Below are 57,349 nucleotides of genomic sequence, written 5' to 3'. Positions count from 1 at the left end.
GTCATCCGGTTGAAGTCGAGGAGGCGGCCGGTGTCCATGGCCAGGGTGGCGCCGATGATCTCGTCGACGTCACCGCCGGAGCAGAAGCCACGGCCCTCGCCGCCGAGGACGAGGGCGCGTACGCCGCCGTCGCGGGCGAGCTCGGGCAGCAGGTCGCGCAGGTCCGCGTAGGCGCCGAAGGTGAGGGCGTTGAGCTTGTCGGGGCGGGAGAGGGTGACGGTGGCGACGCCGGAGTCGACGGCGAGGCGCAGGTGATGCCATTTCCCCGTGCGGGGGGCGGAGCCGGTGAACGGGGCCATGGGGCGGACTCCTTCAGCCAGGGGGCTGGTGCCTGCTCCGTGAAGTTATCACCGGGTTGTGACTGTCGTCACGGCCACGCGATAGGGCAGGCTGCTGCCCCTGCTTCTGGGTGCGGGTTTCTTCTCGGGCTCGCGTTTTGAAACTGGGGGCAAGCCCCCAGACCCCCTGACCGCGCTTCGCGCGGTGGCCTCAAGCGCCGGCCGGGCTGGGTGTGTGGTGGGTGCCGGGGGTGGGGCCTCCGGGCTGGGGACGCTTTCCGCTGGGTGCGGGGCGCCTTTTGGGTGCCGGTTGTCTGCGCCTGCGGCGGGCGGCCTCAAGCGCCCGCCGGGCTTCGGTTGTGGTGGGTGCCGGGGGCGGCGCCTCCGGGCTGGGGACGCTTTCCGCTGGGTGCGGGGGCGCTTTTTGGGTGCGGGTCCGTTGCGCCTGCGGCGGGCGGCCTCAAGCGCCGGCCGGGCTTCGGTTGTGGTGGGTGCGGGGGTGGGGCCTCCGGGCTGGGGACCTGGAGCGCGGTGCGGGCACCCTTCTGCGTTTTGGGTGCCGTCAAGTCGCACCGCGTTCCAGAACCCCACCCTCCGGCCCCACCCCCTCCCGCCGGAGGGCGACATCGGGTTGTGGGACGCGCCTTCAGTCCGCCAGCGTTGCCACCAGTACCGCCTTGATCGTGTGCATGCGGTTCTCCGCCTGGTCGAAGACGACCGAGTGGCTGGACTCGAAGACCTCGTCGGTCACTTCCAGCGACGTCAGGCCGTGGCGCTCGTGGATCTCGCGGGCTACCGTCGTGCCGAGGTCGTGGAAGGCCGGCAGGCAGTGCAGGAACTTCACCGCCGGGTTGCCCGTCGCGCGCAGCACGTCCATGGTGACCGCGTACGGCGCCAGCAGCGCGATCCGCGCGTCCCACACCTCCTTGGGCTCGCCCATGGACACCCACACGTCGGTGGCGACGAAGTCCGCGTCGCGCACGCCTTCGGCGACGTCCGCGGTGAGCGTGACGCGCGCCCCGCTCTTCGCGGCCAGCCGCCGGGCCTCGGCGATGATCTCCGGGGCGGGCCAGAGCTCCTCGGGTGCCACGATGCGGACGTCCATGCCGAGGATCGCGCCGGTGATGAGGTAGGAGTTGCCCATGTTGTAGCGGGCGTCGCCGAGATAGGCGTAGGCGACGTGCTCCAGCGGCTTGGCCGTGTGCTCGGACATGGTGAGCACGTCGGCGAGCATCTGGGTGGGGTGCCACTCGTCGGTGAGCCCGTTGAAGACCGGCACGCCCGCGTACGCGGCGAGCTCCTCCACCACGTTCTGGCCGTGGCCGCGGTACTCGATGGCGTCGAACATCCGGCCGAGGACGCGGGCGGTGTCCCGCACGGACTCCTTGTGGCCGATCTGCGAGCCCGCCGGGTCGAGGTAAGTCGTGCGGGCACCCTGGTCGGCGGCGGCGACCTCGAAGGCGCACCGGGTGCGGGTGGAGGTCTTCTCGAAGACGAGCGCGATGTGCCGGCCCCGGAGCCGCTGCTCCTCGACGGCCGTCCGCTTCGCCGCCTTGAGCTCGGCGGCGAGCTCGACGAGACTGCGGAACTCCTCGGCGGTGAAGTCCGTTTCCTTGAGGAAGTGGCGTCCCTTGAGGTCTGTCGCCATGGGATGGGCTCCTAGCTCACGACTGCGGGAAATCGGAAGTATATACGATCGAACGCATGGCCATGCAGTGCTGCCTCAGCTCCGGACGACCGCGTCCCGTTCGATGGGGCAGCTCATGCAGCGCGGCCCGCCCCGGCCCCGGCCGAGCTCGCTGCCGGGGATGGTGATGACCTCGATGCCGTGCTTGCGCAGATGGGTGTTGGTCGTCGCGTTGCGCTCGTAGGCGATCACGACGCCGGGCTCGATCGCCAGCACGTTGCAGCCGTCGTCCCACTGCTCGCGCTCCGCCGCGTGCACGTCCTGCGTCGCGGTCAGCACGCGGATCGAGTCGAGGCCGAGCGCGGCGGCGATCGCGCGGTGCATGTGCTCCGGCGGGTGGTCGGTGACCTTCAGCTCGCGCTCGCCCACGCCCGGCTCGATGGTGTACGAGCGGAGCATGCCCAGCCCGGCGTACTGCGTGAAGGTGTCGCCGTCCACCATCGTCATCACGGTGTCCAGATGCATGAACGCGCGCCGCTTCGGCATGTCCAGGGCCACGATCGTGCGGGCGGAGCCGGTGGCGAAGAGCCGGTGGGCGAGCATCTCCACGGCCTGCGGGGTGGTCCGCTCGCTCATCCCGATCAGCACCGCGCCCTCGCCGATGACGAGCACGTCACCGCCCTCGATCGTGGACGGATAGGCGGCCTGCCCCTCGGACCAGACGTGGAAGCCGCTCTCCTCCGCTCCCCGGTCGAAGCCGGCCGTGAAGAGCGGGTGGTGGCGGTAGATCGCCTCGTAGTGCACGGTCTCGTGCCAACGGGCGGGCCAGCGCATCGCGTTGACGCACACCCCGTCGTAGATCCAGGCGGAGGTGTCCCGGGTGAAGAGGTGGTTGGGCAGCGGGTCGATCAGGAAGTCGTCGAGCTCCATCGCGTGGAAGCGCACCGAGACCGGCTCCGGGTAGCGCTCCAGGAACTCCCGTTTGGTCATCCCGCCGACCAGCCAGGAGCCCAGTTCGGGGGCCCGCATCCCGTCGAACGCGGCCCGCAGCCGGCCCGTGGCGAGCGGCCCGTACTCCTTCTCGTCGAAGACCCGGTCCAGCACGTGGGAGCGCGCCCCCGGCACCGCCAGGCTCTCCTCCAGCAGGTCCTGGAAGAAGTGCACCGCCACCCCGCGCTCGCGCAGCACGTCGGCGAACCCGTCGTGCTCCGCGCGCGCCCGCCGCACCCAGAGCACGTCGTCGAAGAGGAGCGCGTCCTTGTTGGACGGGGTCAGCCGCTTGAGCTCCAGGCCCGGGCGGTGCAGTATGACGCGGCGCAGCCGCCCGGCCTCGGAGTCGACATGGAATCCCATCCCTCCATCCTGGCCTGGATCACCTGAGATCACGCGGTGCACCACGACGGAACATCATCGCGGCGGACTTCACCGGCCGGTGGAGGCCGGTGCGGGGCCGGGGGGCGGCTCGTGCGCCCCGGCCGGCGGCCCGGCGGCGAGCGGCCGGGCCGGCTCGTACCAGACCTGCTCGGCGGGTACGTCCACGAGCTCGCGCTCGGGCCAGCGCAGGGCCGTCATCCTGCCGCCGAACACGGCTCCCGTGTCGAGACAGATGGTGTTGTTCAGCCAGCCGGCCGAGAGCATCGGAGTGTGGCCGTAGACCACGGCGGCGCGGCCGCGGTAGTCCTCGGCCCACGGACCGCGCACCGGCAGGCCGAACTCGTCGGTCTCCCCCGTCGTGTCGCCCCACAGCGCGTGCGAGCGGACCCTGCCGGACGTACGGCCGTGATACTTCTCCGGCAGCCCGGCGTGGCAGACGACGAGGTCGCCGCCGTCGAGGACGTAATGGCTGACCAGGGAGGCGATGAACTCCCCGGCCCGCTCGCGGAACGCGTCGTCCTCCCGGTCGAGCTGCTCGACCGTCTCGGCCAGGCCGTGGGCGATCTTGACCTTGCGGCCCTCGAGGTACCGGCCGAGTTTGTGTTCGTGGTTCCCGGACACGCACAGCGCGTGCCCGGCGGCGACCATGCCCATGACCAAGCGGAGCACGCCGGGGCTGTCCGGGCCCCGGTCGACGAGGTCGCCGACGAAGACGGCCGTACGCCCCTGCGGGTGCGCGGCGTCCACCGGGCGGCCCGCCTCGTCGCGGGTGAGGGCGTAGCCGAGCCGGGTCAGCAGGGTCTCCAGTTCAGAGCAGCAGCCGTGGATGTCACCGACGATGTCGAACGGGCCGGTGAGGTGGCGCAGGTCGGTGGAGCGGCGCTCGCGGACGATCCCGGCGGACTCCGCCTCGACGGCGCCCCGCAGGACGTGCACCGTGCGGAATCCCTCGCGCTCCACATGCGCCGGCGAGCCGGGGTCCAGGACGATCGCGACGGGCGGGACGTCGTGCTCACGCGCCAGCCGTACCAACCGCTGACGGCTCTCCGGCCCGGCGCCGGTCGCGTCGACGACGGTGAGCCGCCCGGCCGCGAGGCGCTTGGCCGCGATGTACTCCAGCACGTCGAAGGCGTCGGCACTGGCGCTCCGGTCGGTCTCGTCGTCGGCGACCAGGGCGCGGCAGAAGTCCGGGGAGAGCACCTCGGTGGGCGCGAAGTGTCGTGCGGCAAAGGCGGATTTGCCCGGTCCGGTGGCGCCGATGAGCACCACGAGGCAGAGATCGGGCACACCGAGGGTGCGGACGCTGCCGTCCGCGGAGTTCGCGGTCATGCGGACCTCGCCTTGCCGGCGCTCTGGTGCGGCGGGAGCGCCAGGCCGACGGCTGGAGCTACTGGGGTGCCTGTGGCGTCGGTTATCGGGAACACATCACTGAGTATCACCGCAGTCGTACGGTCCCCTCTCCTCTTTTTCCGCTCAGCGATCTTTTCCGTTCAGCGATCCCACCGCCTCACAGCACGCCGCCGCCCAGCAGGCCACGCAGCCGCGCGCGGGTCAGGGCCGCGATCGTGAAGGCGCAGGTGATGGTCCCGTCCGCGATCATCGTGGCCACCTCCGGCCACGGCAGGGTGACCGCCCGCCGGATGCCCTCGGCGGCTTCGAGGGCCCCGACACGCTCTACGCGGGCCGCGTACAACTCGACGTGATCACCCAGCAGTCCGCTGTCCGGATGGACCCGCCCCAGCGGGATCAGCTCCGTGGGCGGGGTGCCGAGCTCCTCGGCGAGCTCGCGTGCGGCGGTCTCCGCGCCCGAGGCTCCGGGCAGGCCCATGCCGCGCGGCACTTCCCAGTGCCAGGCGCGGGTGGCGTGCCGGTAGTGCTCCACGAGAACGACGCCGTCGGTGCCCACCAGGGGAAGGATCACGGCGCCGGGGCCGGTGGCGGTGGACAGCATCCGTACGTACAGCCCCAGCGAGCCGCCGGGGAAGCGGACCGCGTCGCGTACGAGCGTGACGAACCGGTCGGCGTACACCACGCCGACCTGCTCGTCCTCACCACAGCCGGCGCTCCGGCGCGCCTCCTCGACGGCGTCCGGGTCGAGGAGGATGTCGATGCCCTCCGGGTCGTTGCCGAACAGCTCGGGGCGGGCGGCACGCAGGCGGTCGTACGCGGACGCGGCTTCTTCTCGCACAGGTGTCAGTACTCCGGGATGTCGTCCTGGACGGTGGCGGAGCTGGTGGCCATCCTGGAACCGCGCTGCTCCCGGTATCCCGGCAACTGGCGCACCATGCCGTGGAACTGTTCCCACTCACGCGCGCTGTCGAACCGGACGGACGCGATCTCCCGGGCGAACTTCTGCTCGCGCCGCCCCTCCCGCCTGTTGCGTAGGACCAGTTGCACGGAGCCGCCGGCCTTGGCGGACACCGCTCCGATGTCCCCGACGACGCCCCAGGTGTCGTTGCCGGTGATCGCGCTGAAGACGGCACCGCCCACGACGACGACCACTTCGATGACGGGGGTCCACTGGCGGGCCATCGTGCGGCTCACGCGGCGGCCCGCGGCGATCCGGACGATCTCGGAGTTGAGCTTGACGTAGCGGTCGAAGACGCGGCCCACCCGGTCGTGCCAGGCGTCGCTCTGCCGCAGGCTCCAGACGTCCTCCAGGGTCAGGGTGTCGACGGCCGCCGGTGTCAGCCGGTCCTGGACGGTGGAGAACGCCTGCCGCCGCAGGAACAGCAGCAGTTGTTCGGGGTCGGTGACCACACCGCTGGGGGCCGTCCGTACGTCCCGCCACTCCTGGAGGGCGATCCGCCGGAGGCTGCCGGAGGGGGTGAGCGGATGCATGCCCAGGGCGTCGGCGAGGTTGACGTTGTAGATGAGGTCCAGCAGTTGCTTGATCTCCCCGGCGAACGGCTTGGTCCGGTCGTAGCGCACGTCCGACACAGGCAGGCCGGGCACGGACACGAACTCGTCGTAGAGCACCCTGCGGGAGACAAGCTGGTCGCGCGTGCGCCGGTCGCTGCTGAAGCCGACGAGCCGGTGGAGCCGGGCGCCGAACTGCGGGGCGCGCTCCGGCGGGACGCCGACCTGGGAGGCGAGCAGCGGGATGTCCGTCGCGGTGAGCCGCTGCACCTGGCCCGCGAAGGGGTTGAAGAGGGCGTTCCTGGTGGCGTCCCGGTTCTCCTGGTCCTCCCAGGACAGCCGTACGCAGGTGATGCGCGAGCTCGCGGGCATGCTGTCGACGGTCTCCTGCCAGGCGGTGAACGCCTCCTCGTCGACGCTCACGTTCGGCGGGCGGGCGGCCGGCTCGCGCTCGTTGACGAGATAGGGCACCAGCGAGCCGTCGCCCAGCAGCTTCTGGTGGGCGCGCCGGGCGGCGCCGCCCTCCACGAGGTCGCAGCTCACGGCCCGGTTGTTGTAGAAGAAGACCCGGTTGACCACCACCTGCCGGGTGTTGATGAGGCTGCGGAAGAACTCGGCGCGCGCCTCCTTGCTCCGGATGTCCTCGACGTCCCGGAGCGACTTCCCCTTCTCGATCATCTCCTTGGTCAGTCGCGCGCTGACCCACTCGTTGTCCAGCGACTGCGCGATCACCGCCCCCGGCGCCAGCTCCGCCGGCCGTTTCCTGGAGATCGCGTCATCGGTGCCCTGAGTAGTCATGCATACCACCCGATCGTCCGGACTCCTGGGCCGAAGAAGACCCAGGCTCCCCGTTCCGCACTCTGTTTCCGGAGCCTCCCACGCTATCGGTGAACTCGTGGCCTGGGGCGGGCGTCGGCGTAACTGGGGCTGGTGCTGAGGGAGTTACCGTTGGGGGCAGGGTGAAGGAGGCGGCGACTGCCGCTTCCCAGGGACCGGTGCACTCACCGCCCGTCGCGCTCCACAGCGAGGAAGCCCTGGTCCAGGACGCGACAGGCCTCCTCCACGTGCCGTTCGCGCTCCGCCTTGTCCGCGTCGACGGTGACGCATGCCATCACCCTGAGCGAAGCGACCACAGCGGCCGCGCCGAGCCGCACGGTGTAGGAGTCCTCGGGCAGGCGACGGCGCTGTGCGATGCCCAGGGCGACGGCGTGGACGAACCGGGCGGACATCTGGGTGGCCTGCGGATAGAGGACGGGATTGCGCTCGGTGACCTCGCGGACGATCTCGGCGAAGCCGCCCTCGGCGGCGTCGAACACGACCGACGACAGGGCCCGGAGGGCGGCACACACGGCGCTCTCGGACTGCGGCCTGGCGACGATCATTTCGACGAAACGGGCGTCGTCCGTCTCGTCCCACGCCAGGAACACCTCGTCCTTGGTCGCGAAGTGGTTGAAGAAGGTGCGCCGGGACACCCCGGCCTCGGCGCAGATCGCGTCGACGGTGACCTGGGCCGACCCGTGGGAGCGGGCCAGCTCGTTGGCGGCATCCCGCAGGCGCGCCCTGGTCACCAGCTTCCGCTGTTCGCGCCGGCCCAGCTGCTGGTCGTGCCACTCACTCACTGCCGCGTCCTCGCTCCCTGCGCATTGCCGCCCGTCACCAGTAGACCTGCGCAGCGCACGCTGCCCTCAAGACCATCTTGTTGCACTCATTGCACCGTCAAGGTTACAGTCAAACGCGAGAGTGCAATGAGTGCAACTGTTGAATGTGGCCCCTGCATCGAACGCACCGACCATGATGGACCCCCAGATGGCCGGCCCGACCACGGAAACCGGCATGCCGGCCCACGCGGGCCCGCGGCTCCGGACCACCTGCAACCACTGACACACAGCGTTGAACCGCGCATCGCGGACAACTCGACAGTACGTAACCGAAGTTCAACGGGTACCGCGCCTGGGCGTTCGGTCAGGCGTCACGTAAATGGGAGATTCGAAGATGGGGATGTCGCAGAAGCAAGCGACACCACTTGGCATACCGGGGACGACAGAGCAGAGCGACAAGAAGCCGGCCAGCGTACACACGGTGCTGGGCGCGCTCATGCTGGCCATGCTGCTCGCCATGCTCGACAACATGATCGTGGGCACCGCGATGCCCACGATCGTCAGTGAACTGGGGGGAATGAACCACCTGTCCTGGGTGGTGACGTCGTACACGCTGGCCACCGCGGCCTCGACGCCGATCTGGGGCAAGCTCGGAGACCTGTACGGCCGCAAGGGCGTCTTCCTGACGTCCATCGTGATCTTCCTGATCGGGTCCGGACTGTCCGGCACGGCCCAGGACATGGGCCAGCTCATCGGCTTCCGCGCCGTGCAGGGCCTGGGCGCGGGCGGCCTGATGGTCGGCGTCATGGCGATCATCGGCGACCTCATCCCGCCGCGTGAACGCGGCAAGTACCAGGGCATGATGGCCGGCGTCATGGCCGTCGCGATGATCGGCGGGCCGCTGGTCGGCGGCGCGATCACCGACCACATGGGCTGGCGCTGGAGCTTCTACATCAACCTGCCGCTCGGCGCGATCGCGCTGATCGCGATCACCGCCGTACTGCACCTGCCGAAGAAGCGGTCACAGGCCCGCATCGACTACGTGGGCGCGGCCCTGCTGACCATCGGCATCACCTCGCTGGTCCTGCTGACCACGTGGGGCGGGACCGAATACGCCTGGCTGTCGGGCCAGATCATCGGGCTCGGCGTGCTGACCGTCGCCGCCATCGCGGCCTTCGTCCTCGTCGAGCGCAAGGTCAGCGAGCCGGTGCTGCCGCTGCGCATCTTCCGCGACGGCAACTTCTCCCTGATCACCGTCATCGGCTTCCTGGTCGGTTTCGTGATGTTCGGGTCGATGACCTTCCTGCCGCTGTACCAGCAGATCGTGCAGGGCGCCTCGGCCACCAACTCCGGGCTGCTGCTCCTGCCGATGCTCCTCGCGATGATGGCGGTCTCGCTGATCGCCGGCCGCTACACCACCGCGACCGGCAAGTACAAGATCTTCGTGGTCGCCGGCTCCGCGCTGATGACGGCCGGACTCGGGCTGCTGTCCCTGATGGGCACGGACACCACCCGCTTCACCTCCGGTGTCTACATGGCGGTGCTCGGCACCGGCATGGGCTGCCTGATGCAGACCAGCATGCTGATCGCCCAGAACAGTGTCGAGATGAAGGACATCGGCGTCGGCTCCTCGTCCGCCACCCTCTTCCGCACGATCGGCGGCTCCGTCGGCGTCGCGGTCTTCGGCGCCCTCTTCACCAACAAGGTCCAGGACGTGATGCAGCAGCGGGCCGGCAGCGGTGGCGCCGCGATCGGCGGCGCCCAGCTCGACCCCAAGAGCCTGGCCAAACTGCCGGCCGTGATCAAGGACGCCTACCTGCACGCGGTCTCCAGCGGTACGCACCTGGTCTTCACCTGGGGCGCGGTCATCAGCATCCTCGGCTTCGCCCTGGCCTGGTTCCTCAAGGAGACCCCGCTGCGCGGAGGCCCCTCCGAGCCGGCCAAGGACACGGAGCCCGGGGACGCCTCACCGGAGCGGGCGGCCGGAGCGCCGTCCGCCTGACCCGGCCTTGAACCCCTGCGGCCCGGCGGCCCTCGGTGTACGCCACTGTCATGCGTACGCCGGGGGCCGCCCCCGTGGCAACGGGCCCTTCCCGTACGGGACTCACGCCGCCGGGCCCCCGGCCGCCCTGACGGTCCGGGCACGCGCTGCGGCGGGAGCGCGGCCGCCGACTACGGCTCCAGGGCGCGTGCCAGTCGCGCGATGTCCTGCGGACCGACGCGGCAACAGCCGCCGATCAGGCGGGCACCCGCCTGACGCCACGCCGCCACCCGCTCCGGGCCGAACGTCGGGCTGCCCCGCCAGGCCCGCTCCCGCGCGTCCCACCGCTCACCGCTGTTGGGATAGACCACGACAGGCTTACCGGTGACCTCCGCCGCCAGCCGGACAGCCCCGTAGGCATCAGCCGGCTCACAGCAGTTGACGCCGACCGCGAGGACCTGGTCGTTGCCGGCGGCGAGGGCGAACGCCTCCCGCAGGGGCTGCCCAGCACGGGTGCGTTCACCACTCACGCTGTACGACAGCCACACGGGCACCCCGCACCCCTCGACAGCCCGCAGCAGCGCCTCGGCCTCGTCCACATCCGGCACCGTCTCCAGGGCGAGGACATCGGGGGCAGCCTCTGCCAGCGCCTCGACCCGCGGCCGGTGGAAACGCGCCAACTCCGCGACGCTGAGGCCGTACCGACCGCGGTACTCACTGCCGTCGGCGAGCATGGCGCCGTAGGGACCGACGGAGGCGGCGACCCAGGGGGGTGGGGGCCCTCCCCCCTCCCCTCCCTCCCCCGCCCCTCTCGCCAGCCCCACACTGCTGCGCAGCAGCTCCGCCGCCTTCGCCCGGCCGATGCCACGGGCGGCGAAACCCTCGAACGTGGCCTGGTAGCTCGCCGTGATGAGCACCCGTGCGCCTGCCCGCACATAGGCCGCGTGTGCCCGCTCGATCTGTTCCGGCCCGTCGGCAAGCAGCCGGGCCGACCACAGGGCATCCGACAGGTCACAGCCCTGCGCCGCCAGTTGGTTGGACAGACCACCGTCGAGGACGAGCGGACCGCTCGCGAGCGCGTCGGCAAGGGGGACAGTGGGGGCAGGCATCATAGATGCTCCTCAGGCCACGTCGGCTGTCGCCGCCGTCAGGTCAGCTGGGACTGGACCTTCGAGGAAATCAGCTCCAAGTGGTCGAGGTCGTCGAGGTCCAGGATCTGGAAGTAGATCCGGGACGAGCCGATCTCCGCATACCGCCCGATCTTGTCGACGACCTCGTCCGGCGAGCCCGCCAGACCATTGGCCTTCAGCTCGGCCACATCACGGCCGATGACCGCCGCCCTCCGTGCCACCTCCGCGTCGTCCTTGCCCACGCAGGCGACCAGGGCGTTGGAGTACACCAGGTCGCCGCTCTTGCGGCCGACCTCCTCGGCGGCTGCGCGGACCCGGCCGAACTGCCGCTCGCTGTCCTCGATGGAGGCGAAGGGGATGTTGAACTCGTCCGCGAACTTCGCGGCGAGCCTAGGGGTCCGCTTGGCACCGTGCCCGCCGATGAGGACCGGCAGCTTGTCCTGCGCGGGCTTGGGCAGTGCCGGGGAGTCGATGAGCTGATAGTGCGTGCCGTGGAAGGTGAACGTCTTGCCGGCCTCCGTCTCCCACAGTCCCGTGACGATCTCCAGCTGCTCCTCCAGGCGCCCGAACTTCTCCTTGGGGAAGGGGATGCCGTAGGCCCGGTGCTCCTCCTCGAACCAGCCCGCCCCCAGCCCCAGCTCGATCCGTCCGCCCGACATCTGGTCGACCTGCGCCACCTGGATGGCGAGGACGCCGGGCAGCCGGAACGTGCCGGCGGTCATCAGGGTGCCGAGACGGATACGGCGGGTCTCCCGGGCGAGCCCGGCCAGCGTGATCCAGGCGTCGGTGGGGCCCGGCAGTCCGTCGGCGGAGCCCATCGCGAGATAGTGGTCGGACCGGAAGAAGGCGTCGAAGCCCAGCTCCTCGGTGGCCTTGGCGACGGTGAGCAAGGTGTCATAGCTCGCCCCTTGCTGGGGCTCGGTGAAGATACGCAGATCCATGCCCCCATCCTGCACTGCCGCACGTGCGTCAACCGTCCGTACCCTCCTTCGCCCCACCCACCCCGGTCGGGTGAAATTCGGTCGTCGGCACCGGGCGGGAAGTGTCCGCCGGGCCCGGTGATCGTTGGCTCGGGCGGAGCCGGACCGCCCGGCCCGCGCACCGGTGTCCGCTGCCGGAGGCGACGACCGCGACGCCGCCCGCCCGCACCGGGAGGGCCAGGGCCGAGGAGGCCGCGATGACCCAGGAAGCCGTGCCCGACGGATCGGTGCCCGCACAGTCCGCTCCCCCGCAGCAGGGCGCGCCCAAGGGACTGCTTCAGCAGATGGAGGAGCTGATGGCCGCGCTGAACGCGGACCTGTCGCAGCTCGACGCCGATCTGCAGTCGCCCGCGCAGCCGTCCGGCGAGCGGCCCTCTTCCGGCGAAGGCGGTGCGGGCTGATCGTCGGCGCTTCACGCGGCGCCTCCTTCCCGCTCGCGGAGCGCGAGCCGTCTCTGTAACCAGCGCACGCGGTCGCTCGTCTCGTCCGCGGCGTCGATGGCCTCGATGCACTGCCAGTAGAGAGCGTCCTCGTCGGAGGAGCAGGCGACGCCCACCAGGGCTATGCCGACCTCTCCGAGGAGGGCGCAGAGCCCGGTCAACGCGCTCCAGTGGTCGCGCACTTCGGTGAGCTGCGCGGCCCTTATGGGGCCGGTGCGCAGGGCCTGGCGCAGCGCGCCGGAGGCGCGGGTGCCTGCTTCGCTGAGGCCGCCCGCCGCGGCGCGGGCCTCGAAGGGGCCGTGGACGGCGAGGTGACTGCCGATCGCTCCGGCCAGGGCCTGTGTCTGCCAGGCCTCGATGACGATGTCCTGGACGGCCCTGGCCTGCGCCAGGGCCGTTCGCGTGGCTCCGATGAGCCGCGTTGCCTCCATGCCTGGTCCCCCACATTCCGACACATTCCGACTGCCGGTTTTCCGGCTGTGCGCCTGTCACTTTGTCACTACCCAGAGTGATGAGTAACCGCCGGAAAAGCCAGGGGAATTCAGAAATCTGTGGATACCAGATGCGGTGTGGATAACTCAATCACTCCGGAGAGTGACGGCCGGGCGAATCCGGAGTGGGTTCTTCCGGTGCGGGGAAGCGGTGTTCGTTGCGCTCGATCTTCGCGGAGAGCGCCGCGGCGGCGTCGATGCCCAGGACTTGGCAGAACTGGAGCAGGTAGGCCAGGACGTCCGCGACCTCGTCCTCGACCCGCCCCGCCGTGGCGGGGTTGTCCATCACCCGCGCCGATTCCTCCGGTGTCAGCCACTGGAAGATCTCGACCAGTTCGGATGCCTCGACGCTCAGGGCCGCGGCCAGGTTCTTGGGGGTGTGGAAGGGCTGCCAGCGGCGGGCCGCCGCGAAGTCCGCGAGCCGGCTCTGGAGCACGTCGAGTTCGCCGTCCGGCCGGGCCGTCCGCGGCGGTCCGTCGTCCTGGCCGCGCGACGGTGCGCCGGTACGCCCTGATTCCTGATGATGTTCTTCGGTCACACGCCCAGGTCTACCATCGACGCCACCACTGTCCCCTCCCCCGCCTCCTGGGGCTCATGGGGCCCCTGGAGCACGTCTCCCCTGACGGTTCCCACCAGGCGCACATGCCCCCGCTCGCACATCCGCGCCGCCAGGGCCAGCAGGGAGCGGGCCTGCCGGGGGTCCAGGCAGCGGTCGAAGCCGTCGGCGAGCACGGTCAGGGCCTGCCGGGCGGGCAGCACCTCGGCGACCGGGTCCATGTCCAGCACGCCGGGGCCCGTCATCAGCACCAGGCTCAGGGCGAGGTAGCGCAGTTCGCCGTCGCCCAGCCGCTCCAGGGGCGTGTCCGGGCCCACGTCGCGGGCCAGCACGCCCCGTACGAATCCGCCGTCCAGGCCCTGCACGGACAGGCCCTCCACCGGGCCCCGGCAGCCCGCGCCCACGGCGGCGACCAGGGCGGCGTGGCGGGTGGAGCATTCGTGGCGGGTGCGGCCGAGCACGGCGGCCAGGTTGTCGCAGGCCCTGCGGAGCAGGCCGTCGCGCGCGGCGACCGGCGTGCGCATCAGCTCGGGCCTGGGGTCACAGGCGAAGACGGAGCGCAGGGCCACCACGACCTGCTCGGCGGCGTCGAGGACCAGGCGCTGGCCCGCGGTCTTGCCCGCGACGCGGAGCGGCAGCAGCGCGGTGCCCAGTCGGTCGTCGGGCAGGGGTGCCCGGGTGACGGGCACGCTGCCCGCGGTGTGCCAGGCGGCCTCGACCGTACGCAGCCCGGGGTCGCGCAGGGCGGTGGAGAGGAGGGTGCGGCCGGAGCCGGTCAGCCGTTCGCCGACGACGCGGAGTTCGGGTTCGGCCTGGATGGCCACGTCGAGCAGGACCGTGCCCGCGGGTCCGTCGACCGTGCAGCCGATGCGGAAGCCGCGCCGTCCCTGGGCGTCGGGTCTCGCCTGGTGGGGGACGCAGGCGGGGGCGCCGCCCGCGACCGGGGCGAGGGCCTCGTCGAGGCTGTCACCGCCCGCGAGACGGGCTAACGCCTCGTATGCCTGGAGTGCGCTGGACTTGCCACTGCCGCTCGCGCCCCGGAAGAGGGTCAGCGGGCCGAGAGGGAAGACGGCGTTGCGGTGGGACTTGAAGGCGGAGAGCCGGAGTTCGGTCACCGCGGGGCGCTGGGAGTGGGGGGCGGCGGCCGGTCGGGCACGGTGAGTGTCCATGCCCGGACCGTACGGGGCGGCCGCTCAGCCAAACCGTTTCAGCTGATCATTCTTCCTACGATCGGGGTACCCGGAGGCCACCTCGGTGCCCTCCGGCGCGAAGAGGAAGACATTGGTGTCGACCCGGTGCATGCCGCTGCCCAGGCCGAAGACGACGCCGCTGGAGAAGTCGAGGATCCGCTTCGCGACGTCGGTGTCGGCGCTGGTGAGGTCCAGCAGCACCGGGATGCGGGCCATCAGGTGCTCGGCGACCTCGCGGGCGTCGGCGAAGATCTGGACGCGCAGGACGACGAGCTGACGGCGGTTCGGCTCCGGCTCCTCCTCGGGCAGTGCCCGATGGTTGGGCCAGGACGGCCATGAATGGTGTCCACGCAAGGGGACGACCTCCGCAAGGCCCTCCCATTGCTCATCGGTGGCCTCGGACCTGTTCACCGGATCACCCCTCCGGGGAACGTGCTGGCTATGTACATCCCGCAATCCTAGGGACTGGGACGCGGCGTTGCTCCGAATGACACGCGTGGGGGCCTCGGTCATGCCGGCACGGGCCCGTGGGTCGCCGCGCGTGCGGACGATGCGTCGCCGCCCAGGTGGCCGCGGAGGGGTCGGATGTACATCCCTTCAGAATACCAGCAGGTCAAATGCGGTGACGGTGGTTCGGGACAGTCGGTACACTGACCACACGGACCGTCAGGCGGCGCGCTGGTGCCAGGCGTCCTGGAAGTTCCGCCGGGCGCGGTGCAGCCGCGAGCGCACGGTGCCGACCGGCAGGGAGAGGGTCGCCGCCATCTCCTGTTCGTTCATGCCGTAGACGGCGCGGAGGGTGAGGATCTGGCGGTGCTGGTCGGGCAGCCGGTCCATGACGTCGGAGATGTGGACGGTGTCCAGCGGATTGGCGTCCTGGGCGACATCGGGCAGGTCGTCGGCCGAGCCCTGGCTGAGCCGCTTGGAGGTGCGGATCGCCTCCCGCACCGTCACGGCCCGGACCCAGCCGTAGAAGGCCGCCGGCTCGCGCAGGCCGCGGATGCCGCGGTAGATCGCGAGCATCGCCTCCTGCGCGGCGTCGGAGCTGTGCCCGTGGGCGATCGGCAGGCAGAGCCGTCCCACGTAGGGGGCTATGTGCAGGAGGAGGTCGTTCATGGCCTGCCGGTCACCGGCCTGCGCGCGGCGCAGCAGGGGCGTGACGGTGAAGGCGCACGGGTCGTTCAGTGTTCTCACTTCAGGCGCGCTCCTGACTCAGCCTGATGACGGGGGTGCGGTGCGTGCGGGTGGCGGGGCGTCAGTTCGTGACGGCCGTTTCGCTGTGCTCGTCGGCGAATGCGAGCAGGGCCGTGTGCACGCCGTCGCGGATCTCGCGGATCTGCTCGTGGGCGAAGCATTCGGTGCTGTAGGGCAGTTCGATGGCGAGGCGGCCGTCGAAGGAGACGACGCAGCCCATGACGGGGCCCCGGCCGGCCTGGGGGTAGTAGTTGTCGCGGACGGGGATGAGGCGTACGTCGGTGAGCTCCAGGCCGCGGGGGGCGGGTGGGGCGGGGACGCGGCCCATGTTGGTCACGATGACGCTGGTGGCCAGCAGGGCGGGGTTGCGGACGACCTGCGCGAGGATGCGTGTCTCGTGGATGAACTCGCGGCGCTCGATGGCTGTGTGCAGGTTGTCGGTGATCCGGCGGCCGAGCTCCAGCGGGTCGGTGCCGGGGGTGACGTCCACGACGTCCAGGCAGGAGGTGACGGCGGGCACCATGACCTCCCGGTGCAGGGGCGGGGTCACGCGGGAGCGGAGGTCCACGGGTGACATGCAGCCCAGCGCCTTGGTTCCGTCGCCGCCCAGGCGTGCGCGGACGGCCTTGAGCAGGGCGGCGCTGACCAGTCCGTGGACGGAGACGCCGGTGGTCTTCGAGTGGCGGAGGAGGGTGGTGGTCTCCTCGGGCTTCAGGAGTACGCGCTGGACGGCGACCTTGTGTTCCCCTGCGGGGCGTTGGGTGCCCGCGGCTTCGTAGGGCAGGGCGGTGACGGGGTGGCTCCTGGTGCGCTCGACGCGGCGGGCGAGGTAGCGCTCGGTCTCTTCGGGCGGGCTGGGCGGCAGCAGGTCGGTGGCGGGCGCGGGCCAGTCGTACGCCGGGGCCGCCGGGGCGGTGGTGGCGCCGTCGGCGAGCGCCGCGTAGGTGCGCCACATCGCGTCGTAGAGGGCTATGGCGCTGTGGCCGTCGGTGATGGTGTGGTCGACGCTGAGCACGACGGTGTGATCGCTCTCGCCGCGCAGGAGGACGGCGCGTACGAGGGGGCCGCCGTCGGGCAGTGGGGTGTTGTGCTCGTCCATGAGGGCGGTGGGGCCGCCGGGGCGCACGATGAGGCGGGGCAGGTCGGCGTCGTCCAGTGGCCGGAGGACGTAGGTGTCGTCGTCTTCCTGGCCGATCCGGGAGCGCAGGGAGGGGTGTTCGGCGACCTTGGCGTCGAAGGCGGCGGCGAGGAGTTTCTCGTCGAGGTCGCCGTGGACGGTGCACGAGAGCACGGCGCGGCTCCGCTGGGCGACGTAGAGCGTCTCCGCCGGGCACAACTTGCGGTGCATACCACTTGCCTTTCATGTTTCAGACTTCAGCGGGGTGGAAATCGCCGGTCCGGCGGAGGGGTTCGGCCAGGCGTTGGCCGAAAATCGATGGTGTGCGGTGCGGCTTGCCCTCGGATCGTCTCGCCCGCTGAAGCGGAATCGCGGTTTCAGTGAAGCGGGATTTCCGTCGTCTTTCAAGAGGCGTCGTGCGGGACCGGTGCGTGGCTTACCTCTCACGACGGTCCGGTGGGGTGTCGCTATTCTTTCCCGTACGGAGCCGCTAGGTTGGGGCATTCACCTGATGGCCAGTCAGGTCGGTGCACTGTTTGCACGCGGGCGCGGTACAGGGGTTGCCCAGGGCACCTTCCCCTTGGTCCGGACCGCCGCGGAAGGCGCGCCGGCGTCGCCTCGAAACGTTTCCTTGACGCCTTCCGTATGCCTCCCGGATATCGCGAGTCAGCTCTTTATGCATGGTCGGGCACCAGACCGGAGCCCCTGGTTCAGGGTGAAATCAAAGCGAGTTGGCTCCCCGCCGGAAAGTCAAACGGAACTTGGAACGATCTTCCCTTGACTGCCCGAGTTCCCCTCATGCAGGGTTAATCCCGGTGGAAGGGCCGCCTCGCCGTGGCGCTCTCAAGGCCGACCCAATGCGCCGCATCCTGCCGTGTTTTGCGATTCCTTGAGCGCCCCCGCACATACCGTTTCCCGGTCGTGGAGCCGATCGCAAGCGCCCGCCCAACGTAGCCCTGCGAGGGAGTCCCGCAGGGCTTTCTCCGGCAGAAAATTCCATACACCTACTGAGGGTTGGTGCCATGTCTGTTCACGAGGACGCCGGTCGCCCGCTGTCGGGCGCCCAAGAGGGCATCTGGTTCGCCCAGCGACTCGACCCCGCGAACGCGGCCTACAACACCGGTGAGTACGTGGAGATCCACGGACCGGTCGACACGGAGCTCTTCGAGGCCGCGCTGCGCCGCACAGTCGCCGAGGCGGAGGTCTTCGGCCTGCGGATCGCCGAGTCCCCCGACGGCCCCCGTGGCACCCTGGCACCCGCCGCCGACTGGCCCCTGCGTCTGATGGACGTCAGCACCGAGCCCGACCCGCGCGCCGCGGCCGAGGCCTGGATAGCCTCCGACCTCGCGACGGCCGTCGAGCTGACCGAGGGACCGCTGTTCACCCAGGCCCTCTTCAAGGCGGCGCCCGACCGCTGGTTGTGGTATCTGCGGGCGCACCACGTCCTCCTGGACGGCTACGGCTTCAAGCTCGTCGCCCGCCGGCTGGCCGAAACGTACACCGCTCTGGTGGCCGGTGACGAGCCCTCCGGCACCCCGTTCGCGCCCGCCGGGGCGCTCCTGGACGACGACGTCGCGTACCGCGCCTCGGAGCGCTTCGCACGCGACCGCGCCCACTGGACCGGGCGCTTCGCCGACGCCCCGGTTGCCGTCGGTCTCACCGAGGGCACCGCGGCCCCTTCCGCGCCCTTCCTGCGCCGCACCACCCTCCTGTCCGCCGCCGACGCCGACCGGCTCTCCCGGGCCGCGGCGCGGCTCGGCGGTGCGCGCGGCGACCTGCTCCTCGCGGCCACCGCGGCCTACCTCCACCGGGTCACCGGCAGCCACGACGTGATCCTCGGGCTCACCACCTGGAGCCGGCTCGGCTCCACCGCCATGCGGACGGCCGGGACGGTCTCCAACATCCTGCCGCTGCGGGTGGCCGTGCGGCCCGGCACCACCGTCTCCGAGCTCGTCCGCGCGGTGGCCGACGAGCAGCGCGCCGTACGCAAGCACCAGCAGTACCGCGGCGAGGACCTGCGCCGCGACCTGAAGCTGCTGGGCGGCGGGCGACGGCTGTACGGGCCGGTCGTCAACCTCATCCCGTTCACCAACGAGCTCACGTTCGCCGGTCACCCGACGACCTCGCACCACCTGACGGGCGGCCCGGTCGAGGACCTCCAGATCAATGTGCGGCCGGGTGCCGACGACACCGGTCTGTGGCTCTCCTTCGACGCCAACCCCGCGCTCTACACCGAGGCCGAACTGGCCGACCACCAGGAGCGGTTCCTGCTGCTGCTCGACCGGCTCGCCGACGCGGACGCCGATCTGCCGCTCGCGCGCACGACGCTGCTGCGCGACGGTGAGCACCCGGCGTACGTCTCCGCCGGTGACGCGCAGGCCCCCGCCGATGCGACGCTCCCGGCGCGCTTCGAGGCCCAGGCCGCGCGTACGCCCGAGGCGACGGCCGTCACGTACGAGGGATCCGCGCTGAGCTACGCGGAGCTGAACGCGCGCGCCAACCGGCTGGCCCGTTTCCTCGTCGAGCGGGGTGCCGGGCCGGGCCGGATCGTGGCACTGGCGCTGCCCCGTTCCCTGGAGCTGGCCGTCGGCCTGCTGGCCGTGCTGAAGTCCGGTGCCGCGTATCTGCCGCTGGACCCCGGCTATCCCGCCGAGCGCATCCGTGCCGTGGCCGAGGACGCCTCGCCGGCCCTGCTGGTGACGGACGCCCAGGTGGCGGCGGGGCTGCCGGAGACCGGCGCCGGCGCCGTGGTCCTCGGTGACGAGGCCACCGACCGTGAGCTGGCCGCGCTCGCGTCCACGGACCTCACGGACGCCGACCGGACCGCTCCGCTCACCCCGGCGGACACCGCGTACATCATCCACACCTCCGGCTCGACCGGCCGCCCCAAGGGTGTGGTGATCCCGCACTCCAACGTCATCCGGCTGTTCGAGACCTCCGCGGCGCACTTCGCCTTCGGCCCGGACGACGTGTGGACGCTGTTCCACTCCTACGCCTTCGACTTCTCCGTCTGGGAGTTCTGGGGCCCGCTGCTGCACGGCGGCCGGCTCGTCGTCGTGCCGCACACGACGACCCGTTCGCCCGGGGAGTTCCTCGAACTGCTGCGCAGCGAGGGCGTCACCGTCCTCAACCAGACGCCGTCGGCGTTCCAGCAGCTGATCCAGGCGGACCTGGCGGCGGGCGACGGCGGCGGCCCGCTCGCGCTGCGCTACGTGGTCTTCGGCGGCGAGGCCCTGGAGCCCGCGCACCTGCGCCCGTGGCTGGAGCGGCACGGCGACGAGGCGCCCGAGCTGATCAACATGTACGGCATCACCGAGACGACCGTGCACGTGACGTACCAGCGGATCACGCGCCGGATCATCGAGGACGGCCGGGCGCGGAGCGTCATCGGCACCGCGCTGCCGGACCTCCGGGTGTACGTCCTCGACCACTGCCTCCAGCCGGTGCCGCCGGGCTGGGTGGGCGAGATGTACGTCGCCGGCCCGGGTCTGGCGCGCGGCTACCTCGGCCGTCCGGCGCTGACCGCGGAGCGGTTCGTCGCCGACCCCTTCGGGCGGGCGGGCGAGCGGATGTACCGCACCGGCGACCTGGCCCGCCGGTCGGCGGACGGCACCCTGGAATACGCCGGGCGCTCCGATCAGCAGGTGAAGATCCGCGGCTTCCGCATCGAGCCCGGCGAGATCGAGGCGGCGCTCGCCGCGCACCCCTCGGTCGCGCAGGCCGCCGTCGTCGCCCGGCAGACGGACGGCGCCGCCGACCGGATGCTCGTGGGCTACGCCGTGCCCGCCCCGGGGCACACCCCGGACCCGGCGCGGCTGCGCGCCCACCTGGCGGAGCTGCTGCCCGAGCACATGGTGCCCAGCGCGTGCGTCGTCCTGGACGAGCTGCCGCTGACCGCCAACGGCAAGCTGGACGCGAAGGCCCTGCCCGCGCCGGACTTCGCGGCGGCGGCCGGCGGCCGTGCCCCCGTGAGCGCGGCGCAGGCGCTGGTGTGCCAGCTGTACGAGGAGCTGCTGCGCCTGCCGGAGGGCACCGTCGGGGCGGACGACAACTTCTTCGACCTGGGCGGCCAGTCGCTGCTGGCGACCCGGCTGCTGACGCGGCTGCGTGCCGCGACGGGTGCCGAGGTGCCGATGGCCGCGGTGTTCACCACGCCCACCCCGGCGGGCATCGCCGCGTACCTCCCCGAGGACGCGGCGGCGGCACCGGCCCGGCCGGGCCTGGTGCCCGCCGAGCGGCCCGCGGTGATCCCGCTGTCCTCGGCGCAGCAGAGCATGTGGTTCCTGAACCAGCTGGACACCTCCGCCGCGACGTACAACATCCCGCTGGTCGTACGGCTGGACCGGGAGGTCGACGCCGAGGCGCTGCGGGCGGCGCTGGCGGACGTCACCGACCGGCACGAGAGCCTGCGCACGCTGCTGCCGCAGACCGACGGCGCGCCGCGTCAGGAGGTGTGCGCGCCCGGCAGTGTGCGTCCGGTGCTCCAGGTCGTCGACTGCCCCGAGGAGGAGGTCGAGGCCCATGTGGCGGGCGCGCTGCGGCATTCGTTCGACCTGACGCGGGACACCCCGCTGTGGGCGGGCCTGTACGGCACGGGTGCGTCCCGGACGCTGGTGCTCGTGCTGCACCACAGTGCGGCGGACGGCTGGTCGCTGCGTCCGCTGGCGGAGGATCTGTCGGCCGCGTACGCGGCCCGTGCCGCGGGCGCGGCGCCGAAGTGGGAGGCGCTGCCGGTCCAGTACGTCGACTACGCGCTGTGGCAGCGGGATCTGCTCGCCGCGGCCACGGATCCGGCGAGTGCGCTGGGGCGTCAGGCGGCGTTCTGGAAGGAGGCTCTGGCGGGGCTGCCGGAGGAGCTGGAGCTGCCGGCCGACCGGGAGCGCCCGCAGGTGCCCAGCCGGCGTGGTGGCGGTCTGGCCGTCGAGGTGGACGCCGCTGTGCACCGGGATCTGCTGCGGCTCGCCGACGACAGCGGCGCGAGCCTGTTCATGGTGCTCCAGAGCGCCCTGGCGGCGCTGCTGACGCGCTGCGGTGCCGGGACGGACATTCCCGTCGGCACGCCGGTGGCCGGGCGCGTGGACGAGGCTCTCAACGACGTGGTGGGGCTGCTCGCCAACACGCTGGTGCTGCGCGCGGACACCTCCGGTGATCCGGAGTTCCGTGAGCTGCTGGCCCGGGTGCGGAAGTTCGACCTGGCCGCGTACGACCACCAGGACCTGCCGTTCGACCGGCTGGTCGACGAGCTGAACCCGGCCCGTACGCCGGCCCGGCACCCGCTGTTCCAGGTGATGCTGGCGCTGCAGAACAACACCGAGGCCGTGCTGGTGCTGGGTGACAACCGGGCGCCGCTGGAGCCCCGTTCGACGGGTACGGCCAAGTTCGACCTGTTCGTCGACGTGCTGGAGCGGCGTGGGGCCGACGGTGCGCCGGAGGGTCTGGCGTGCCATGTCGAGTACAGCGAGGACCTGTTCGACCGGGAGACGGCCCAGCGGCTGGGCGGTGCGCTGCGCGCGCTGCTGGCGGCCGTGGCCGCGGACCCGGGGCTGCGGATCGGTGCGCTGCCGTCCGTCGAGGCCCGTGGCGCGCGCGGCGCGGCGGTGGCGGATGAGCCGTTCGACGCGGCGTCGCTGCCGGCGGGCGGCGGGATCCGGGAGGCGGTGACGCTGCCGTCGGGCGGTGACCGTCCGGTGGTGCTGGCCGTGCCCACCCGGGCCGGTGCGGTCGAGCAGGCGGCGAAGGAGCTGCTGCGTACGGCCGGGGACCCGGCGCGGGCGCCGCGGGTGGCCGCGGTGTCGGACCTGCCCCGGAACGCGGACGGCACGCTGGACATCGCCGCTCTGAGCGGGCTGCCGGTGATCGACGCGGAGGCGGCCGGCACGTGGGAGGGCGCGCTGGCCGCGCTGCCCGGTGTCCGTTCGGCGACGGTCGGGCTGGAGGACGTGCCGGAGGAGATCGGCCGGCTGTACGTCGGTACGGGTGCCGCGCGGCAGGCCGCCGCGTCGGGTGCCCCGGCGGCGGGCGGGGCCGTGGGTGCCGTGCCCGCGCTCAGCGAGGGTCCGCCGCTGCCGGAACTGAGCGCGCAGACCTGGGCGGAGGCGCTGCGGCGGGCCGCCGGGGGCGGGGAGCACGCGGAGGTCGTCCATGTGCGCGCCGACGGCAGCGAGACGCGGCGCAGTTACGCCTCGCTGATCGAGGAGGCGTCCCGGGTGCTCGGCGGCCTGCGTGCGCTGGGGCTGCGCCCGGGCGACCAGGTGATCCTCCAGTGCGAGGACACTGAGGACTTCCTGGCGGCCCTGTGGGGCTGCATCCTCGGTGGTTTCGTGACGGTCCCGCTGACGGTGCCGTCCTCGTATGCGGCGGAGTCCGCGCCGCTGGCGAAGCTGGAGGGCGTGTGGCAGATGCTGCACCGCCCGTGGATCGTCACGACCGCGTCCGGTGAGGCGGGGCTGCGCGATCTGGCGGAGCGACGGGACTGGCCGGGGCTGCGGCTGACGACGGTGGACGCGCTGCGCGAGGGCCCCTCGGACGCCGACTGGCATCCGGCCCGCCCGGAGGACGTGATCCTCATGCTGCTGACGTCCGGCAGCACGGGTCTGCCGAAGGCGGTGCGGCTCACCCACCGCAACGTGCTGACGCGGGCGGCGGCCACGGCCGCGATGAACTCGCTGTCGGAGCACGACGTCTCCTTCAACTGGATCCCGCTGGACCATGTCACCGGTGTGGTGATGTTCCACCTGCGGGACGTCTATCTCGGCTGCCGTCAGGTCCACGCGCTCACCTCCTGGGTCCTGGAGGACCCGCTGCGCTGGATGGACGTCGCCGACCGGCACCGTGCCAGCATCATCTGGGCGCCCAACTTCGCGTTCGGTCTCGTGACGGAGCAGGCGCACCGGATGGGTGACCGCCGGTGGGACCTGTCGCCGGTGCGGCTGGTGATGAACGCGGGCGAGGTGGTCGTCGCGGCGACGGCGCGCGGGTTCCTGAAGACCCTCAAGCCGTTCGGGATGCCGCAGGACGTCATGCACCCCTGCTGGGGCATGTCGGAGACCTCGTCGGTGGTGACGGACACCGTGCTGCCCGCCGAGGCGCCGGACGGGGAGGAGCTGTTCGTCAGCTGCGGACTGCCCTACCCGGGCTTCGCGATGCGGGTCGTCGACGACCAGGACCAGGTCGTGGCGGAGGGCACCGTGGGCCGGCTCCAGGTGCGCGGCACGACGGTGACCGGCGGCTACCACGACAACGACAAGGCGAACGCGGAGTCCTTCACCCCGGACGGCTGGTTCGAGACCGGGGACCTGGCGTTCCTGCGCGCCGGGGAGATGTACATCACCGGCCGCGCCAAGGACGTCATCATCGTCAACGGCGTCAACCACTACAGCCACGAGATAGAGACCTGCGTCGAGGAACTGCCCTCCGTGGTGCGCAGCTTCACCGCCGCCGTCGCGGTGCGCGGTGACGCGTCGGCGAGCACGGACGAGCTCGCGCTGTTCTTCCACCTGGAGCCCGGTCAGGACGTGGCGCGGGCGCTGCGGGCGATCCGCGGCAAGGTGACCCGGGAGATCGGGGTCAGCCCCGCCTATCTGGTGCCGGTCGAGGCCGCGACGATCCCCAAGACGGAGATCGGCAAGATCCAGCGGACGCAGCTGCGGAAGCGTTTCGAGGCGGGCGAGTTCGACGAGACGGTGCAGGCGTCGGAGATCCTGCTGGCCACTTCCGCGACCGTGCCGGACTGGTTCCTGCGGCCGGTGTGGCAGCGGGCCGCGCACCAGCACCGTCCGTCCGGTGTGCCGGGTCACACCTTGGTGCTCGCCGGGCGGCACTCCGCGGCCGCGGAGTTCGCGCGGGCGGTGGCCGGTCGGCTGCGCGCGGCGGGTTCCCTGTGCACGGTGGTCACCGCGGGCGAGGAGTTCGCCCGGGTGGACGCCGCGCGGTACGAGGTCCGGATCGACGCCGTCGAGGACCACGGGCTCCTGCTCGACGCCCTGGAGGCCGACGGGCGGCCGGTGGACACGGTCGTGCACCTGGGTGCCTTCGGTGCGCCCGAGGGCGAGCCCGGCAGTGTCGAGGAGCTCCTGGACGCGCAGCGGGACAGCGCCGACAGCCTGCTGTGCCTGGCACAGGCGCTGACGGCACGGCACACCGAGGGCCGGCAGGTCGCGCTGTACCTCGTCGGCAGGGGCGGTCAGGCGGTCGTGGAGGGCGAGGACGCCTCATACGCGCACGCCGCGGCCGGTGGTCTGCTCAAGAGCCTGCGGGAGGAGCTGCCGTGGCTGCGGACGGCCCACCTGGACCTGCCCGCCGGTGACGTGCCGGCGACGGCCGGGCTGCTGCTCGACGAGATCGCGGTGCCGTCGGCCGACGCCGAGGTGGCCTACCGTGACGGTGCCCGCTGGGTGCGCCGTCTGGCTCCGCTGCCCACCCCGCTGCCGCGTGCCACACCGGCCGCGGCCGAGGGCTTCCAGCTGATCAGCGGCGGCCTCGGCGGAGTGGCGGTGCGTCTCGCGGAGCACCTGCTGAGGACGCCGGGCACACGGCTGCTGCTCGTCGGGCGCACCGAGCTGCCGGACGAGCACACCTGGGACGCGCATGTCGCCGAGGGCGGCGCTCTGGGCCGCCGTCTCGCGGCGTTCCGGAGCCTGCGGGAGCTGGGTGACGTCCGGTACGAGGCGGCCGACATCACCGACCCGGGCCAGGTGCGCGCGGCGGTGGACAAGGCGGCCGCTGAGTGGTCGGTGCCGCTGGCCGGGGTGCTGCACCTCGCGGGCGACTTCGACCAGCGGGCGGTGACCGACTACGGCACCGGGCAGTGGCGTGCGGCGCTGGCGGCGAAGGTCACCGGTGGCTGGGTGCTGCACCGGCTGGCGCTGGAGCTGGGGGTGACGTCGTTCGCGTCGTTCTCCTCGGTCAACGGTTTCTTCGGCGGGGCCATGAGCGGTGCCTACTCGGCTGCGAACGCCTTCCTCGACGCGCTGGCGGTGCACCAGCGGCGTGCCGGGCTCGACGCGCACAGCCTGGCGTGGAGCATGTGGGACGAGCTCGGCATGAGCGAGGGCTACGGCCTCAAGGCCCTGACACAGGCGCGTGGTTACCGCGTCCTGGACCCGGCCGCGGGGCTGCGCTCCTTCGATCTGGTGCGCAGGCTCGACGAGCCGCACGTGCTGATCGGTGCCGACCGGAGCGCGCCGTGGGTGCGCTCCCATGTGGTGGCGACGGCGCGTCCGGTGCACCGGCTCGCGGGCCGGGTGGCGCTGGAGGACGGTGCCGATCTGGGTGCGCTGTACGAGGCGGCCGGGGCCGCGGCCCGTGCCTGTGGTGCGGACGGCGCGTGGGTGCTGCGGGCGGCCGGTACGTCGGCGGACTCCGCCGGGGGTCCGGCGGACGGTGGCTTCGACGGGGTGCGCCGTCTGGAGGAGTCGCTGACGGCGATCTGGTGCCGGGTCCTGGGCCGCGACCACGTGGGGGCGGAGGAGAACTTCTTCGACCTCGGCGGCCATTCGCTGCTGCTGGTGCGCGCCCAGACGACGGTCAACCAGGAACTGGGCTGCGACCTGACGGTCGTGGACCTCTTCAGCCACCCCACCGTCAGGGCGCTGGCGAAGCACCTGGCCCGCACGGGCGTCGGTGCCGCGGAAGGGGCCGGCGCTCCCCAGGCGCCGGCCGAGGCCGCGCCCGCGTCCGGTCTGGACCGGGCCCGGCAGCAGGCGGAGCGCCAGCGGGCCGCGCGCGCCCGCCGTACCACCAAGAACACCAAGAACAAGGGGCCCCGCAACGATGGATGAGACAGCAGAGACCGGCTACGAGGCCGATCCGGCCATCGCGGTCATCGGCATGGCGGGGCGCTTCCCCGGCGCGGACACGGTCGAGGAGTTCTGGGAGAACCTGGCCGCCGGGCGGGAGTCGATCCGGCCCGTCACCGACGAGGAGTTCCTGGCGGCGGGCGGCGACCCGGCGCACCTGGACGACCCCGACCTCGTGCGGATGGCGTCCGTCATCGAGGGCATCGACCGCTTCGACTCGGCGTTCTTCGGCTACAGCCCCGCCGAGGCCGAACTCGTCGACCCGCAGCAGCGGCTGCTGCTGGAGAGCGCCTACCACGCGATGGAGGACGCCGGTTACGCGAACGGCCACGGCGAGCAGCAGGTCGGGGTGTACGCAGGCGCAGGGGACAGCCGTTACTACCCGGCGAACATCCACCCGCGGTTCGCGGGGCAGAGCGCGTCGGTGGCCCTGGTGCACGCGGCGACGAGCAACTCGCTGGGCGCGCTGGCCACCCGGATCTCCTACGAGCTGGGTCTGACGGGGCCGAGCCTGTCCCTTCAGACGGCGTGTTCCACGGCCCTGGTCGCCATCCACACGGCCTGCCAGGACCTCATCGACTACAAGTGCGACGTGGCGCTGGCGGGGGCCGTGTCGCTCAATCCGTCGGCGATGCTCGGCTACCGGCACGTGCCGGACGGGCCGTTCTCGCCGGACGGCCGCTGCCGGGCCTTCGCGGCGGACGCCGCGGGCACGTCGTCGGGTGACGGCGTGGGCGCGGTCGTGCTCAAGCGGCTGGAGGACGCGCTGGCCGACGGCGACCGGATCCGGGCCGTCATCAAGGGCTCGGCGATCAACAACGACGGCCGCCGCAAGGTGGGTTTCACCGCGCCGAGCCCGGAGGGCCAGTCCGAGGCGATCCTCGCGGCGCAGGCGGCCGCGGGGATCGGTGCCGAGACGATCGGCCTCGTGGAGGCGCACGGCACAGCCACCAAGATCGGTGACCCGATCGAGGTGACCGCCCTGACCCAGGCGTTCCGGGAGAGCACGGACGAGCGGCAGTTCTGCGCCCTGGGATCGGTGAAGACGAACATCGGCCACCTCGGCGCGGCCGCCGGGATCGCCGGGTTCATCAAGTCCGTACTGGCCCTGGAGCACCGGCAGATCCCGCCGAGCCTGCACTTCGACGCGCCCAACCCGCTGATCGACTTCGCGGCGGGCCCCTTCCGGGTGCCCACGGCGCTGGAGGACTGGGAGGCCGGCGCGGAGCCGCGCCGGGCCGCCGTCAGCGCCTTCGGCGTCGGCGGCACCAACGCCCACGTCATCCTGGAGGAGGCCCCGCCGGCCGCCCAGGAGGCGCCCCGGAAGGCGAGCCAACCGCGGTGGCGGGTGCTGCCGTTGTCGGCCCGTACACCGGCCGCCCTGCGCGGCCAGGCCGACAACCTCGGGCGGCACCTGGCGGACCACCCGGACCTGGATCTCGCCGACGTCGCCCACTCGCTGGCCACCTTCCTGCCCGCCATGCCGCATCGGGCCGCCGTCGTCGCGCGGACCACGGCGGACGCGGTACGGGCCCTGGGCCACCCGCTGCCCGCGTACCCGGAGGTGCGGGACGGCGGCGCGCCGCCGGTCGCGTTCCTGCTGCCGGGCGGCGGCACGCAGTACGTGGGGATGGGCGCGGAGCTCTACCGCGACCACCCCGTCTACCGGGACACGGTCGACCGCTGCGCCGCGATCCTCCGGCCCGTCCTGGGCCGTGATCTGCGGACGGCCCTGTTCGAGCACGCGGATCCCGGCAGTGTGGACGCTTTCCTGGCGCTGGTCGTCACCGAGTACGCCCTCGCCGTGACGCTCATGGAGCAGGGGGTGCGCCCGGACGCGCTGATCGGGCACTCGCTGGGCGAGTACACCGCGGCCACCCTGGCGGGCGTGATGACCCTGGAGGAGATGCTGCCGCTGGTCGCCGAGCGGATCCGGCTGATCGCCTCCGCGGGCGGCGCCACCGTAGGGGTGGCACTGGGCGAGGAGGAACTGCGGCCCTATCTCACCGACGACCTGTCGCTGGCCGCCGTGAACGGCCCGGCGGCGTGCACGGTCGCCGGGCGCCAGGAGGCGGTGGACGCGCTCGAACAGCGGCTGCTGGCCGACGAGGTGACCTTCCGCCGGCTGCGGATGCCGGCCGCCGCGCACTCCCATGTGCTCGACCCCGTGCTGGGCGCGTTCGAGGACGCGCTGGGCACGGTCACGCTCCGGCCGCCGCGGATCCCGTTCGTCACCAATGTGACGGGCACATGGATCACCGACGAGCAGGCGACCAGCCGCAAGCACTGGATCGACCACACCCGGCGGACCGTGCGGTTCGCCGACGGCATCGCCTCCGTGTGGGAGCGCGGCAACCCGCTGCTCGTGGAGATCGGGCCGGGCGACGTGCTGGCCAAGCTGGCCACGGCCCGGCTCGGGGACGAGCCGCTGGTGACGGTGGCGACGATGCGGCACGCCAAGGCGGAGCGCCCGGACGGCCAGGTGCTGGCCGAGGCGATCGGCCGGCTGTGGGCGGCCGGCGCCGAAGCCGGCCTGGCCGCGCCGGGCGACCCGGAGGAGCCGCGGCGGGTGCCGCTGCCGGGTTACGCCTTCGACCGGCGGCGCCACTGGATCGACGCGCCCACCGCCCGGCCCCGTACGGGTGCGGACGACGAGGCGGCACCGGCCCAGGAGCAGGCTTCCGGGCGCGCGCCGCGGCCGCCGCACCTCGCGACCGAGTACGTCGCCCCCCGCACCCCCATGGAGCAGGTCGTGGCCGGGCACTGGGAGGAGGCGCTGGGCATCGAGGGCATCGGGGTCCACGACAACTTCTTCGACCTGGGCGGCGATTCCATGCGGGCCGTCATGCTGGCCGGCCGCATGCGCAGCGCCTCGCGACTGGACATCCCGGCCGCCGCGCTGCTGTCGTCCCCCACGATCGCCGGGGTCCTCGACGGGATGGGCCGCACGGGGGCGGGCAACGACGCGTTCGCGCCGGTGCTGCCGCTGCGCGCCGACGGCGACCAGCGCCCGCTGTTCTGCGTGCACCCCGGCGGTGGCATCGGCTGGCGCTACTCCGGCCTGCTGACGCACCTCGGCGGACGGCAGCCGGTGTACGGCATCCAGGCGCACGGTCTGGACGGCGTCAGCGCCCCCGCCGCCGACGCCAAGGAGATGGTCGAGTCCTATCTCGGGCATCTGCGCGAGGTGCAGCCCGAGGGTCCGTACCGGCTGCTGGGCTGGTCCTACGGCGGCACCGTGGCGCATGTGATGGCCACCGCGCTCCAGCGCGCGGGTGAACAGGTCGAGCTGCTGGCCATGATGGACGCCCCGCTGACCCACGGCCGGCCGCTCACCGAGGAGGAGACGGAGCGCCAGGTGGCGTCCCTGCTGCTCCGGGTCGCCGGTCTGGAACTGCCGGAGGACGGGACCCTGGACGTCTCCCGGGCGCTCGCCCTCCTCGGTGACGCCGGGACGGCCGCCGTCTCGCTGGAGGAGGCGACGGCGCTCGCGCGGGTCATGCGGAACAACCTGCGTATCGCGCCCGGCTTCGAGCCGGAGGTGTTCACCGGCGACGTGCTGTTCTTCAGCGCCGCGGGCGACCCGGCGGCCCCGGCCGGGTCGTCGGACGCCATGGCCAAGGTCGAGGAGTGGCGGGCGTACGTCGACGGCACCGTCGAGGACCACCCCGTCCCGTGCGGCCACTACGAGATGACCGAGCCGGAGCCGCTCGCCGGGATCGGCGCGGTCCTCGCGGAGGCGCTCCGGCCCGCCGCGGACTGACCCCCCGCACGCACCACCGCACCACAGCACCGACGTACAGCAAGGAAAGGTAGAACCGTGCGCAGTCCGTTCGAGGACCCCGGCCAGGGTGAGGAGTCGCATCTGGTGCTCACGAACGCGGCCGGGGAGCTCTCCCTGTGGCCCGCTTTCGCCGACGTACCGGAAGGCTGGACGGTCACCTTGCCGGCGACCGGTCACCGTGCCTGTCTCGACCACCTGGAGCGGGCCGCCGCCCGCTCCGCTTCCACCAGCACGACCGAGCACACCGCCGGTCTCCGTCCCGAACCGTCAGGAGCCACCCAGTGACCCAGGACCTCTACGAGCTCGGCGACGCGCCCCCGTTGGGGCAGGCGCCCAAGCGCATGTACGCGTCCCTCATCCGCCCCGAGCGCTACGGCATGCCCATCGACGCCTTCCGCACGGAGGTCGTGGACGTGCCGGAGGTCGGGCGCGGCCAGGTGCTCATCAAGGTGATGGCCGCCGGGGTGAACTACAACAACGTCTGGGCCGCGCTCGGCGACCCGGTCGACGTCGTCGCCACCCGGCAGCGGCGCGGTGCGACGGAGGACTTCCACATCGGCGGCTCCGACGCGTCGGGCATCGTGTGGGCCGTCGGCGAGGACGTGCGCCACGTGGCCCTCGGCGACGAGGTGGTCATCCTGGCCAACCAGTGGGACGAGACCGCCGAGGACATCCGGCTGGGCGCCGACCCCTCCACGTCCTCGACGCAGAGCGTGTACGGCTACGAGGAGAACTACGGTTCCTTCGCGCAGTTCACGGTCGTGGACGAGTACATGTGCCACCCGAAGCCGAAGCGGCTGTCCTGGGCGGAGGCGGCCTGCTACATGGCGACCGCCGCGACCGCGTACCGCCAGCTGTTCGGCTGGGACCCGCACACCGTGCGGCCCGGCGACCCGGTGCTGATCTGGGGCGGTGCGGGCGGGCTCGGCTGCATGGCCATCCAGCTGGTCCGGCGGGCGGGCGGCATACCCATCGCGGTCGTCTCCAGCGACGAACGCGGCGAGTACTGCGTCGAACTGGGCGCCAAGGGCTACATCAACCGGCGGGACTTCGACCACTGGGGCCGGCTGCCGGACACGTCCGACGAGGCCGCCATGGCGGAGTGGCTCAAGGGGGCGCGCGCGTTCGGCCGCCGCTTCTGGGAGGTGCTCGGCGAGCGCCGGGCGCCCCGGATCGTCCTGGAGCACTCCGGTGCGGACACGATCCCCACGTCCATGTACCTGTGCGACAACGCGGGCATGGTCGTCATCTGCGGCGGCACGACCGGCTACAACGGCGATGTGGACCTGCGGTTCCTGTGGATGCGGCAGAAGCGGCTCCAGGGGTCGCACGTCTCCAACGCGCGTGAGGCACGGGAGGTCACCGAGCTGATCGGGCAGGGGCTCGTCGACCCCTGCCTGTCGCTGACGCTCGGCTTCGACGAGATCGGCAAGGCGCATCAGCTGATCCACGACAACGAGCACCCTGCGGGCAACATGGCGGTCCTGGTGAACGCGACGGCGTGATCCTCGGGGCGGGCCCGCCGCGCGCGCCTCGGCGCCTGCGGCGGGCTTTTCCCCTACCCGCCCCTTCCCGAAACTGGGGGCAAGCCCCCAGACCCCCGAAGCACGCTTCGCGCGCTGTCCTCAAACGCCGGACGGGCTGAAATGCGCACCCGGCCGCAGAATCAAGGCCACGGTCCGCACAATCAGCCCGTCCGGCGTTTGAGGACGCGCCCGCAGGGCGCCCCCGCCGCAGGCGGCACCAGGGGCCTAGCGCGCAGTCCAAGTGAACGCACTGCCGGCCACATCATGAGCCCGTACATCCAGCCCCCGCTCCGGCACCCCACCCCGCCAAGCCCGGAAGCCGCCGCCCCGCCCCGCCCGCAGCCCGACGTCGAGCAACCGCGACGGCGTGGGGTCCGAGAGCGCCTTGAACGCCGTCTCCTTCGCGGAGAACGCGAACAGCAGCCGTCGCTCCGAGTCGGCCACCCAGGCCCGTTCGTCCTCGGAGAGCACCAAGTGGGCCGCTTCCAGCGGCAGTCCGCGGGTCTCCAGATCGCATCCCAGTGCACGGAAGCGGGAGGCCGGGGCGGCCAGGGCGACGGCGAGGCCACCGGAGTGGCTGATCGTGCCGACGCAGCCGTCCGGGAAGACGGGACGGCGGCCGTCGGCGAGGATCTCCGCCACCGGCAGGCCGGCCAGGGCGAGCGCCCGGCGGGCGGCACGGCGTCCGGCGAGGAAGTCCCGCCGCCGGAGCCCCGGCATGGCGGACGCCAGCTCCGCCTCTCCCGGCCCGAAAGGCTCCCCGCCGTCGGTGGCGACGCCCAGTGCGATGCCGGAGGCGGCGAGGACCGGGCGGAGGGCGAGCAGCGCGTGCTCGGCCCCGGCCCGGTCCGTCAGGGTCGCCATGGTCAGGTGTGCAGCAGCTTCTTGAGGATCTTCCCGGCCGGGTTCCTGGGCACCTGGTCGATGAATTCGATGCGCCGGGGCCGCTTGTACGGCGCGAGCTGTCCGGCGACGTGGCGCAGCAGTTCGGCGGTGCCGGTGCCCTCGTCGGCGACGACGTAGGCGAGGGGGACCTCGCCGTAGTCGGGGTCCGGTGTGCCGACGACGGCGGCGTCCTGGACGGCCGGGTGGGTGCGCAGGGCCCGTTCGATCTCGGTCGGGTAGACGTTCTGCCCGGCGCGGATGATGAGGTCCTTGCTGCGGTCGACGAGGTGGATCAGTCCGGTGCGGTCGATGTAGCCGAGGTCGCCGGTGCGGATCCAGCCGTCGACGGTGATCTCGGCGGTGGCCGCGTCGTTGCCCCAGTAGCCGCGCATGACGCCGGGGCCGCGGACGACGATCTCGCCGATGGTGCCGGGCGCCGCTTCCTCGCCCCGGTCGTCGAGGGCGCGCGCGGACATGCCGGGGACGACCCGTCCGGCGGGGATCAGGTCGGGCACGGCGTCCGGCGCGGGGTGCTCGTCGGGGCCGAGGGTGACGAACGGGCCGCCGACCTCGGTCATGCCGTAGACCTGGCGGAAGCCGCAGCCGAGGCGGGCGGCGGCTTCGGCGTAGATGTCGACGGGCATGGGCGAGGCGCCGTAGAGGATCTCGCGCAGGGTCGACAGGTCGGTGCTCTCCACGGCCTTCGCCTGGAGGAGGAAGCGGAGCATCTGCGGGACGAGCCAGATGTGGGTGGCGCGGTGGTTCTCGACGGCGGCGAGCGCGGTCTGGGGCTTGAAGCCCGGCATGAGGACGACGGTGGCGCCCGCGGCCATGTAGGTCAGGGAGACGACCATGCTGCCGTGGTAGAGCGGGCAGCAGTTGACGAGGACCATGTCGTCGGCGGGCCGGGCGACGGCGAGCCAGCCGAGCGCGATGGCCCGGAAGGAGGCGTGGTCGACGGTGACGCCCTTGGCCTGTCCGGTGGTGGCCGAGGTGTGCAGGATCGCGGCCGGGGTGTCGTCGGGCAGGTCGGGCAGGTCCGGTCCGCCGGCTGTGCCCAGGGCGGCGAACTCCTCGCTCTCCATGGCGATCCGCAGCCGGACGGGCAGGTCGGGGTGGCGGTCGAGGAGCGCGGCCTCGCCGATGACGGCGACGGCCCCGGTGCGCTCGGCGATGCCGGTCACCTCGGCGGGGGTCAGGCTGTGGTTGAGGGGGACGAAGAGCGCGCCGAGGCGGCCGAGCGCGAAGTACGTCTCCATGACCTCGATGCGGTCCAGGGAGAGCACCGCGACGCGGTCACCCCGCTGGATGCCGAGGCCGGCCAGCCCGCGGGCGAGCCGGCCGGTCCGGTCGTCGAACTCGGCCCAGGTGACGGAGCGGTGCTCGTCCACCAGGGCCGTCCGGTCGGGGAAGCACTGGCGGTTGCGCTCCGCCAGCTGGGTCAGCCACATCACGAGCCGTTCGGCTGCGCGGCGGCCCCGCCGCGGGTGGCGACGAAGCGCTCGTAGTCCGCGATGGTGGTGAGCTGGTCCATGTCCTCGGCGGTGACCTCGGCGCCGGTGCGCTGCTCGATGAGGAGGACCAGGCGCACCAGGTCACCGGAGTCGATGCCGCTGGCGCTGAGGTCGGCGTCGTCGCTGATGCTGTCGGCGAACTCCGGCGTGCCGGTCAGCTCGACGAGCATCTCCCGTACGGTGCTCATGCTTGTTCCTTTCGTCGCGGTGCCGCCGCTGCTTCGCGAGCGGTCTGCCCGATGATGAAGAGTTGCCCGCGCGGCCTCACACTCCATGCACCTTTCGTGATCTTCGTCACGGGTCCGGAACGGATGCGCAGGGATGGAACTCCCCCGCTCCGTACTCCTTATGTCTGGAGGCACTGTCGCCTCCGGCAGTCGAGGACGAAGGAGTGAGCGAGGTGCTCTCAGGGTGACGACCACCGACGCGAGCGGCGAAGAGGGCTTCACCGAGCACTTCGAGGCGCTGCTGGCCGCCGACGAGCGGATCGAGCCTCGGGACTGGATGCCGGACGGTTACCGGCGGATGGTGCTCCGGCAGCTCGCCCAGCACGCGCACTCCGAGATCATCGGCATGCAGCCGGAGGGTGCCTGGCTGACGCGGGCGCCGTCGCTGCACCGCAAGGCGAGCCTGCTGGCCAAGGTGCAGGACGAGGCGGGGCACGGGCTCTATCTGTACTCGGCGGCGGAGACCCTGGGGGTGTCGCGTGCCGAGCTGCTGGACGCCCTGCACAGCGGGACCCAGCGCTACGCGGCCACCTTCAACCACCCGGCGCTGACGTGGGCGGACACCGGGGCGATCGCCTGGCTGACGGACGGTGCGGCCGTGGTCAACCAGGTGCCGCTGTGCCACACCTCGTACGGGCCGTACGCGCGGGCCATGCGGCGGGTGTGCCAGGAGGAGGCGTTCCACGTCCGGCAGGGCTACGACGTGCTGTGGTCGCTGTGCCGGGGGACGGCGGAGCAGAAGGAGATGGCGCAGGACGCGGTGAACCGCTGGTGGCTGCCCGCGGTGGCGCTGATGTTCGGCCCTCCGGACACGACGGCGGGCGGCGCGGACGACCGTACGGCGGCGATGGGCGCTGCGGTCAGCCGGCGTTCCATGGCGTGGGGCATCAAGCGGCACACCAACGACGAGCTGCGGCAGCGGTTCGTCGACAACGTGGTGCCGCAGGCCGAGCGGCTGGGCGTGACGCTGCCGGACCCGGCGATCCGGTGGAACGAGGAACGCGGTCACTACGACTTCAGCCCGATCGACTGGCGGCTGTTCCGGGAGTCACTGGCGGACAACTCGCAGTGCGCCCGGCAGCGGCTGGCGCACCGGGTCGCGGCTCACGAGGACGGTGCCTGGGTGCGGGAGGCCGTCGACGCCTACGCGGCGGGCGGGTACGAGGAAGGGCAGAGCGCATGAGCGAGCGGACCGCACGGGTGCAGACTCCGTGGGAGGTGTTCATCCGGCCGCGCCGCGGCCTGTCCCACCAGCATGTGGGGTCGGTGCACGGTGCCGACGCGGACATGGCGCTGGCCAACGCCCGGGATCTGTACACCCGCAGGGGCGAGTCGGTGTCCATCTGGGTGGTGCGCTCCGACGCGGTGCGCGCGTCCTCGCCGAGCGAGAAGGACCCGCTGTTCAGCAACGCCGCCGACAAGCCGTACCGGTATCCGGAGCACTATGTGGCGCTGAACGAGGGTGGCAGCCATGACGGTTAGCCCCACAGAGGCCCGCACCCGGGACGTCGCCGCGTACGCCCTGCGGCTCGGTGACGACGCGCTGATCCTCAGCCAGCGGCTGTGCGCGTGGGTGACGAAGGCGCCCACCATCGAGGAGGACCTGGCGCTGTCGAACATCGCGCTGGACCTGCTCGGGCACGCCCGGACGCTGCTCGCGTGCAGCGGTGAGCGGGACGGCACCGGCCGCAGTGACGACGACCTGGCCTACGGCAGGACCGAGCGCCACTTCCGCAACGCCCTGCTGGTGGAGCTGGACAACGGCGACTTCGCGGTGACCATCGCCCGGCAGCTGGTCTACGCGCGGTACAGCATGCTGCTGTGCACGGCGCTGGCGGAGGCCGGTGACGCGACGCTGGCGGGTTTCGGCGCGCGGGCGGCCAAGGAGGTCGAGTACCACTGGATGCACGCTTCCCAGTGGACCGTACGGCTGGGCCGGGGCACGGCCGAGAGTCACCGCCGGATGCAGGCGGGGCTGGACCGCGTCTGGCCTTACGCCGGCGAGCTGTTCGAGACGGACGAGCTGGTGGAGCGGCTCGACGCGGACGGCACGGCGGTGGCTCCCGCGCGGCTGCGGGCCGACTGGGAGCATGCGGTGGCCGGTGTCCTGGCGGAGGCCGGGCTGACCGTGCCCAAGCCGTCCTGGCAGGCGAGCGGCGGCCGGTCCGGGCTGCACACGGAGGCGTTCGGCCCGCTGCTCGCCGAGCTGCAGTCGGTGCGCCGGCAGTATCCGGGGGGCACCTGGTGAGCGCCGTGACCCGGCTGTCCGCCGAGGAGGTCCGGGCGCGGGTGAACACCGTGCCGGACCCGGAGCTCCCCATGGTCACCCTGGACGACCTCGGGGTGATCCGTGCGGTGGAGGTGGCGGCGGACGGCACGCTGGAGGTCTCCATCACGCCGACGTACATGGGCTGTCCGGCGATGCCCGCGATCGAGGCGGGGATCGGGGAGGCACTGGCGGAGTGCGGGCATCCGGACGGGCGCGTACGGCAGTTGCTCTCGCCCGCGTGGACGACCGACTGGATCAGCGCCGAGGGCCGCCGCAAGCTCTCCGAGAACGGCATCGCCCCGCCGGGCGCCGCCGGGGCGCCGCTGCCGGTCCGGCTCGGGCTGGGTCTGCCCTGCCCCAACTGCGGCTCCGTGGCGACGCGTCCGCAGAGCGCGTTCGGGGCGACCCGCTGCCAAGCCGTCCTGGTGTGCACCGCGTGCCAGGAGACCTTCGCTCATCTGAAGGCGATGTGACGACCGCCATGACGACGACATCGGTGACGACCGGCCCTGCGGCCGCGCCGCACGCGGGAGTGTGGCACCGGCTGCGGGTGACGGAGGTGGAGCGGGCGTCCGACGAGGCGGTCGCGATCCGCCTGGCCGTACCGGACCACCTGACGGGGGCCTTCGCCCACCGCGCCGGGCAGCACGTGGCCGTCCGGCACCTCCCGGACGGCGACGGCGGGCCGGAGCTGCGCCGCAGCTATTCCGTCTGCCTGCCGCCCGGGGAGCGCTCCGGGCTGCGCCTGGTGGTCAAGCGCCTGGGGCCCGGTGGCTTCGCGGAGTACGCCACGGAGCGGCTGGCCGTGGGCGACGCGCTCGAACTCTCCCCGCCGACGGGGGGTTTCGGGCTGGTGGACCGTCCGGGCGCGCACCATGTGCTGGTCGCGGGCGGCAGTGGCATCACGCCGCTGCTGAGCATGGCGGCGGCCGCGCTGCGGGACGACCCCACGTGCCGGGTCTCGCTGGTCTACGCGAACCGGACGGCGGCGTCGGTGCTGCTGGCGGACGAGCTCGCCGACCTCAAGGACGCTTATGTCGACCGGTTCTTCGTGCTCCATGTGCTCTCCCAGGAGACGCGCGAGGCGGAGCTGCTCTCCGGGCGGGTCGACAGCGGGCGGCTGACGAAGCTGCTGGCCCTGCTGGGCGCCGAGCCCGACGACCGCGGGTTCTTCTACCTGTGCGGCCCCTGGGGGCTGGTGGAGTCGGTGCGTGAGGCGCTCGCCTGCTGGGGGGCCGACCCGGCCCGGGTGCGCTTCGAGCTCTTCTCGACCGCCGACGGGCCGCGGGAGGCCGACGCCGGTGACGTACCGGGGCGGCAGGGGCGGATCACCGCGCGGCTCGCGGGGCGGACGACCGTGGCCACCATGGGGCCCGCGGACCGGGTGGTGCTGGACGCCGTGCTCCGGGCCCGGCCCGAGACCCCGTACTCCTGCCGCGACGGCCTGTGCGGGACCTGCCGGGCCAAGGTGGTCTCCGGTTCGGTGCGCATGGACCGGCAGTACGCCCTCGGCGAGGCCGAGTTGGCGGGCGGCTACACCCTCGCCTGCCGGGCGCGGCCGGACTCGGACGAGGTCGGGCTCGACTTCGACGCCTGAGCGGCCCCGCGCGGGCCCTCCTGGCGCCACCGCGCACCGTACGACGACATCGACGCACAGCGACACGTAAGGACAGCAACCATGGGCAGTCTTGCCGACAGGACCGCGCTGGTGACCGGTGGCAGCCGGGGCATCGGCAGGAGCATCTCGCTGCGGCTGGCCCGGGACGGCGCGCTGGTGGCCGTCCACTACGGGCACGACGCCACGGCCGCGAAGGAGACCGTCGGCCTGATCGAGGCGGCCGGCGGCAAGGCGTTCGCCTTCCAGGCCGAACTGGGCGTGAGCGGCGACGCCGTCGCGCTGTGGGAGGCGTTCGACGAGGGCCTCGCGCGGTACGGTGCGGAGCCCGGCCTGGACATCCTGGTCAACAACGCGGGCGTCACACTCCCCAAGCCGATCGCCGCCGTGACGGAGGAGGACTACGACCAGGTCTTCGCCGTCAACGTCAAGGCGCCGTTCTTCGTGATCCAGCAGGGTCTCGGCAGGCTGCGCGACGGCGGCCGGATCATCAACATCTCCTCCGCCGTCACCCGGATCGCCATCCCGCACATCTCCGCCTACGCGATGACCAAGGGCGCGATCGACACGCTCACCCTCGCCCTCGCCAAGGAGCTCGGCCCGCGCGGGATCACCGTGAACTCGGTGGCGCCCGGCTTCGTCGACACCGAGATCAACCCCACCCTGAAGAACCCCGAGGTGCGGGCGGTGTACGCGGCCGTCTCCACCTTCAACCGGGTCGGCGAGCCCTCCGACATCGCCGACGTGGTGGCCTTCGTCGCGAGCGACGACGCCCGCTGGGTCACCGGTCAGTATCTGGACGCCACCGGAGGCGCCCACCTGGGCCTGTGACCCACCGGTCGCCCGAAAGCACGGGCCGGGGCGCGGCGCCGGGACGCGACCGCCGCCGCCTGCCCGGGACACCGCGCGGCGAGCGGACCGCACCGCTCGCCGCGGCCCGAGCACCTTCCCTCAGCCCTCCGCCCTGCGCCTGACGGCCGGCGGGGCCCTTGTCCGAGGAGACCCATGACTGACAGCACACGCACACCCGCCCCCGCGGCGGCCGAAGAGGACGACTCCCTGCTGGAGTTCGAGGGGACGACCCCGTACGAGGACTACGTCCACGCCTCGGTGCTCACCAACCTCCAGCAGCCGCTCTCCAACGACCCCGGTGAGATGGCCTTCCTGGTCACGACCCAGGTGATGGAGCTGTGGTTCACGCTGATAGTGCACGAGTGGCGCACCGCGCGTGACTCCCTGATGAAGGACGACCCCGAGCGGGCCATGGAGGCCCTGCGCCGGAGCCTCGGCTCGCTCCAGGCGCTCAACGACTCGTGGCGGCCGATCGCTTCGCTGACCCCGGCGCAGTTCAACGGCTTCCGCTCGGCGTTCGGCGAGGCGTCCGGCTTCCAGTCGGCGATGTACCGGCACATGGAGTTCCTGCTGGGCGACAAGTCCCGCTCGATGGTCCAGCCGCACCGCGGTCATCCCCGGGTGCACGCGGAGCTGGAGGACGCCCTCACCCAGCCGTCGCTGTACGACGAGGTGCTGGCGTATCTGCACCGGCGCGGACTGCCCGTCCCGGAGCGGGTGCTGGAGCGGGACCGGACGGTGGCGTACCAGGCGGACGTCGGCGTCGAGGAGGTCTGGCGGCAGATCTACGCGGGCCCGCAGAGCGACCCGCTGGTGGCGCTGGGCGAGGCGCTCACCGACATCGCCGAGCTGGTGCTGCGCTGGCGCAGCGACCATCTGCTGGCCACCCGGCGGGCGATGGGCGCCAAGACCGGCAGTGGCGGCTCCCCGGGCGTGGCCTTCCTGGAGAAGCGCGCCGCCCGTTCCGTGTTCCCCGAGGTATGGACGGCCCGCAGCTATGTCTAGGACGATCTCCGATTTCGCGGCCGAGGAGGAGCGCCGGGTGCTGAGCCTCCGGCCGGTCCTCGCGCCCTCCCATCACAAGTACGGCGAGCATCCGCACCAGGCGTACGACCTGTGGCCCGCGGAGGACCCGGACGCGCCGCTGGTGATCCTGCTGCACGGTGGTTACTGGCGGTACGACCGGATGCACCTGACGCCGTTCGCCGCGCATCTGGCGAAGAACGGCTTCACCACGGTGCTGCCCGGCTTCCGCCGGGCCGGTGGTGCGGGCGGGTACCCCGCCACCTTCGACGACATCGCGCTGCTGCTGGACACGATCCCGGCGGGGCGGCCGTACGTGCTGGCCGGTCACTGCTCGGGCGGCCACCTCGCGCTGTGGGCGGGTGCGCGCGGGCTGCTGCCCGAGGACTCGCCGTGGCACACCACCGAGCTGCCGACGGCGGTGCTGGCGCTGGCCCCGATCACCGACCTGGCCGCGACGATCCGTGAGGACCTCAGCAACGGCGCCGGGCTCGAACTGCTCGGCCCCGCCGACCGGGTGGAGTCGCTGCTGCCGTCCGTGGACCCGCTGACGATGCTCCGCGGGCCGGGTACGACCGGTGTGCCGACGGTCGTGCTGCACGGCGAGGTGGACGAGGAGCTGCCGCACGAGCAGTTCACCGGCTACATGTCCGTGCACACGGACGCGGAACTCGTGATGCTGCCGGGGACCGGGCACTACACGCTCATCGAGCCGGGGTCGCCGGCGAGCCGGTCGGTGATCGAGACGCTGGCCCGGCTGGCCCGCACGCACTGTTCGTAGGCCGCCCCTCCCCCTCCGGCCGCCGCTTTCGACCCGGACCCGCGGCGGCCGTTCCCGACAAGAAAAGGACCTCGCGGTGACCACCGCCATCACCCACGACCTCGACGCCCTGACGGCCCGCGCGGGCGCGCTCGACGCCGCCGACCCGCTGGCCGCCGTGCGGGAACGGTTCCTGCTGCCGGAGGGGGTCGTCTATCTGGACGGCAACTCCCTCGGGGCGCTGCCCGCGGCGGTGCCTCCCGTCATGGCGGACGCCGTGCACCGGCAGTGGGGCACGGACCTGATCCGGTCGTGGAACGACAACGCGTGGTGGGAGGCGCCCCTGCGGGTCGGGGACGCGGTCGGGCGGCTGATCGGCGCGGCGCCGGGGCAGACGCTGGCCGGTGACTCCACGAGCGTCCAGCTGTTCAACGCCCTGTCGGCGGCGGTCCGGTTGCGGCCCGGCCGCGAGCTGATGCTGACGGACCCGGGGCACTTCCCCACCGACCAGTACATCGCCGATTCGGTGGCCCGCCTGTTCGGCCTGGAGGTGCTCCGGGTGCCGCCGGCCGAACTGCCGGACTTCCTGGCGCGGGAGGGCGGACGGGTCGCGGTCGCCGGCTACTCCCCGGTGGACTACCGCACGGGCGAGCTGTACGACATGGCCGCGACGACCGAGGCCGTGCGGCGGGCGGGCGCGCTGATGCTGTGGGACCTGTGTCACGCCGCGGGCGCGCTTCCCGTCCGGCTGGACGAGCTGGGCGCGGACCTGGCCGTGGGCTGTGGCTACAAGTTCCTGTCCGGCGGGCCCGGTGCCCCGGCGTTCCTGTACGTCGCGGAGCGCCACCAGGCGGCGTTCGACCAGCCGCTCACGGGCTGGAACGGGCACGCCGAACCGTTCGGGCTGAGCGGTGACTACGCACCGGCGGCGGGCGTCGGACGGGGCCGCATCGGCACGCCGCCGATCCTGTCGATGCTGGCCCTGGAGGCCGCGCTGACGGCGTTCGACGGCGTGGCCATGGCGGACGTACGGGCCAAGAGCCTGTCCCTGACGTCCTTCTTCCTGGACTGCGCGGACGCCCTGCTGGACGGTTTCACCGTGGTCACCCCACGCGCCCCGGAGCGCCGGGGCAGCCAGGTGACCCTCCGCCACCCGGACGCCTACGCGCTGGTGCAGGCCCTCTCGGCGCGCGGCGTCATCGGTGACATGCGCGCCCCGGACATGCTGCGCTTCGGCGTCAACGCGCTCTATGTCACCCATGGGGACGTGCTGTCGGCGGTGCGGCAGCTGAGCGAGGTCGTGGCCTCCGGAGAACACCACGCGGAGCGCTTCCAGCAGCGCACGACGGTCACCTGAGCCACGGCCGCCGCGAGCGGTGAGGCACAGATGCCCGTATAGCCCTCTTTGCACGCCTATGGTAGGGGCGTGAGCGAGGAAGACACGGCGGGAAACAGCATCGGACCGGCGGGCGGGCCCGCTCCCGGTGGGCACTGGACGGCGTTCCGGCGGTCGCCGTTCTTCCCGGCCACCGTGCTCGTGGTGCTGGTCGCCGCGGCCGCCGGGCTCTTCGCCGGGTCGTACACCTACTGCATGGCCAACCCCACGCCCCGCAGCATCCCCACCGCCGTGACCGGGGTGCCCGCCTCCGAGGTGAAGCGGGCCCAGTTCGTGCAGGGAATGGAGAAGGCCCTCGGGGCCACGCTCAAGCTGCACCACTACGCCACGTACCGGCAGGCCCTGGGGGCGGTGGAGGAGCAGCGGGTGTTCGCGATCCTGGAGCAGCGCGGGGACGGGCGCGCCGCGCTGTCCGTGGCGGGCGCGTCGGGTGCCTCGGTCGCGCAGTTGCTGACGGAGACGGCGCCCCGGGTGGGCGCGGCCATCGGCGTGCCCGTGACGGTCACGGACATCAAGCCGCTGCAGAAGGGCGACCCGCGTGGGCTCGCGCTGTTCTACATCTCGCTCGCCGCGTCGGTCGTCGGCTTCATCGGCGCGATCCAGCTGAGCGTGCACGCGGCCCGGCTGAACCCGGGCGAGCGCATCGCCTTCACCCTGCTCCAGTCGGCGCTCGGCGGCTTCGCGATCGCCGCCGTGGTCGACTGGGGCCTGGGCGCGCTGCGGCTGCCGTTCACGGAGTCGTGGCTGATCCTGACGCTGACGATGTTCGCGTCGGGGATGGTCTTCACGATGTTCAACACGCTGATCGGACGCTGGGCGATGCTGCCGACGTGGAGCCTGCTGATCCTGCTCGGCAACCCCTCCTCCGGCGGCGCGGTGTCCTGGCCGCTGCTGCCCTCCTTCCTGGGCACGATCGGCCGCTGGCTGCCGCCGGGCGCCTCGGTCAACGCCCAGCACACGGCCGTCTACTTCGGCGGCCACCAGCACGCCTTCCCGTTCGCGGTACTCGGGGCATGGGCGGTGGGCTGCAGCGCCGTCTTCTGGCTCTGGCGCCACCGCCACCCGGGCGGACGCGAACGGGAGGTGGGCGGGGGCGCCGCCTCGGAGTGAAGGCCCCGCAACCTCACGGACGGCCTGCCGCTGGGGGACACGGCCGAACCGACTTCGAACCAGGCCCTGGACCACGGTGACGCCGTCGACGACGTTGCCCGCCTCGGCCTCACGGCAGGCGACGCCGCCCACCGCCTGGCCCCGCTCCGGCGAAGTCCTCTTAGCCCACTGCGAGTAGGCCGAGCCCCCGGACGACTCCCCTCCCTCTCACACGCCGGGTGCCCGCCTCGGCGTTCGCGGGGGGGGGCTGGCTGGCCGCTCCCTCGCTCCTCACGGGGCGCGGCACCGCGACACCATGACTTCCGCCGCCCAGCTCCAGGGCCCGAGACCCAGCCCCATCCCCGCCGAGGCTTGCCCACCTCCCGCCTCACCCCTCTATTGCGAGCATCTCTATCGCGACCACGAGTTCCTCCCCTCGGGCTTGGGCGCCCCTCCCGGCGGTCCGAAGGCGCGGGTGGCGGCTCGGCGCCAGCGGTTGGCGGGGGCGGAGGGGCGCAAGGCCGCGAGCCCTCCGCAGTACTTGGTGAAGACAGCGGGCCGCATCCCGCAGGCGTGCAGCACCCGGTCGGCCGCGCCGAGGTGACCGGCCGTCTTCACCTCGACCAGGACGAGAGCCTGGTCGCACCGCACGGCCCGCCCCGTCCGCAGGTCGGCGCAGACCAGCCCCGCGTCGCACGTGACACGCTCCCCGTCGGCGACCAGCGTCATCCGCAGGTAGTCGGTACTGAGGGAGGGGGAAAGCCCGTCGGGGACGTCGATGCCGTACGCGTGCCGCAGGGCCTCGGCGAGGAACGCCCGGCAGTTCGCGCCGAGCGGGCTGTCGCGCCCGGTCAGCGGGCGGCGGTGCTTCACCGTGTCACCGCGGCCGCCCTTGAGCTTGATCTCGAACTGCCGCTCGCCGGTGTCCTCGTAGACACGCTCACGGATCTTGAAGCGGCAACGGCGTCCCCGCCGGTGGTCGTCGAAGGACCGCAGGCCGGGGGTGTCGTAGTAGACGGAGTGGTAGCGGAAGGCGCGCCGCCCGTCGACGGACAGCGCCCGGAAGGCCCCACCGGGGTGTCGGGGGTCGGTGAGCCGTTCCACCATCCGCGAGAAGGCCTCGACCGGCACCAGATAGCTCCGGTCGAAGCGGGCGAGGAGAGCGGAGCGCTCGTTGACCGCGGCGAGGGAGACCGGTGCGACGGCGTACGCGGTGTCGGTGACGACCTGTCGGGCGTCCGTACCGGCCCGGCCCCCGGCGGCCCGGCGGGCGCCGGTGCCGGCCCGGAGCCCCGCGCCGTGCCGGGCGTCGGTGACGACCCGCAGCCCGCCGGCCCGGCAGGTGTCGGCGATGCCTCCGGTCGCCGTCGGCGGTGGGGCGAGCGGTGTCCGTACGGTCGTCATGCCGACCCCCAGGCGGGCACGGGCCGAGGCGTGGCGCCGGCGGCCGTGGCCGGCCGAGCCGCTTTCGGGTCCGCCGGCTCGCGCGCGAAGTCGTCGCCCAGTTCCCGGGAGACGGCCCTTGGCTCCGGGCCGGATTCGCGGTAGCGCACGTCGACGACCATGAGGTCGCGGACGAAGTCCACTTCCATGACCGTCCAGTGGAGCGGTTCGCCCAGCCGATGGGCAAGGTCGGCCCGCAGCGTGGTGGAGCGGTTGTGCACGGTGTCGAGGGTCACGACGGCCCGGCGGGAGCGCGCCAGGAGGCGCGGGCTGTCCGCGGCCCAGACGGTCAGGAGCAGCACGGCTGCGAGCCCCGCCGCGAGGGGAAGCGAAAGCTGCGGCAGCCCGCAGACGAGGCCGAGGACGAGCGTGGTGAAGTAGTACGCGACCTCCTCGTGCTGCACGGAGTCGGACCGGAGCCGGACGATCGACAGCACTCCGAAGAGACCGAAGCCCAGCGCCGTCCCGCCTCCGCCGCCCACTTCGGCGAGCGCGGCGACGACGGTGAACAGCCCGACGTTCAGGGCCAGATAAGCGGGTACGAGATCGCGACGGCGGTGCCGCCGCCAGTAGAGAGCGAAGGTCAGCAGGCAGATCGCGGTGACGTCGAGTGCCAGGTGGGCGGCGATGTGCCGCAGAGCGTCCATGGTTCCGATCCCTCCGTGTGCCGGGTGGACTACAGAGAGTAGGGCCCATGGAATCGAATATGCGTTTGCTTGTGGAGAAACAGTTCTGCACGATCCGGCCCGGGAACCCGGGTGCGCAGCCCGGCTTCAGGAGGCCGCCCCGAAGCTGCCCTGACCCAGGGTCAACTCCCGCGCCCCGCATGCAGGAAGCGCCGCAGGCGTTGCAGCGGCCAGGCGTTGATGACGTCGTCCTTCGTCAGCCAGCCGCGTTGCGCCGTACCCACGCCGTAACGCATGTACGGGAGATGGGTGGTTGAGTGGGCATCGGTGTTCACCGCGAACTTCACGCCGTACCGCTTCGCACGCAGGATGTCCTCGTCGCAAAGGTCGAGCCGCTCGGGGTGCGCGTTGATCTCCAGCGCCGTGCCGGTACGCGCGCACGCTTCGAAGACCGCGTCGAAGTCGGCGTCGATTCCCGGGCGTTTGCCGATCAGCCGGGTCGTGGGGTGTCCCAGTACGGCGACGTAAGGATTCTCGCAGGCACGCACGAGCCGTCGGGTCAGGTCGTCGCGGCTCTGGTTGAAGTGGGAATGCACGGAGGCCACGCACAGATCGAAGCCCGCCAGGAACTCGTCCGGCCAGTCCACCCCGCCGTCGGGCCCGATATTGAGTTCGGTGCCGTGCAGCACCCTCATCCTGCGGTGTTTTCCGTCGAGTTCCCTCACGGCCTTCCGCTGGGCGAGCATCTTCGCGTCGGTCATCTGCTGCATGTAGAGGTCGGGGGCGTGGTCGGTGACGGCGTAGTAGGAGTAGCCGCGGCGGGCAGCGGCGGCCACCATGTCCGCCAAGGAGGCGAGGCCGTCGGTGAGGTCGGTGTGGGTGTGCAGGTCACCACGGATGTCGCCGTCCTCCAGCAACTCGGGGAGCTCTCCTCGCAGTGCCGCGGCGATCTCGCCGCGGTCCTCGCGGAGCGTCGGCGGGATCCAGGGCAGCCCCAGCCTCTCGTAGATTTCCTCCTCGGTGGCCGACGTGATCTTCCGTCCGCTCTTGGCGTGGAAGAGGCCGTATTCCGAGAGCTTGTACTTGCCATGGACAGCGATCTCGCGGACGCGGATGTTGTGCGCCTTCGAGCCGGTGAAATAGAGAAGTCCCGCTCCCCAAGAGGACGGTGGCAGCACACGCAGATCGATCTGAAGCCCTTTCGTCGTGCGCACCGAGGTCTTCTTGTGGCCGCTCACAATGGTTTCCGCGGTATCCGGGAGCTCGCGGAACGCCTCCATGAACGGGGCGGACCGCTCGGCGGCCACGAGAATGTCGATGTCCCCGATCGTCTCCCGCATGCGACGCAGCGACCCCGCGTAGGCGCACCCTTCACAGCCCTCCACCCGGGAGAGTTCGGCGACGATCTGCTCGGCGGCATCCATGGCGGCGCCGAGCAGAATGCGGCCACCCGCCTTCTGCATGAGTTCGATGCCGTGGAGGATGTTGGCCTCGGTCTTCTCGCCGAATCCTTTGAGGTCACGCAGGCGACCTTCGCGGACCGCGTCGAGAAGTTGCGCCACGGAGGAGACGCCCAGTTCCTCGTGGAGTGCCAGGGCTTTCTTCGGGCCGAGGGTCGGGATGCCGATGAGTTCGCGTACGCCGGCCGGGACGGCTGTCCTGGTCTCCTCGATCGCGGAGACGTGACCGGTGCGCAGGTATTCCTCGACTTTCTCGGCGATCGACTTCCCGACATTGGGGATGTCGCGCAGGGCCTTGGCGTCGAGCTTCGCCACGTCGACCGGGTGGCCGCCGATCGCCCGCGCGGCCTTCTCGTAGGCGCGCGCCTTGAAGGCGTCGCCACCGGTGATCGCGACGAGGTCGGCGTACTCCTGGAGCAGCGCCTCGATCTCGGCATTGCGCCGGGCCATGGATTCAGCGTGCCACCGGTCGGCCGTGGGCGCGCGTCCACGGCCCCTGTCTCCACGGGATCAGCGCGGGCACGGAAGGGCTCGTGCTCGTCCGGAGAACGGAGAACAGGGCCCCCGGACGCCACCGAGCGCCGACGGACAAGCCCTGTCAGAGCCGGTCGGGCAAGAAGTCGGGCAAGAAATGGTCTTTCGGCCGTATACGTATGGCCGAAAGACCGAAGCCGGGACCGGGGCGGCGCTGGTTGGCTGGCGTGGTTGTGCGCTGGGTCGAGGGTGCCCCGCCGAAGTCATACGCATCATCCGGCGGGAGGCAGACATGGTGCTGTACGTGCTCTACCTGACAGGCATCGCCGCCTTCGCGGCCAGCGGGGTGCTCGCCGCCCACCAGGCGCGGCTCGACCCCTTCGGGGGCCTGGTCCTCGCCTTCGCCGCCGCCATCTCCGGCGGCACCCTGCGCGATCTGATCCTGGACCGGCACCCGCTGTACTGGACGCACGACTGGATCCTGCTCACCGTCGTCGCCGCCACCGCCGTCGCCACGATGACCCTCCTGCGCCACCGGCGGCTCCCCCACCGCAGCCTGATGACCGTGGACGCCGTGGGCCTGTCGGTCGTCACGGTGATCGGCGCCCGCGCCGCCGCCGACGCGGGCGCCACCCCGCTCGCGGTGATCATGCTGGCGGTGCTCACGGGCGTGACCGGTGAGGTCGTACGCGACCTGCTGTGCGGCCAGTTCCCGCCCCTGCTGCTGCGCGAGGACATCTACGCCACGGCGGCGGCCGCGGGCGCGGGCGTCTACTTGCTCCTGCACTGGCTGGGGACGGCTCCGACCCCCACGACGATCGTCGCCGCCGCGACGGTCTTCGCCATCCGCATGGCGGCACTGCGCTTCGACCTGCACTTCCCGAGGCTCGCCGGGCGGGGCGAGGCCGCACCGCCGGCAGAACCGCCAGCCGCTTCCTGAGCGTGCGGGATGATCTCCCTGGCCACTCCGGTTGAACGTGGTGGGACGTATCCATTGCGTCCGGAACAGGGGGCAACAGTGTCGGTAGGGCTCGACGAAACGATCACCACGCGCAGGATGGCCGAGCACACCACCGTTCCCGCTGGTGCGGCTGCGGCACAGCCCCGGCGGCACCTGCGCATCGGGGAAATGGCCGAGGCCACGGGAGTCAGCGAACGGCTCCTGCGCTATTACGAGAGCCGCGGCCTGCTGACGCCCCACCGCACCGACCTGGGACACCGCCTCTACGACCCGGAGGACGTATCCCGGGTCCTGCTCATCCGGTTCCTGCTGGACGGCGGTGTGAGCACGCAGAACATCTCCCTGCTCATCGACTGCGCACACGAGGGCATCGACATCTCGACGACATGCCAGGAGCTGGCCGCCATGCTCGACGACGAGTACGAGCGGATCTCGCACGAGATCGAATCACTCAGCCGGACACGCCAGTACATTGCGGTGCTCACAGGCCGCGCGACCGCCCCCGGCCCGATCGCCTAGGCCCTCGGCTCCCCACCGAGGGCCACGCGGATGCTCTCCTCGAAGGGCGCCAGGAACGCGCGGATCTCGGCCAGCGGGGCCGACGGCGCGAGTGTCGCGACCTGGTCGACTCCCGCCTCGGCGAGTGCTTCGATGACGTGCGGGTCGTGCGGCACCCCCATCACGACGACCGGGATGCGCCGGCCCGTCTCCTGCTCCAGCTCCCGCACTTGGTCACGCCGGGCGAGGAGCGTGCGCGGGTCGACGGACCCGTAGTCGGGCATCCAGCCGTCCCCGAAGGCCCGGATGCGGTCCAGCGCGCGCGGGCCCGCCCCCGCGACGTAGACCGGGGGCCCCGGCCGCTGCAGCGGGGTGGGCTGCACGACGATCTCCTCGAACGAGACGTACGGCGAGGAGAAGGTGACCGGCTCACCGGACCACAGCGCCTTGACGGCCCGGGCGTGCGCGGCGAGATGCCCGTTGCGCCGCTTCGGATCGACCCCGTGGGTGAGCATCTCGTCCTCGATCCAGCCGGCGCCCACTCCGACGTCGAGCCTGCCGCCGATGAGCCGGTCGAGCGTCGCGAGGCGCTTGGCCATGGCGATGGGCTCGTGCTGGGCCAGCAGCGAGATGGCGGAGCCCACCCGCAGCCGCTCGGTCACCGCGGCCGCGGCGTGCGCGGTGACGAACGGGTCGAAGGTCTCCCTGAAGCGCCGCTCCAGGTCCGGCTTCTCGCGTGCGACGCGCGCGGGCTGGTGCGTGTGCTCGCAGAAGTAGAGGGCGTCGTAGCCGCGCTGCTCGAGGTCCCGCGCGAGGTCGTGGACGGGAGCGGACCGGGTGGTCTGGAAGATGGAAACGCTGACTTTCATGGAGGGTGGGTTCTCCGGATCAAGGGCTTCGGAACAGGTGGCCGCGCAAGCGGAATTCAGGTGGTCGAGCGCGCCCAAGAGCTCAGAGGCAGAACGGCGCCTCACCGCCTGGTGCGCTTCATAAGCAGAACGCTAGGCGTTGACACGATGTCAAGGTGCAACGGCCGCCATGGTGATTCGGGCCACTGAGACATGCGCGAGGGGAAAGCGCCGCGGTCGCGGTGAGGAATTCCCGGGCAGTCTCACGATTGTGGGCGGTTCGGGCTCCTCCACTCCATGGGCGAGGATCCTGCCGAGCGCGAATGCCCGATCCACTGTGCAGCCCCGTCCCATACCCCCATGCACCCGGGGCGGGCACGATCGCGCCCGGGCCCTCAGCCGTCCCCGGCGTACATGCTCCCGCCCTCGGCTTCCACCAGAGCCCCATCGGTGATCAGCGCGTCGATGTCCCCTGTCAGCTCGTCCCTGATGTCAGGGCCGAGCCGGGTCCAGCCGAAGAGCCGCGCGACCTCGCGCATCAGGTCCTCACCGTGGGGGCCCGGGCCTTCGTCCGCCGCACGGCACAGGCGAACCGGCGCTCCGCCGCGGGCACCAGCGCGACCTTTCCCGATGTCTGGCGCACGGCATGGGACAGCACGGACGCAGGCGCGGCATTGGTCCTCCCGGACGTGGACCACCGCGCGGTGAGCGGACTGAAGTTCTCGGCCGCATTACCGCAGCGACTCGCGGTGGCGACGGCCGCTGCCCGGCTCGCGGATTTCGAGGGGGCGCGTGCGGTACTGGCGGAACCGGTGCGCTCTCATATCGGCTCTTCCGGCTGATGCCTCGGCAGGAGGCCGCGTGCACCGGTCTGATCCACTCGCTGTGCGTCGCCCATTGCCGGGGGTAGATTTACCGCTCCGGGGTGAGTCACAGAAATTGCTCGTGTCAGGATGCTCGGTATGTCTGCTCGTGCACTGAGCTTCGGCGCAACCGCGGGAGCCTACGAAAGGTTCCGGCCGGGGTATCCCAAGGAGCTCTTCGACTTGGTGATGACGTACGCGGGCCGGCCGGTCCGGACGGCCCTGGAGATCGGTGCGGGGACAGGCAAAGCAACCCGCCTCTTCGCTGACCATGGGGTCATGGTCACGGCGACGGAGCCCGACGCTGCCATGCTCGCCGAGCTGAACAAGACCGTGCCAGCGAACGTGACGACAGTGCGGGCCGCATTCGAGGACCTGCGGCCATGTGAGACCTATGGGTTGGTCTACGCGGCGGCAGCCCTGCACTGGACACGCCCGGAGGGTCGGTGGTCAAGAGCGGCCGCGCTACTGGAACCGGAGGGCGTGTTCGCCTCATTCGGTGGCCAGGTTCAGCTGGCTGACCCAGCTGTTGTGGAGTCTGTGCGTGCGGCGCGGGCGCCGTTCCTGGAAAGCGACGAGGTTCCATCTCCCGACGGGACTGCTCCTGATGAGGAAATGCAGTGGCCGGGTACGGAGCTGGAGCAGTCTCCGTTGTTTCTCGACGTTCAGCAGGCCATCGTCAAACGGCGCTTGACGATGAGCGCTCCTGATTACGTCGGCTACCTGTCGACCGTCTCGGCGTATCTCCAACTGCCGCAATCGAAGCGACAGCAGGCGTATGACGCGATCACGCGGGTCCTGCCCGAGAGGGTCGAGATCGCCGCCGACATCATCGCCCATCTCGCGCGTCGGCGATCCGAATAGGGGCAACGCTCCTTCTTGGGTACCACGGCGAGCCTCGCGCGACGATCTGCGTCGAGACGGCCATGTACGCCGCCTTCTCCTGCCCGGCACCCACCATGGTCACCCGATACTGAGACTGTCGTTCGAGCGACACGGCTCAAAATCGGAACAACAACAGCCACTGACTGGGCAGCACCACCACACCCGCACCACAGAGCCCACTGCATGACGTGAAGCGTCTACTCCAGCCCAACGCAACCGCCCGCCAGCGGACCCTAGTGGCCCAGCTGGCGGGCGGATTCACACCCTCTGGCCGCCCTCCCGACGAGCGTCAGGAGAGCGTCACGAGCGTCATTTCAGCGTCAGAATTTCGCCTGTAACGCCCATAGCGCACATCATGCACACCAGGTAAAACCGCAGGTCAGACGCGGTCTCCCGTGGGCTTGAGGATCGCGACGCACTCCACGTGATGCGTCATCGGGAAGAGATCGAACGCCCGCAGCTTCACCGGCCGGTACCCCTCCTCCGCGAAGTAGGCGAGGTCCCGAGCCAGGGCCGCCGGGTCGCAGGCCACGTAGGCGATCCGGCGCGCGCCCAGCGAGGCGAGGTGGCGCACCGTCTGCTTGCCCGCGCCCGCGCGGGGCGGGTCCAGGACGATGATGTCGGCTTCCTTGATGCCGGTGCGCGGGAGGACCGACTCGACCTTGCCCTGTTCGATGCGGACGCGGTCGAGGTCCTGGAGGTTGTGGCGGGCGTCCTCCACCGCGCGCTTGCCGGATTCGATGCCGAGGACCGCGCCCTTCTCGCCGACGCGTTCGCCGAGGGCGCCCGCGAAGAGGCCGACGCCGCAGTAGAGGTCGAGGGCCATGTCGCCCTTGCGCGGCATCAGGCCCTGCATGACGGCCTTGACCAGGGTGTCGGCGGCCTTGGGGTGGACCTGCCAGAAACCGCCTTCGCCTACGCGGTAGGTGCGCTCGTCCGCGCGCTCGCGGACGAAGGGGCGGCCGTGGACTCGGTGGACCTGCTTGTCCCCTCCTTGTCCGCGGGACTCCCCGATCCGCAGCACCGACACCGGCTTGTCGAGCTCGACGATCGGCAGGCGGCCGCCCGGCTTCGGGGTGAGGATCACCTGGCGGTCGGCGGAGCCGGACGCGGCGATCGCCTCGACGGTCGCGATCTGGGGCCATTCCCGCTTCTCGATGCCGAGCTCGGAGACGCCGGGTGCGGCGATCATGCAGTGGTCGATGACCTGGACGTCGTGCGAGCGGTGCTTGCGCAGGCCCGCGTGGCCCTCGGCGTCGATCGCGTACTGCACGCGCGTGCGCCAGGCCGGGACCTCGCCCGCGGGAAGCTTGTCGCCCTCGGCCGGGACCACCGTGCCGTCCCAGCCGGCTTCCTCGGGGGTCAGGCCGGCCAGGTGCCGGAGCTGCTCGGCGACGACCTCGCCCTTGAGGCGGCGCTGGGCGCCCGGCTTGGCGTGCTGCCAGTCGCAGCCGCCGCACTTGCCGGGGCCGGAGAAGGGGCAGGGCGCCTCGACGCGGTCCTTGGACGCCTCCAGGATCTCCACGGCGTCGGCGCGCAGGAAGCGCGAGGTCGACTCGCCCTCGGTGACGCGGGCGACGACCCGCTCGCCGGGCAGCGCGTGGCGGACGAAGAGCACCCGTCCCGCCTCGGTGCGGGCGACGCAGTGTCCGCCGTGGGCGACCGGGCCGATCTCGACCTCGTACTCCTGGCCGACCAGCGATGCTTCGGTCTCGTGCTGCATGGCGGGTCGACTCCAGAGAGGTGAGAGGGGGCTGCGGGACAACAGCCGTTCAGTCTACGTCCCGCCGCCCCCTGCTCATGCCGCCTACTTTTTCGTGGCGGTCTTTTCCTTCTTGGGGTCCTTCTTGAGGTCCTTCTTGGGCGACGAGACGGGGCCGCGGCGGACGGCACCCGGGGCGTTCCACTCGGCGCGCTTGCGGGCCCGCTTCTTGGCCGCCTCCGAGGAGTCGAGCTGCCACGGCACCGAGGTGACCATCACCCCGGGCGTGAAGAGCAGCCGGCCCTTGAGGCGGAGGGCGCTCTGGTTGTGCAGCAGGTGCTCGTACCAGTGGCCGACCACGTACTCCGGGATGTAGACACTGACCGCGTCGCGGGGGCTCTCCTTACGGAGGCTCTTGACGTAGTCGATGATCGGCCGGGTGATCTCGCGGTAGGGCGAGTCGAGGATCTTCAGCGGGACGTCGACGGAGCGGCGCTGCCACTCCTCGCGCAGTGCCTTGGTCTCGACCGGGTCGACGCTGATGCTGAGGGCTTCGAGGGTGTCGGAGCGCATCAGCTTGGCGTAGGCGAGGGCGCGCAGGGTCGGCTTGTGGACCTTGGAGACCAGGACGATGGAGTGCACCCGGGACGGGCGTACGGCCTCGTCGCCCGGCTCCTCGTCGATGGCGATCTCCTCGGCGACCCGGTCGTAGTGCTTCCGGATGGCCGTCATGGTGGCGTAGAAGATCACCATGCCGAGCAGGGCGACCCAGGCGCCGTGCGTGAACTTCGTCAGCAGGACGACGACGAGGACCAGGCCGGTGAGGAAGGCGCCGAAGCTGTTGATGGCCCGGGAGCGCATCATGTGGCGGCGCTTGGCCGGGTCGGTCTCGGTGCGCAGATGGCGGTTCCAGTGCCGCACCATGCCGGTCTGGCTGAGCGTGAAGGAGACGAAGACGCCCACGATGTACAGCTGGATCAGCTTGGTGGAGTCCGCGCCGTAGATGTAGGTGAGGACGGCGGCGGCACCCGCGAGCAGCACGATGCCGTTGGAGAAGGCGAGCCGGTCGCCACGGGTGTGCAGCTGGCGCGGCAGGTAGCGGTCCTGCGCGAGGATCGAGCCGAGCAGCGGGAAGCCGTTGTACGCGGTGTTGGCGGCCAGGAAGAGGACGAGGGCGGTGGCGGCGGCGAGCACGATGAAGAGGAACGAGCCGTTGCCGAAGACCGCCTCGGCGACCTGGGAGATCACCGGGTTCTGGGTGTAGCCGTCGCCGACGGGCACCCCGGCCTTGAGCAGGTCGGTGGCCGGGTTCTCGGCCATCCGCACCTTGGTGACCATGGCCAGCGCGATGATGCCGCAGAACATGGTGACCGCGAGGCCGCCCATGAGGGCGAGCGTGGTGGCCGCGTTCTTGCTCTTGGGCTTGCGGAAGGCGGGGACGCCGTTGCTGATGGCCTCGACGCCGGTGAGGGCGGCGCAGCCGGAGGAGAAGGCACGCAGCAGCAGGAAGACGAGGGCGAAGCCGGCGAGGCCCTGGTGCGGGGCGTGGATGGTGTAGTCGGCGGTGGGAGCCTTCATGGTGTCGCCCATGACCAGGCCGCGGAAGGCGCCCCAGGCGATCATGATGAAGACGCCGCCGACGAAGACGTAGGTCGGGATGGCGAAGAGCTTGCCCGACTCCCGCACGCCGCGCAGGTTCATCAGCGTGAGCAGGATGATCACGCCGATGGCGCAGGCCGTCTTGTGCTGGACGACGAAGGGGATGGCGGAGCCGAGGTTCTCGATGCCGGAGGCGATGGAGACCGCGACGGTCAGGACGTAGTCGACGAGCAGGGCGCTGGCGACGGTGAGGCCCGCCTTGGGGCCGAGGTTGACGTTGGCGACCTCGTAGTCACCGCCACCGCTGGGGTAGGCGTGCACGTTCTGGCGGTACGAGGCGACCACCGTGAACATCAGCACCACGACCGCGACGGCGATCCAGGGGCTGAAGTGGTAGGCGGACACACCTGCCACGGACAGGACGAGCAGCACTTCGCCCGGCGCGTATGCCACGGAGGAGAGCGGGTCGGAAGCAAAGACGGGGAGCGCGATGCGTTTGGGGAGAAGGGTCTCGCCCAGCTTGTTGCTGTGCAGCGCCCGGCCGATGAGGATCCGTTTCGGCAGGTCGGTCAATTTGGACACGCAGAGGATCGTAAGGGTTCGGTCTCTTGTACGCCCACCCGCCACCCTCCGGGGCGGGAATGTGGCGCACGCCGCATTCCCGCCCCGGAAGCTGGACGATCTTGTCAGGGCCTGATAAGTGCCTGGTCAGCCGTGCAGGAGGGCGGGCAGGGAGCGGTGTCCGTTGGAGATGAACGACTCGACGTGCGGCAGTTCGCCGGCGTCGGTGGCGAGCCTCAGGCGGGGGAAGCGTTCGAAAAGGGCGGGCAGGGCGACGGCCGCTTCGAGCTTCGCCAGCGGCGCGCCGAGGCAGTAGTGGACGCCGTGGCCGAAGGCGAGGTGGTCCTTGACGGCGCGGGTGACGTCGAAGTCGTCGGCGTCGGCGCCGTGCAGGGCGGGGTCGCGTCCGGCCGCGGCGTAGGCGGCGACGATGGCGTCGCCCTTGCGGAGGGTGAGGCCGTCGGGCAGCTCGATGTCCTCGACGGCGTAGCGCAGCGGGAGGTTGGCGACGGGGGCCTGGACGCGGAGAGTCTCCTCGATCACGTCGTCCCAGCCGGCCTTGCCCTCGCGCACGAGGGCGAGCTGGCCGGGGTGGGTGAGGAGGGCGTGGACGGCGTTGTCGAGGAGGTTGACGGTGGTCTCGTGCCCGGCGCTGATGACGAGCAGGAGGGTGTCGACGAGCTCCTCCTCGCTGAGGCGGGAGCCGTCCTCCTCGCGGGCGGAGATCAGGACGCTGGTCATGTCGTCGCCCGGGGTGGCCCGCTTCTGTGCGAGCAGGCCGCCGAGGACCTCGTAGACGCGGGCGTAGGTCGCGGTGACCTCGTCGGGGTCGGCGGAGGTGTGGAAGATGCTGTCGACGCAGGCGCGCAGGCCCTCGCGGGTGGCCTCGTCGGTGACGCCGAAGAGCTCGCAGATGACCTGGATGGGGATGGGGTAGGCGTAGTCCTCGCGGAGGTCGACGGGGGTGCCGTGCGGGCGGGCGGCGAGGTCGTCGAGGAGGCCCGCGGTCAGCTGCTCGATGCGGGGGCGCAGGGCGGCGGTGCGGCGGGCGGTGAACGCCTTGGAGACGAGGGTGCGCAGCCGTTTGTGGTCGCTGCCGTAGGCGGTGAACATGTTCCGCACGGCGACCCAGGTGAACAGCGGCCACTCCGGGGAGATCTCACCGTTGATCCAGGCGGGCCAGTGCCGGCGCGGGTCCTTGGAGACGCGGGGGTCGTTGAGCAGCTGCTTGAGGAGGGGCTGGGTGGTTATTGCCCACGCCACCACCTGGCCAGGAAGTTCGATGGGCGTCGCGGCGCCCCGGGCCCGGACGCGGGCTCCCTCTCCGTGGATGTCGCGGCCTGTGGGGTCGATACGGAGGGGGGCGAGCTGGCTTTCCATCGACTGTCTCCAGGGGTGTCGGCCGGCTGGTGAGGGGGCTGGTGGGAGGGCTGGTGGGGCGACGGAGCGTGGGGGCCCGCGGGGGCGGGTGCGGGCCGGGTGGGGTGCACGGGCGGGAAGCGCACGGGCAGCGCGGTCAGGGCGCGGTGGAAGGGGCCGGGCCGCCAGACCAGGCGGTCGGCGGGGACGGCCAGTTCGAGGTCGGGCAGCCGGTCGAGGAGCTTCTCGACGGCCACGGCGGCGATGAGCCGGGCGGCGTCCTTGGCGGGGCAGGTGTGCGGGCCCGCGCTCCAGGCGAGGTGGGCGCGGTTGCCCGCCCGCTGGTCGGACAGGAGGGAGGGGTCGGTGTTGGCGGCGGCGAAGCTCACCACGACGGGCTCCCCGGCGCGCAGCGGCACGCCGCCGAGTTCGAGGTCGTGGAAGGGGTAGTGGACGCCGTAGTTGGCCATCGGCGGGTCGAGCCAGAGGACCTCGTCCAGGGCGTCCTCCACGGGCAT

Annotated in this window: 45 protein-coding genes and 2 pseudogenes (2 of these 47 running past the window's edge); 20 read left to right on the top strand and 27 right to left on the bottom strand. The window is 71.9% G+C overall.

Annotated features, from left to right (window positions below; translation table 11 throughout):
- From ACFY1P_RS18320 to ACFY1P_RS18290, 7 genes and pseudogenes are all read right to left on the bottom strand, one after another.
- Nucleotides 1-299, bottom strand: partial view of an enoyl-CoA hydratase family protein gene (locus ACFY1P_RS18320; protein WP_361526077.1) — the start only. Its footprint begins 529 nt before the window's first position; 299 of the gene's 828 nt are visible here — the first part of the coding sequence; the start codon lies at nucleotides 297-299; the stop codon falls past the left edge of the window.
- A gap of 625 nt (nucleotides 300-924) precedes the next feature.
- Nucleotides 925-1,926, bottom strand: coding sequence for an ornithine carbamoyltransferase (argF, locus tag ACFY1P_RS18315; protein WP_361526502.1), 1,002 nt, complete (start codon nucleotides 1,924-1,926; stop codon nucleotides 925-927).
- Between the two features lie 75 nt (nucleotides 1,927-2,001).
- Entirely contained in the window at nucleotides 2,002-3,258 is a 1,257-nt protein-coding gene (locus ACFY1P_RS18310) for an arginine deiminase (protein WP_390751123.1), read from the bottom strand.
- A gap of 102 nt (nucleotides 3,259-3,360) precedes the next feature.
- Nucleotides 3,361-4,608, bottom strand: a pseudogene (locus ACFY1P_RS18305) (AAA family ATPase); the annotation flags it as partial.
- A gap of 178 nt (nucleotides 4,609-4,786) precedes the next feature.
- Nucleotides 4,787-5,467, bottom strand: coding sequence for an NUDIX hydrolase (locus ACFY1P_RS18300; protein ID WP_390751122.1), 681 nt, complete (start codon nucleotides 5,465-5,467; stop codon nucleotides 4,787-4,789).
- Nucleotides 5,468-5,472: 5 nt separating this feature from the next.
- Complete coding sequence (locus ACFY1P_RS18295; RefSeq protein ID WP_390751121.1) at nucleotides 5,473-6,936, bottom strand: hypothetical protein; 1,464 nt, start codon at nucleotides 6,934-6,936, stop codon at nucleotides 5,473-5,475.
- Nucleotides 6,937-7,139: 203 nt separating this feature from the next.
- Nucleotides 7,140-7,757 carry a TetR/AcrR family transcriptional regulator gene (locus tag ACFY1P_RS18290; RefSeq protein ID WP_361526490.1) on the bottom strand — a complete coding sequence of 206 codons (618 nt, stop codon included), beginning with the start codon at nucleotides 7,755-7,757 and terminating at the stop codon, nucleotides 7,140-7,142.
- A gap of 379 nt (nucleotides 7,758-8,136) precedes the next feature.
- Between ACFY1P_RS18290 and ACFY1P_RS18285 the strand changes: the two genes are divergently transcribed.
- Complete coding sequence (locus ACFY1P_RS18285; protein ID WP_390751120.1) at nucleotides 8,137-9,738, top strand: MDR family MFS transporter; 1,602 nt, start codon at nucleotides 8,137-8,139, stop codon at nucleotides 9,736-9,738.
- 170 nt (nucleotides 9,739-9,908) lie between these two features.
- Here ACFY1P_RS18285 and mmuM read toward each other — a convergent pair whose 3' ends face one another.
- Entirely contained in the window at nucleotides 9,909-10,826 is a 918-nt protein-coding gene (mmuM, locus tag ACFY1P_RS18280; protein ID WP_390751119.1) for a homocysteine S-methyltransferase, read from the bottom strand.
- A gap of 38 nt (nucleotides 10,827-10,864) precedes the next feature.
- Nucleotides 10,865-11,788, bottom strand: coding sequence for an LLM class F420-dependent oxidoreductase (locus ACFY1P_RS18275; protein ID WP_361526483.1), 924 nt, complete (start codon nucleotides 11,786-11,788; stop codon nucleotides 10,865-10,867).
- 236 nt (nucleotides 11,789-12,024) lie between these two features.
- Between ACFY1P_RS18275 and ACFY1P_RS18270 the strand changes: the two genes are divergently transcribed.
- The gene (locus tag ACFY1P_RS18270) at nucleotides 12,025-12,228 is read left to right on the top strand and encodes a hypothetical protein (RefSeq protein ID WP_361526480.1); all 204 of its coding nucleotides are present in this window, start codon (nucleotides 12,025-12,027) and stop codon (nucleotides 12,226-12,228) included.
- 11 nt (nucleotides 12,229-12,239) lie between these two features.
- Here the strand turns inward: ACFY1P_RS18270 and ACFY1P_RS18265 are convergent, their stop codons facing one another.
- From ACFY1P_RS18265 to ACFY1P_RS18240, 6 genes are all read right to left on the bottom strand, one after another.
- On the bottom strand, nucleotides 12,240-12,698 hold the full coding sequence (locus ACFY1P_RS18265; RefSeq protein ID WP_361526477.1) for a DUF6099 family protein: 459 nt from the start codon (nucleotides 12,696-12,698) through the stop codon (nucleotides 12,240-12,242).
- Between the two features lie 151 nt (nucleotides 12,699-12,849).
- A complete protein-coding gene (locus tag ACFY1P_RS18260) occupies nucleotides 12,850-13,194 on the bottom strand; it encodes a nucleotide pyrophosphohydrolase (protein WP_390751172.1) in 345 nt (114 codons plus the stop codon).
- Nucleotides 13,195-13,292: 98 nt separating this feature from the next.
- Entirely contained in the window at nucleotides 13,293-14,483 is a 1,191-nt protein-coding gene (locus ACFY1P_RS18255) for an AAA family ATPase (RefSeq protein ID WP_390751118.1), read from the bottom strand.
- 24 nt (nucleotides 14,484-14,507) lie between these two features.
- A complete protein-coding gene (locus ACFY1P_RS18250; protein WP_390751117.1) occupies nucleotides 14,508-14,915 on the bottom strand; it encodes a cell division protein SepF in 408 nt (135 codons plus the stop codon).
- A gap of 255 nt (nucleotides 14,916-15,170) precedes the next feature.
- Nucleotides 15,171-15,698 (bottom strand): RNA polymerase sigma factor, encoded by a 528-nt coding sequence (locus ACFY1P_RS18245; protein WP_390751116.1) that lies wholly within the window; start codon nucleotides 15,696-15,698, stop codon nucleotides 15,171-15,173.
- A gap of 61 nt (nucleotides 15,699-15,759) precedes the next feature.
- On the bottom strand, nucleotides 15,760-17,046 hold the full coding sequence (locus tag ACFY1P_RS18240; protein WP_390751115.1) for a condensation domain-containing protein: 1,287 nt from the start codon (nucleotides 17,044-17,046) through the stop codon (nucleotides 15,760-15,762).
- Nucleotides 17,047-17,837: 791 nt separating this feature from the next.
- Here ACFY1P_RS18240 and ACFY1P_RS18235 point away from each other — a divergent pair.
- The 4 genes from ACFY1P_RS18235 to ccrA are packed head-to-tail and all read left to right on the top strand — an operon-like array spanning nucleotide 17,838 to nucleotide 31,901.
- Nucleotides 17,838-26,594 (top strand): amino acid adenylation domain-containing protein, encoded by an 8,757-nt coding sequence (locus ACFY1P_RS18235; protein ID WP_390751114.1) that lies wholly within the window; start codon nucleotides 17,838-17,840, stop codon nucleotides 26,592-26,594.
- The gene (locus tag ACFY1P_RS18230) at nucleotides 26,587-30,375 is read left to right on the top strand and encodes a type I polyketide synthase (RefSeq protein ID WP_390751113.1); all 3,789 of its coding nucleotides are present in this window, start codon (nucleotides 26,587-26,589) and stop codon (nucleotides 30,373-30,375) included. The genes ACFY1P_RS18235 and ACFY1P_RS18230 overlap by 8 nt, the downstream gene beginning before the upstream one ends.
- Nucleotides 30,376-30,432: 57 nt before the next feature.
- Nucleotides 30,433-30,681: an MbtH family protein gene (locus tag ACFY1P_RS18225; protein ID WP_390751112.1), complete on the top strand. Its 249-nt coding sequence runs from the start codon at nucleotides 30,433-30,435 to the stop codon at nucleotides 30,679-30,681.
- Nucleotides 30,682-30,737: 56 nt separating this feature from the next.
- Entirely contained in the window at nucleotides 30,738-31,901 is a 1,164-nt protein-coding gene (ccrA, locus tag ACFY1P_RS18220; protein ID WP_361526505.1) for a crotonyl-CoA carboxylase/reductase, read from the top strand.
- Nucleotides 31,902-32,147: 246 nt separating this feature from the next.
- Here the strand turns inward: ccrA and ACFY1P_RS18215 are convergent, their stop codons facing one another.
- The 3 genes from ACFY1P_RS18215 to ACFY1P_RS18205 are packed head-to-tail and all read right to left on the bottom strand — an operon-like array spanning nucleotide 32,148 to nucleotide 34,509.
- Nucleotides 32,148-32,786: a 4'-phosphopantetheinyl transferase superfamily protein gene (locus tag ACFY1P_RS18215; RefSeq protein ID WP_361523469.1), complete on the bottom strand. Its 639-nt coding sequence runs from the start codon at nucleotides 32,784-32,786 to the stop codon at nucleotides 32,148-32,150.
- A gap of 2 nt (nucleotides 32,787-32,788) precedes the next feature.
- A complete protein-coding gene (locus ACFY1P_RS18210; protein ID WP_390751171.1) occupies nucleotides 32,789-34,258 on the bottom strand; it encodes a class I adenylate-forming enzyme family protein in 1,470 nt (489 codons plus the stop codon).
- Nucleotides 34,258-34,509 carry an acyl carrier protein gene (locus tag ACFY1P_RS18205; RefSeq protein WP_361523474.1) on the bottom strand — a complete coding sequence of 84 codons (252 nt, stop codon included), beginning with the start codon at nucleotides 34,507-34,509 and terminating at the stop codon, nucleotides 34,258-34,260. The genes ACFY1P_RS18210 and ACFY1P_RS18205 overlap by 1 nt, the downstream gene beginning before the upstream one ends.
- A gap of 160 nt (nucleotides 34,510-34,669) precedes the next feature.
- Here ACFY1P_RS18205 and paaA point away from each other — a divergent pair, with 160 nt between their 5' ends.
- The 10 genes from paaA (at nucleotide 34,670) to ACFY1P_RS18155 (ending at nucleotide 43,573) form a co-directional block, all read left to right on the top strand.
- Complete coding sequence (gene paaA / locus ACFY1P_RS18200) at nucleotides 34,670-35,731, top strand: 1,2-phenylacetyl-CoA epoxidase subunit PaaA (protein WP_390751111.1); 1,062 nt, start codon at nucleotides 34,670-34,672, stop codon at nucleotides 35,729-35,731.
- Nucleotides 35,728-36,030 (top strand): 1,2-phenylacetyl-CoA epoxidase subunit PaaB, encoded by a 303-nt coding sequence (gene paaB, locus ACFY1P_RS18195; protein ID WP_116214376.1) that lies wholly within the window; start codon nucleotides 35,728-35,730, stop codon nucleotides 36,028-36,030. Before paaA ends, paaB begins: the two co-directional genes overlap by 4 nt.
- A complete protein-coding gene (gene paaC / locus ACFY1P_RS18190; protein ID WP_390751110.1) occupies nucleotides 36,020-36,796 on the top strand; it encodes a 1,2-phenylacetyl-CoA epoxidase subunit PaaC in 777 nt (258 codons plus the stop codon). The genes paaB and paaC overlap by 11 nt, the downstream gene beginning before the upstream one ends.
- Nucleotides 36,790-37,290, top strand: a complete 501-nt coding sequence (gene paaD, locus ACFY1P_RS18185) for a 1,2-phenylacetyl-CoA epoxidase subunit PaaD (protein ID WP_390751170.1) — start codon at nucleotides 36,790-36,792, stop codon at nucleotides 37,288-37,290. Before paaC ends, paaD begins: the two co-directional genes overlap by 7 nt.
- An 8-nt stretch (nucleotides 37,291-37,298) precedes the next feature.
- On the top strand, nucleotides 37,299-38,414 hold the full coding sequence (locus ACFY1P_RS18180; protein WP_390751109.1) for a 2Fe-2S iron-sulfur cluster-binding protein: 1,116 nt from the start codon (nucleotides 37,299-37,301) through the stop codon (nucleotides 38,412-38,414).
- An 81-nt stretch (nucleotides 38,415-38,495) separates the two neighbouring features.
- Nucleotides 38,496-39,263 carry an SDR family oxidoreductase gene (locus ACFY1P_RS18175; protein WP_361523488.1) on the top strand — a complete coding sequence of 256 codons (768 nt, stop codon included), beginning with the start codon at nucleotides 38,496-38,498 and terminating at the stop codon, nucleotides 39,261-39,263.
- 174 nt (nucleotides 39,264-39,437) lie between these two features.
- The gene (locus ACFY1P_RS18170; protein ID WP_390751108.1) at nucleotides 39,438-40,289 is read left to right on the top strand and encodes a tryptophan 2,3-dioxygenase; all 852 of its coding nucleotides are present in this window, start codon (nucleotides 39,438-39,440) and stop codon (nucleotides 40,287-40,289) included.
- Nucleotides 40,282-41,088, top strand: a complete 807-nt coding sequence (locus tag ACFY1P_RS18165; RefSeq protein ID WP_390751107.1) for an alpha/beta hydrolase family protein — start codon at nucleotides 40,282-40,284, stop codon at nucleotides 41,086-41,088. Before ACFY1P_RS18170 ends, ACFY1P_RS18165 begins: the two co-directional genes overlap by 8 nt.
- 76 nt (nucleotides 41,089-41,164) lie before the next feature.
- Entirely contained in the window at nucleotides 41,165-42,424 is a 1,260-nt protein-coding gene (gene kynU, locus ACFY1P_RS18160; RefSeq protein WP_390751106.1) for a kynureninase, read from the top strand.
- Between the two features lie 99 nt (nucleotides 42,425-42,523).
- On the top strand, nucleotides 42,524-43,573 hold the full coding sequence (locus ACFY1P_RS18155) for an ABC transporter permease (RefSeq protein ID WP_361523564.1): 1,050 nt from the start codon (nucleotides 42,524-42,526) through the stop codon (nucleotides 43,571-43,573).
- 390 nt (nucleotides 43,574-43,963) lie between these two features.
- Here the strand turns inward: ACFY1P_RS18155 and ACFY1P_RS18150 are convergent, their stop codons facing one another.
- The 3 genes from ACFY1P_RS18150 to polX form a co-directional block, all read right to left on the bottom strand.
- Nucleotides 43,964-44,956: a polyphosphate polymerase domain-containing protein gene (locus ACFY1P_RS18150; RefSeq protein WP_390751105.1), complete on the bottom strand. Its 993-nt coding sequence runs from the start codon at nucleotides 44,954-44,956 to the stop codon at nucleotides 43,964-43,966.
- Nucleotides 44,953-45,642 carry a DUF4956 domain-containing protein gene (locus tag ACFY1P_RS18145; RefSeq protein WP_390751104.1) on the bottom strand — a complete coding sequence of 230 codons (690 nt, stop codon included), beginning with the start codon at nucleotides 45,640-45,642 and terminating at the stop codon, nucleotides 44,953-44,955. The genes ACFY1P_RS18150 and ACFY1P_RS18145 overlap by 4 nt, the downstream gene beginning before the upstream one ends.
- A 161-nt stretch (nucleotides 45,643-45,803) precedes the next feature.
- On the bottom strand, nucleotides 45,804-47,531 hold the full coding sequence (gene polX / locus ACFY1P_RS18140) for a DNA polymerase/3'-5' exonuclease PolX (RefSeq protein WP_390751103.1): 1,728 nt from the start codon (nucleotides 47,529-47,531) through the stop codon (nucleotides 45,804-45,806).
- A gap of 316 nt (nucleotides 47,532-47,847) precedes the next feature.
- Here polX and ACFY1P_RS18135 point away from each other — a divergent pair, with 316 nt between their 5' ends.
- Together ACFY1P_RS18135 and ACFY1P_RS18130 are read left to right on the top strand one after the other, a co-directional pair.
- The gene (locus ACFY1P_RS18135) at nucleotides 47,848-48,495 is read left to right on the top strand and encodes a TRIC cation channel family protein (RefSeq protein WP_361523505.1); all 648 of its coding nucleotides are present in this window, start codon (nucleotides 47,848-47,850) and stop codon (nucleotides 48,493-48,495) included.
- 117 nt (nucleotides 48,496-48,612) lie between these two features.
- A complete protein-coding gene (locus tag ACFY1P_RS18130; protein WP_390751102.1) occupies nucleotides 48,613-49,035 on the top strand; it encodes a MerR family transcriptional regulator in 423 nt (140 codons plus the stop codon).
- Here the strand turns inward: ACFY1P_RS18130 and ACFY1P_RS18125 are convergent.
- Both ACFY1P_RS18125 and ACFY1P_RS18120 read right to left on the bottom strand, forming a co-directional pair.
- The gene (locus ACFY1P_RS18125; RefSeq protein ID WP_361523510.1) at nucleotides 49,032-49,883 is read right to left on the bottom strand and encodes a TIGR03619 family F420-dependent LLM class oxidoreductase; all 852 of its coding nucleotides are present in this window, start codon (nucleotides 49,881-49,883) and stop codon (nucleotides 49,032-49,034) included. The genes ACFY1P_RS18130 and ACFY1P_RS18125 overlap by 4 nt on opposite strands.
- 374 nt (nucleotides 49,884-50,257) lie before the next feature.
- Nucleotides 50,258-50,401 carry a hypothetical protein gene (locus ACFY1P_RS18120; RefSeq protein WP_390751101.1) on the bottom strand — a complete coding sequence of 48 codons (144 nt, stop codon included), beginning with the start codon at nucleotides 50,399-50,401 and terminating at the stop codon, nucleotides 50,258-50,260.
- 87 nt (nucleotides 50,402-50,488) lie between these two features.
- Here ACFY1P_RS18120 and ACFY1P_RS18115 point away from each other — a divergent pair.
- Together ACFY1P_RS18115 and ACFY1P_RS18110 are read left to right on the top strand one after the other, a co-directional pair.
- Nucleotides 50,489-50,704 (top strand): annotated as a pseudogene (locus ACFY1P_RS18115) (hypothetical protein); the annotation flags it as partial.
- 120 nt (nucleotides 50,705-50,824) lie between these two features.
- Nucleotides 50,825-51,589 carry a class I SAM-dependent methyltransferase gene (locus tag ACFY1P_RS18110; RefSeq protein WP_361523518.1) on the top strand — a complete coding sequence of 255 codons (765 nt, stop codon included), beginning with the start codon at nucleotides 50,825-50,827 and terminating at the stop codon, nucleotides 51,587-51,589.
- A gap of 400 nt (nucleotides 51,590-51,989) precedes the next feature.
- Here ACFY1P_RS18110 and ACFY1P_RS18105 read toward each other — a convergent pair whose 3' ends face one another.
- The 4 genes from ACFY1P_RS18105 to ACFY1P_RS18090 form a co-directional block, all read right to left on the bottom strand.
- On the bottom strand, nucleotides 51,990-53,333 hold the full coding sequence (locus ACFY1P_RS18105; RefSeq protein ID WP_390751100.1) for a class I SAM-dependent RNA methyltransferase: 1,344 nt from the start codon (nucleotides 53,331-53,333) through the stop codon (nucleotides 51,990-51,992).
- A gap of 84 nt (nucleotides 53,334-53,417) precedes the next feature.
- Entirely contained in the window at nucleotides 53,418-55,493 is a 2,076-nt protein-coding gene (locus ACFY1P_RS18100; protein ID WP_361523550.1) for an APC family permease, read from the bottom strand.
- A 126-nt stretch (nucleotides 55,494-55,619) separates the two neighbouring features.
- On the bottom strand, nucleotides 55,620-56,738 hold the full coding sequence (locus ACFY1P_RS18095) for a cytochrome P450 (protein WP_361523553.1): 1,119 nt from the start codon (nucleotides 56,736-56,738) through the stop codon (nucleotides 55,620-55,622).
- Nucleotides 56,720-57,349, bottom strand: partial view of a cytochrome P450 gene (locus ACFY1P_RS18090; protein ID WP_390751099.1) — the final stretch only. Its footprint extends 852 nt past the window's final position; 630 of the gene's 1,482 nt are visible here — the last part of the coding sequence; its start codon lies off the right edge, out of view; its stop codon occupies nucleotides 56,720-56,722. Before ACFY1P_RS18090 ends, ACFY1P_RS18095 begins: the two co-directional genes overlap by 19 nt.

Source organism: Streptomyces sp. NPDC001407, assembly GCF_042895325.1.
In the GTDB taxonomy this organism is placed as follows: Bacteria; Actinomycetota; Actinomycetes; order Streptomycetales; family Streptomycetaceae; genus Streptomyces.
The sequence above is the reverse complement of the archived record's forward strand: the minus strand, read 5'-3'. Positions and strand labels throughout refer to the sequence as shown.

Bases quoted from the DNA above. Each gene is read 5' to 3' on its own strand.
- ACFY1P_RS18180 (WP_390751109.1), top strand. From the start codon at position 37,299: ATGACGACGACATCGGTGACGACCGGCCCTGCGGCCGCGCCGCACGCG.
- ACFY1P_RS18205 (WP_361523474.1), bottom strand. From the start codon at position 34,509: ATGAGCACCGTACGGGAGATGCTCGTCGAGCTGACCGGCACGCCGGAG.
- ACFY1P_RS18295 (WP_390751121.1), bottom strand. From the start codon at position 6,936: ATGACTACTCAGGGCACCGATGACGCGATCTCCAGGAAACGGCCGGCG.
- polX (WP_390751103.1), bottom strand. From the start codon at position 47,531: ATGGCCCGGCGCAATGCCGAGATCGAGGCGCTGCTCCAGGAGTACGCC.
- ACFY1P_RS18210 (WP_390751171.1), bottom strand. From the start codon at position 34,258: ATGTGGCTGACCCAGCTGGCGGAGCGCAACCGCCAGTGCTTCCCCGAC.
- ACFY1P_RS18135 (WP_361523505.1), top strand. From the start codon at position 47,848: ATGGTGCTGTACGTGCTCTACCTGACAGGCATCGCCGCCTTCGCGGCC.
- ACFY1P_RS18110 (WP_361523518.1), top strand. From the start codon at position 50,825: ATGTCTGCTCGTGCACTGAGCTTCGGCGCAACCGCGGGAGCCTACGAA.
- ACFY1P_RS18285 (WP_390751120.1), top strand. From the start codon at position 8,137: ATGTCGCAGAAGCAAGCGACACCACTTGGCATACCGGGGACGACAGAG.
- ACFY1P_RS18130 (WP_390751102.1), top strand. From the start codon at position 48,613: ATGGCCGAGCACACCACCGTTCCCGCTGGTGCGGCTGCGGCACAGCCC.
- ACFY1P_RS18255 (WP_390751118.1), bottom strand. From the start codon at position 14,483: ATGGACACTCACCGTGCCCGACCGGCCGCCGCCCCCCACTCCCAGCGC.
- ccrA (WP_361526505.1), top strand. From the start codon at position 30,738: ATGTACGCGTCCCTCATCCGCCCCGAGCGCTACGGCATGCCCATCGAC.
- ACFY1P_RS18170 (WP_390751108.1), top strand. From the start codon at position 39,438: ATGACTGACAGCACACGCACACCCGCCCCCGCGGCGGCCGAAGAGGAC.
- paaA (WP_390751111.1), top strand. From the start codon at position 34,670: ATGTCTGGAGGCACTGTCGCCTCCGGCAGTCGAGGACGAAGGAGTGAG.
- mmuM (WP_390751119.1), bottom strand. From the start codon at position 10,826: ATGCCTGCCCCCACTGTCCCCCTTGCCGACGCGCTCGCGAGCGGTCCG.
- ACFY1P_RS18230 (WP_390751113.1), top strand. From the start codon at position 26,587: ATGGATGAGACAGCAGAGACCGGCTACGAGGCCGATCCGGCCATCGCG.
- ACFY1P_RS18270 (WP_361526480.1), top strand. From the start codon at position 12,025: ATGACCCAGGAAGCCGTGCCCGACGGATCGGTGCCCGCACAGTCCGCT.
- ACFY1P_RS18275 (WP_361526483.1), bottom strand. From the start codon at position 11,788: ATGGATCTGCGTATCTTCACCGAGCCCCAGCAAGGGGCGAGCTATGAC.
- argF (WP_361526502.1), bottom strand. From the start codon at position 1,926: ATGGCGACAGACCTCAAGGGACGCCACTTCCTCAAGGAAACGGACTTC.
- ACFY1P_RS18215 (WP_361523469.1), bottom strand. From the start codon at position 32,786: ATGGCGACCCTGACGGACCGGGCCGGGGCCGAGCACGCGCTGCTCGCC.
- paaB (WP_116214376.1), top strand. From the start codon at position 35,728: ATGAGCGAGCGGACCGCACGGGTGCAGACTCCGTGGGAGGTGTTCATC.
- ACFY1P_RS18165 (WP_390751107.1), top strand. From the start codon at position 40,282: ATGTCTAGGACGATCTCCGATTTCGCGGCCGAGGAGGAGCGCCGGGTG.
- ACFY1P_RS18105 (WP_390751100.1), bottom strand. From the start codon at position 53,333: ATGCAGCACGAGACCGAAGCATCGCTGGTCGGCCAGGAGTACGAGGTC.
- ACFY1P_RS18175 (WP_361523488.1), top strand. From the start codon at position 38,496: ATGGGCAGTCTTGCCGACAGGACCGCGCTGGTGACCGGTGGCAGCCGG.
- ACFY1P_RS18120 (WP_390751101.1), bottom strand. From the start codon at position 50,401: ATGCGCGAGGTCGCGCGGCTCTTCGGCTGGACCCGGCTCGGCCCTGAC.
- ACFY1P_RS18125 (WP_361523510.1), bottom strand. From the start codon at position 49,883: ATGAAAGTCAGCGTTTCCATCTTCCAGACCACCCGGTCCGCTCCCGTC.
- paaC (WP_390751110.1), top strand. From the start codon at position 36,020: ATGACGGTTAGCCCCACAGAGGCCCGCACCCGGGACGTCGCCGCGTAC.
- ACFY1P_RS18145 (WP_390751104.1), bottom strand. From the start codon at position 45,642: ATGGACGCTCTGCGGCACATCGCCGCCCACCTGGCACTCGACGTCACC.
- ACFY1P_RS18235 (WP_390751114.1), top strand. From the start codon at position 17,838: ATGTCTGTTCACGAGGACGCCGGTCGCCCGCTGTCGGGCGCCCAAGAG.
- ACFY1P_RS18310 (WP_390751123.1), bottom strand. From the start codon at position 3,258: ATGGGATTCCATGTCGACTCCGAGGCCGGGCGGCTGCGCCGCGTCATA.
- ACFY1P_RS18265 (WP_361526477.1), bottom strand. From the start codon at position 12,698: ATGGAGGCAACGCGGCTCATCGGAGCCACGCGAACGGCCCTGGCGCAG.
- ACFY1P_RS18240 (WP_390751115.1), bottom strand. From the start codon at position 17,046: ATGCACCGCAAGTTGTGCCCGGCGGAGACGCTCTACGTCGCCCAGCGG.
- ACFY1P_RS18150 (WP_390751105.1), bottom strand. From the start codon at position 44,956: ATGACGACCGTACGGACACCGCTCGCCCCACCGCCGACGGCGACCGGA.